At 69.9% G+C, this 56360-nt stretch carries 53 protein-coding genes and 2 tRNA genes (1 of these 55 running past the window's edge); 20 read left to right on the forward strand and 35 right to left on the reverse strand.

Going from position 1 to position 56360, the window contains the following annotated elements; genetic code table 11:
* The first annotated feature begins 58 nt into the window (after positions 1 to 58).
* From EZM51_RS04650 to EZM51_RS04665, 4 genes are all read left to right on the forward strand, one after another.
* Positions 59 to 982, forward strand: a complete 924-nt coding sequence (locus tag EZM51_RS04650; protein ID WP_136707073.1) for an ACP S-malonyltransferase — start codon at positions 59 to 61, stop codon at positions 980 to 982.
* Between the two features lie 41 nt (positions 983 to 1023).
* Positions 1024 to 2028, forward strand: a complete 1005-nt coding sequence (locus tag EZM51_RS04655) for a beta-ketoacyl-ACP synthase III (protein WP_136707074.1) — start codon at positions 1024 to 1026, stop codon at positions 2026 to 2028.
* Between the two features lie 65 nt (positions 2029 to 2093).
* Entirely contained in the window at positions 2094 to 2342 is a 249-nt protein-coding gene (locus EZM51_RS04660) for an acyl carrier protein (protein WP_056731598.1), read from the forward strand.
* Between the two features lie 78 nt (positions 2343 to 2420).
* A complete protein-coding gene (locus EZM51_RS04665) occupies positions 2421 to 3656 on the forward strand; it encodes a beta-ketoacyl-[acyl-carrier-protein] synthase family protein (RefSeq protein WP_136707075.1) in 1236 nt (411 codons plus the stop codon).
* A 158-nt stretch (positions 3657 to 3814) separates the two neighbouring features.
* On the opposite strand, the gene EZM51_RS04670 is transcribed toward EZM51_RS04665, so the two are convergent.
* Positions 3815 to 4336, reverse strand: a complete 522-nt coding sequence (locus tag EZM51_RS04670; protein ID WP_136707076.1) for a DUF3145 domain-containing protein — start codon at positions 4334 to 4336, stop codon at positions 3815 to 3817.
* A gap of 225 nt (positions 4337 to 4561) precedes the next feature.
* Here EZM51_RS04670 and EZM51_RS04675 point away from each other — a divergent pair, with 225 nt between their 5' ends.
* Entirely contained in the window at positions 4562 to 5233 is a 672-nt protein-coding gene (locus EZM51_RS04675; protein WP_136707077.1) for a helix-turn-helix transcriptional regulator, read from the forward strand.
* Here the strand turns inward: EZM51_RS04675 and EZM51_RS04680 are convergent.
* Positions 5212 to 6990 (reverse strand): bifunctional 3'-5' exonuclease/DNA polymerase, encoded by a 1779-nt coding sequence (locus EZM51_RS04680; protein ID WP_136707078.1) that lies wholly within the window; start codon positions 6988 to 6990, stop codon positions 5212 to 5214. The genes EZM51_RS04675 and EZM51_RS04680 overlap by 22 nt on opposite strands.
* A gap of 80 nt (positions 6991 to 7070) precedes the next feature.
* Here EZM51_RS04680 and EZM51_RS04685 point away from each other — a divergent pair, with 80 nt between their 5' ends.
* The 3 genes from EZM51_RS04685 (at position 7071) to EZM51_RS04695 (ending at position 9934) form a co-directional block, all read left to right on the forward strand.
* The gene (locus EZM51_RS04685) at positions 7071 to 7832 is read left to right on the forward strand and encodes a hypothetical protein (RefSeq protein WP_136707079.1); all 762 of its coding nucleotides are present in this window, start codon (positions 7071 to 7073) and stop codon (positions 7830 to 7832) included.
* A gap of 107 nt (positions 7833 to 7939) precedes the next feature.
* Positions 7940 to 8410 (forward strand): NfeD family protein, encoded by a 471-nt coding sequence (locus tag EZM51_RS04690; RefSeq protein WP_136707080.1) that lies wholly within the window; start codon positions 7940 to 7942, stop codon positions 8408 to 8410.
* Positions 8411 to 8476: 66 nt separating this feature from the next.
* On the forward strand, positions 8477 to 9934 hold the full coding sequence (locus tag EZM51_RS04695; protein ID WP_136707081.1) for a flotillin family protein: 1458 nt from the start codon (positions 8477 to 8479) through the stop codon (positions 9932 to 9934).
* 55 nt (positions 9935 to 9989) lie between these two features.
* Here the strand turns inward: EZM51_RS04695 and EZM51_RS04700 are convergent, their stop codons facing one another.
* Complete coding sequence (locus tag EZM51_RS04700) at positions 9990 to 10496, reverse strand: Lrp/AsnC family transcriptional regulator (protein WP_136707082.1); 507 nt, start codon at positions 10494 to 10496, stop codon at positions 9990 to 9992.
* Positions 10497 to 10560: 64 nt separating this feature from the next.
* Between EZM51_RS04700 and EZM51_RS04705 the strand changes: the two genes are divergently transcribed.
* Positions 10561 to 11187 carry a LysE family translocator gene (locus EZM51_RS04705; RefSeq protein ID WP_136707083.1) on the forward strand — a complete coding sequence of 209 codons (627 nt, stop codon included), beginning with the start codon at positions 10561 to 10563 and terminating at the stop codon, positions 11185 to 11187.
* Between the two features lie 28 nt (positions 11188 to 11215).
* Here EZM51_RS04705 and EZM51_RS04710 read toward each other — a convergent pair whose 3' ends face one another.
* From EZM51_RS04710 to EZM51_RS04725, 4 genes are all read right to left on the reverse strand, one after another.
* Positions 11216 to 11911: a GntR family transcriptional regulator gene (locus EZM51_RS04710; protein ID WP_136707084.1), complete on the reverse strand. Its 696-nt coding sequence runs from the start codon at positions 11909 to 11911 to the stop codon at positions 11216 to 11218.
* A complete protein-coding gene (locus tag EZM51_RS04715; RefSeq protein WP_136707085.1) occupies positions 11908 to 12777 on the reverse strand; it encodes a cytochrome c biogenesis CcdA family protein in 870 nt (289 codons plus the stop codon). The genes EZM51_RS04710 and EZM51_RS04715 overlap by 4 nt, the downstream gene beginning before the upstream one ends.
* A 7-nt stretch (positions 12778 to 12784) precedes the next feature.
* Complete coding sequence (locus EZM51_RS04720; protein ID WP_136707086.1) at positions 12785 to 13645, reverse strand: thioredoxin domain-containing protein; 861 nt, start codon at positions 13643 to 13645, stop codon at positions 12785 to 12787.
* A 67-nt stretch (positions 13646 to 13712) separates the two neighbouring features.
* Positions 13713 to 14471 carry an SDR family oxidoreductase gene (locus EZM51_RS04725; protein WP_136707087.1) on the reverse strand — a complete coding sequence of 253 codons (759 nt, stop codon included), beginning with the start codon at positions 14469 to 14471 and terminating at the stop codon, positions 13713 to 13715.
* 151 nt (positions 14472 to 14622) lie between these two features.
* On the opposite strand from EZM51_RS04725, the gene EZM51_RS04730 reads away from it, so the two are divergent.
* From EZM51_RS04730 to EZM51_RS04740, 4 genes are all read left to right on the forward strand, one after another.
* Positions 14623 to 15522, forward strand: a complete 900-nt coding sequence (locus EZM51_RS04730; protein ID WP_136707088.1) for an AraC family transcriptional regulator — start codon at positions 14623 to 14625, stop codon at positions 15520 to 15522.
* A gap of 5 nt (positions 15523 to 15527) precedes the next feature.
* On the forward strand, positions 15528 to 16853 hold the full coding sequence (locus EZM51_RS04735; RefSeq protein WP_136707089.1) for a low temperature requirement protein A: 1326 nt from the start codon (positions 15528 to 15530) through the stop codon (positions 16851 to 16853).
* 7 nt (positions 16854 to 16860) lie between these two features.
* On the forward strand, positions 16861 to 16998 hold the full coding sequence (locus EZM51_RS20460) for a hypothetical protein (RefSeq protein WP_349236058.1): 138 nt from the start codon (positions 16861 to 16863) through the stop codon (positions 16996 to 16998).
* Between the two features lie 105 nt (positions 16999 to 17103).
* The gene (locus EZM51_RS04740; protein ID WP_136707090.1) at positions 17104 to 17322 is read left to right on the forward strand and encodes a hypothetical protein; all 219 of its coding nucleotides are present in this window, start codon (positions 17104 to 17106) and stop codon (positions 17320 to 17322) included.
* A 175-nt stretch (positions 17323 to 17497) separates the two neighbouring features.
* Here the strand turns inward: EZM51_RS04740 and EZM51_RS04745 are convergent, their stop codons facing one another.
* Positions 17498 to 18607 (reverse strand): hypothetical protein, encoded by a 1110-nt coding sequence (locus tag EZM51_RS04745; RefSeq protein ID WP_136707091.1) that lies wholly within the window; start codon positions 18605 to 18607, stop codon positions 17498 to 17500.
* A 231-nt stretch (positions 18608 to 18838) separates the two neighbouring features.
* Between EZM51_RS04745 and EZM51_RS04750 the strand changes: the two genes are divergently transcribed.
* Both EZM51_RS04750 and EZM51_RS04755 read left to right on the forward strand, forming a co-directional pair.
* On the forward strand, positions 18839 to 20035 hold the full coding sequence (locus EZM51_RS04750) for an epoxide hydrolase family protein (RefSeq protein ID WP_136707092.1): 1197 nt from the start codon (positions 18839 to 18841) through the stop codon (positions 20033 to 20035).
* Positions 20035 to 20979: an NADP-dependent oxidoreductase gene (locus EZM51_RS04755; protein ID WP_136707093.1), complete on the forward strand. Its 945-nt coding sequence runs from the start codon at positions 20035 to 20037 to the stop codon at positions 20977 to 20979. The genes EZM51_RS04750 and EZM51_RS04755 overlap by 1 nt, the downstream gene beginning before the upstream one ends.
* Positions 20980 to 21060: 81 nt before the next feature.
* Here EZM51_RS04755 and EZM51_RS04760 read toward each other — a convergent pair whose 3' ends face one another.
* The 5 genes from EZM51_RS04760 to EZM51_RS04780 form a co-directional block, all read right to left on the reverse strand.
* Positions 21061 to 22218, reverse strand: coding sequence for a LuxR family transcriptional regulator (locus tag EZM51_RS04760; protein ID WP_136707094.1), 1158 nt, complete (start codon positions 22216 to 22218; stop codon positions 21061 to 21063).
* Positions 22215 to 24041, reverse strand: a complete 1827-nt coding sequence (locus EZM51_RS04765) for an AAA family ATPase (RefSeq protein ID WP_136707095.1) — start codon at positions 24039 to 24041, stop codon at positions 22215 to 22217. The genes EZM51_RS04760 and EZM51_RS04765 overlap by 4 nt, the downstream gene beginning before the upstream one ends.
* A 183-nt stretch (positions 24042 to 24224) precedes the next feature.
* A tRNA-Ile gene (locus EZM51_RS04770) sits at positions 24225 to 24298 on the reverse strand.
* Between the two features lie 10 nt (positions 24299 to 24308).
* The gene (locus tag EZM51_RS04775; protein ID WP_248305466.1) at positions 24309 to 25565 is read right to left on the reverse strand and encodes a glycosyltransferase; all 1257 of its coding nucleotides are present in this window, start codon (positions 25563 to 25565) and stop codon (positions 24309 to 24311) included.
* Positions 25566 to 25713: 148 nt separating this feature from the next.
* Entirely contained in the window at positions 25714 to 26631 is a 918-nt protein-coding gene (locus EZM51_RS04780; protein ID WP_136707097.1) for a DMT family transporter, read from the reverse strand.
* Between the two features lie 40 nt (positions 26632 to 26671).
* On the opposite strand from EZM51_RS04780, the gene def reads away from it, so the two are divergent.
* A complete protein-coding gene (gene def, locus EZM51_RS04785) occupies positions 26672 to 27238 on the forward strand; it encodes a peptide deformylase (RefSeq protein WP_136707098.1) in 567 nt (188 codons plus the stop codon).
* A gap of 1 nt (position 27239) precedes the next feature.
* Here the strand turns inward: def and EZM51_RS04790 are convergent, their stop codons facing one another.
* Complete coding sequence (locus EZM51_RS04790; RefSeq protein WP_136707099.1) at positions 27240 to 28367, reverse strand: Fic family protein; 1128 nt, start codon at positions 28365 to 28367, stop codon at positions 27240 to 27242.
* A gap of 312 nt (positions 28368 to 28679) precedes the next feature.
* Here EZM51_RS04790 and EZM51_RS04795 point away from each other — a divergent pair, with 312 nt between their 5' ends.
* Positions 28680 to 29333: a hypothetical protein gene (locus EZM51_RS04795; protein WP_136707100.1), complete on the forward strand. Its 654-nt coding sequence runs from the start codon at positions 28680 to 28682 to the stop codon at positions 29331 to 29333.
* Here the strand turns inward: EZM51_RS04795 and EZM51_RS04800 are convergent.
* The 16 genes from EZM51_RS04800 to dusB all read right to left on the reverse strand — a co-directional run bounded on the left by EZM51_RS04800 (position 29313) and on the right by dusB (position 51009).
* Entirely contained in the window at positions 29313 to 29798 is a 486-nt protein-coding gene (locus tag EZM51_RS04800) for a hypothetical protein (protein WP_136707101.1), read from the reverse strand. The two genes, EZM51_RS04795 and EZM51_RS04800, sit on opposite strands and share 21 nt — an antisense overlap.
* Before the next feature lie 103 nt (positions 29799 to 29901).
* Positions 29902 to 30777 (reverse strand): class C sortase, encoded by an 876-nt coding sequence (locus EZM51_RS04805; RefSeq protein ID WP_169053790.1) that lies wholly within the window; start codon positions 30775 to 30777, stop codon positions 29902 to 29904.
* A gap of 113 nt (positions 30778 to 30890) precedes the next feature.
* A complete protein-coding gene (locus tag EZM51_RS04810; RefSeq protein WP_136707103.1) occupies positions 30891 to 34991 on the reverse strand; it encodes a SpaA isopeptide-forming pilin-related protein in 4101 nt (1366 codons plus the stop codon).
* A gap of 75 nt (positions 34992 to 35066) precedes the next feature.
* Positions 35067 to 36530, reverse strand: a complete 1464-nt coding sequence (locus EZM51_RS04815; protein WP_136707104.1) for a SpaH/EbpB family LPXTG-anchored major pilin — start codon at positions 36528 to 36530, stop codon at positions 35067 to 35069.
* Between the two features lie 49 nt (positions 36531 to 36579).
* Positions 36580 to 36744 carry a hypothetical protein gene (locus EZM51_RS20465; RefSeq protein WP_169053792.1) on the reverse strand — a complete coding sequence of 55 codons (165 nt, stop codon included), beginning with the start codon at positions 36742 to 36744 and terminating at the stop codon, positions 36580 to 36582.
* A 270-nt stretch (positions 36745 to 37014) separates the two neighbouring features.
* Complete coding sequence (locus EZM51_RS04820; protein WP_248305467.1) at positions 37015 to 38643, reverse strand: LuxR family transcriptional regulator; 1629 nt, start codon at positions 38641 to 38643, stop codon at positions 37015 to 37017.
* A gap of 234 nt (positions 38644 to 38877) precedes the next feature.
* Positions 38878 to 38953, reverse strand: a tRNA-Asn gene (locus EZM51_RS04825).
* Between the two features lie 81 nt (positions 38954 to 39034).
* Positions 39035 to 40006 carry an NAD(P)-dependent oxidoreductase gene (locus EZM51_RS04830; protein WP_248305468.1) on the reverse strand — a complete coding sequence of 324 codons (972 nt, stop codon included), beginning with the start codon at positions 40004 to 40006 and terminating at the stop codon, positions 39035 to 39037.
* Positions 40007 to 40041: 35 nt separating this feature from the next.
* Positions 40042 to 40899, reverse strand: a complete 858-nt coding sequence (locus EZM51_RS04835; RefSeq protein WP_136707105.1) for a dipeptide/oligopeptide/nickel ABC transporter ATP-binding protein — start codon at positions 40897 to 40899, stop codon at positions 40042 to 40044.
* A complete protein-coding gene (locus tag EZM51_RS04840) occupies positions 40899 to 42587 on the reverse strand; it encodes an ABC transporter ATP-binding protein (protein ID WP_136707106.1) in 1689 nt (562 codons plus the stop codon). The genes EZM51_RS04835 and EZM51_RS04840 overlap by 1 nt, the downstream gene beginning before the upstream one ends.
* Entirely contained in the window at positions 42584 to 43657 is a 1074-nt protein-coding gene (locus EZM51_RS04845) for an ABC transporter permease (protein WP_136707107.1), read from the reverse strand. The genes EZM51_RS04840 and EZM51_RS04845 overlap by 4 nt, the downstream gene beginning before the upstream one ends.
* A 1-nt stretch (position 43658) precedes the next feature.
* Positions 43659 to 44708, reverse strand: coding sequence for an ABC transporter permease (locus tag EZM51_RS04850; RefSeq protein ID WP_248305490.1), 1050 nt, complete (start codon positions 44706 to 44708; stop codon positions 43659 to 43661).
* Positions 44709 to 44843: 135 nt separating this feature from the next.
* On the reverse strand, positions 44844 to 46478 hold the full coding sequence (locus EZM51_RS04855; RefSeq protein WP_136707109.1) for an ABC transporter substrate-binding protein: 1635 nt from the start codon (positions 46476 to 46478) through the stop codon (positions 44844 to 44846).
* A 192-nt stretch (positions 46479 to 46670) separates the two neighbouring features.
* Positions 46671 to 48551: a DNA primase gene (dnaG, locus tag EZM51_RS04860; protein ID WP_136707110.1), complete on the reverse strand. Its 1881-nt coding sequence runs from the start codon at positions 48549 to 48551 to the stop codon at positions 46671 to 46673.
* 42 nt (positions 48552 to 48593) lie between these two features.
* Positions 48594 to 49880, reverse strand: coding sequence for a deoxyguanosinetriphosphate triphosphohydrolase (locus EZM51_RS04865; RefSeq protein ID WP_136707111.1), 1287 nt, complete (start codon positions 49878 to 49880; stop codon positions 48594 to 48596).
* A complete protein-coding gene (gene dusB / locus EZM51_RS04870; RefSeq protein WP_136707112.1) occupies positions 49852 to 51009 on the reverse strand; it encodes a tRNA dihydrouridine synthase DusB in 1158 nt (385 codons plus the stop codon). The genes EZM51_RS04865 and dusB overlap by 29 nt, the downstream gene beginning before the upstream one ends.
* A gap of 91 nt (positions 51010 to 51100) precedes the next feature.
* Here dusB and EZM51_RS04875 point away from each other — a divergent pair, with 91 nt between their 5' ends.
* Positions 51101 to 51583 carry a YbaK/EbsC family protein gene (locus EZM51_RS04875; protein ID WP_136707113.1) on the forward strand — a complete coding sequence of 161 codons (483 nt, stop codon included), beginning with the start codon at positions 51101 to 51103 and terminating at the stop codon, positions 51581 to 51583.
* On the opposite strand, the gene EZM51_RS20470 is transcribed toward EZM51_RS04875, so the two are convergent.
* The 3 genes from EZM51_RS20470 to bla are packed head-to-tail and all read right to left on the reverse strand — an operon-like array spanning position 51567 to position 53387.
* Complete coding sequence (locus EZM51_RS20470) at positions 51567 to 51740, reverse strand: hypothetical protein (RefSeq protein WP_169053793.1); 174 nt, start codon at positions 51738 to 51740, stop codon at positions 51567 to 51569. The two genes, EZM51_RS04875 and EZM51_RS20470, sit on opposite strands and share 17 nt — an antisense overlap.
* On the reverse strand, positions 51737 to 52402 hold the full coding sequence (locus EZM51_RS04880) for a DsbA family oxidoreductase (RefSeq protein WP_136707114.1): 666 nt from the start codon (positions 52400 to 52402) through the stop codon (positions 51737 to 51739). Before EZM51_RS04880 ends, EZM51_RS20470 begins: the two co-directional genes overlap by 4 nt.
* Positions 52403 to 52448: 46 nt before the next feature.
* A complete protein-coding gene (gene bla, locus EZM51_RS04885; protein WP_169053794.1) occupies positions 52449 to 53387 on the reverse strand; it encodes a class A beta-lactamase in 939 nt (312 codons plus the stop codon).
* Between the two features lie 73 nt (positions 53388 to 53460).
* Between bla and EZM51_RS04890 the strand changes: the two genes are divergently transcribed.
* Positions 53461 to 54372, forward strand: coding sequence for a LysR family transcriptional regulator (locus EZM51_RS04890; protein WP_169053795.1), 912 nt, complete (start codon positions 53461 to 53463; stop codon positions 54370 to 54372).
* Positions 54362 to 55273, forward strand: coding sequence for a serine hydrolase (locus EZM51_RS04895; RefSeq protein WP_136707117.1), 912 nt, complete (start codon positions 54362 to 54364; stop codon positions 55271 to 55273). Before EZM51_RS04890 ends, EZM51_RS04895 begins: the two co-directional genes overlap by 11 nt.
* Before the next feature lie 113 nt (positions 55274 to 55386).
* Here EZM51_RS04895 and EZM51_RS04900 read toward each other — a convergent pair whose 3' ends face one another.
* Together EZM51_RS04900 and recO are read right to left on the reverse strand one after the other, a co-directional pair.
* A complete protein-coding gene (locus EZM51_RS04900) occupies positions 55387 to 56193 on the reverse strand; it encodes an isoprenyl transferase (protein ID WP_136707118.1) in 807 nt (268 codons plus the stop codon).
* Positions 56190 to 56360, reverse strand: partial view of a DNA repair protein RecO gene (gene recO, locus EZM51_RS04905; RefSeq protein WP_136707119.1) — the 3' end only. It continues 567 nt past the right edge of the window; only the last 171 of its 738 coding nucleotides appear in the window; the start codon falls outside the window, past its right edge; the stop codon is at positions 56190 to 56192. The genes EZM51_RS04900 and recO overlap by 4 nt, the downstream gene beginning before the upstream one ends.

Raw genomic sequence — 56360 nt, forward strand, 5'->3', positions numbered from 1 at the left:
CGAGAGCTTGTCGTAACGACACACACCCGGGCCGACGGGGATTGGCAGGATAGGGAGCGTGATCGTCGTCGTCTGCCCTGGACAGGGCTCGCAGACCCCCGGATTCCTCACCCCCTGGCTCACCGAACCGGCCTACGCCGAGCGGCTCGACGCCCTCTCCGAGGCCGCGGGCGTCGATCTCGCGACCCACGGCACCGTGAGCGACGCCGACACGATCCGCGACACCGCGATCGCCCAGCCGCTCATCGTCGCGGCGGGCCTCATCACGCTCGGCGGCCTGCTCGCCGACGGCCGCGGCGCCCGCATCGGCGGCATCGCCGGGCACTCGGTCGGCGAGATCACCGCCGCCGTCGGCGCCGGCGTCCTGCAGGAGGCCGACGCGATGCACTTCGTCGCCGAGCGGGGCCGAGCGATGGCGGATGCCGCTGCGCTCGCGCCGACCGGCATGAGCGCCGTCATCGGCGCCGACGAGCCGGCACTGCTCGCCCGCCTGGACGAGCTCGGACTCGAGCCCGCGAACTTCAACGGCGGCGGCCAGATCGTGGTCGCGGGCGCACTCGACGCGCTCGAGGCGCTCAAGGCCGCGCCCCCCGCCGGTGCCCGGGTCATCCCGCTGCAGGTCGCCGGCGCCTTCCACACCCGCTACATGCAGCCGGCGGTCGAGCGGCTCGCCGCCGTGGCGGCGGCCGTTCACGACGTCGCCGATCCCGGCGTGACGCTCTGGACGAACCACGACGGCAGCCCCGTGGCATCCGGTGCCGCCTTCGTCGACCTGCTCGTGGGGCAGGTCTCCTCCCCGGTGCGCTGGGACCGCTGCATGGAGTCGTTCGCCGCCGCCGGCATCACCGGCCTGATCGAGGTCGCCCCGGCGGGCGCGCTCGTCGGCCTCGCCAAGCGCGCACTCAAGGGCGTTCCGACCGTCGCGGTGAAGACGCCCGACGACCTGCCCGCCGCCATCGAGCTCATCGACCAGGCCGCCTGATCCCGGGCACGACGAGCGGCACACACGAGAGATTGGCGAGCATGACCAGACCCACACTCCAGCAGTCGCACGGCCCCGCCTACACGCGCATCTACGCGGTCGGGGCGGCGCGCGGCGAGAACGCCGTGCCGAACGACGACCTCGTCGGACCGATCGACTCCTCCGACGAGTGGATCCAGCAGCGCACGGGCATCATCACCCGCACGCGCGCCGGAGCCGACGTGGAGGCCATCGACCTCGCCACGGATGCCGCACGCGAGGCCATCGAGAAGTCGGGCGTGGCCCCCGAGCTCATCGACCTCGTCATCGTCGCGACCATCTCGAACGTGCAGCAGACGCCGTCCATCGCCGCGGTGGTCGCCGACCGGGTCGGCGCCAACCCGGCCGCGGCCTACGACGAGAACGCCGCGTGCGCGGGCTACGCCTACGCGGTCGCCCAGGCCGATGCGCTCATCCGCACCGGCCTGGCGCACTACGCACTCGTCATCGGCGCCGAGAAGCTCTCGAACGTGGTCGACCCGACTGACCGGTCGATCTCGTTCCTCCTCGGCGACGGCGCGGGTGCCGTGGTCATCGGCCCGAGCGACTTCCCGGGCATCGCCCGCACGATCTGGGGCTCCGACGGCTCGAAGGCCGACGCCGTCGGCATGAACCACACCCTCACCGAGTTCCGCGAGGGCCGCTCGGAGTGGCCCACGCTCCGCCAGGAGGGCCCGACCGTGTTCCGTTGGGCCGTGTGGGACATGGCCAAGGTCGCGAAGCAGGCACTGGATGCCGCGGGCGTGACGAGCGCCGACCTCGCGGCGTTCATCCCCCACCAGGCCAACATGCGCATCATCGACGAGTTCGCGAAGCAGCTCAAGCTGCCCGAATCGGTCGTGATCGCCCGCGACATCGCGACGACCGGCAACACCTCGGCCGCCTCGATCCCGCTTGCGACCCACCGGTTGCTGCAGGAGCATCCGGAGCTCTCGGGCGGCCTCGCCCTCCAGATCGGCTTCGGTGCCGGACTCGTGTTCGGCGCCCAAGTGGTGGTTCTTCCCTGAACCGCCGACCATCGTCCATCTAGACTGTGTCTCGGTCAAACGAGACACCCCCAAGGAGAAGAACAATGGCATTGTCCACCGAAGAAGTTCTTGCCGGCCTGGCCGAGCTCATCAACGACGAGACCGGCATTGCGACCGACACGGTTGAGCTGGACAAGTCGTTCACCGATGACCTCGACATCGACTCCATCTCGATGATGACGATCGTCGTCAACGCCGAGGAGAAGTTCGACGTCAAGATCCCCGACGAAGAGGTCAAGAACCTCAAGACCGTCGGCGACGCCGTCGACTTCATCGTCAAGGCCCAGGCCTAGTCGCTGCTCGGGCGGGTCGCACGACGTGCGTGCGGCCCGCCTTCCGCATGACCTTTCCCTCCTACGGAGTGCTCTCGAATGACCAAGAAGATCGTGATCACCGGTGTCGGCGCGACCTCGCCGCTCGGTGGAACCGCCCGCGACAGCTGGAACGCGCTGCTCGCCGGTGAGTCCGGTGCCCGCCACCTCGACCAGGAGTGGGCCACGGAGCTCGATCTCCCGGTGACGTTCGCCGCCACCGCCAAGGTGGCGACGGCCGACATCCTGGAGCGCCACGAACTGAAGCGCCTCGACCCGTCGAGCCAGTTCGCCCTCATCGCCGGCCGCGAGGCCTGGGCCGACGCCGGTGCGCCCGAGGTCGCTCCCGAGCGACTCGCGGTCGACTGGTCGACGGGCATCGGCGGCGTGTGGACCCTCCTCGACGCATGGGACACGCTGCGCGAGCGCGGCCCCCGTCGCGTGCTTCCCATGACGGTGCCCATGCTCATGCCCAACGGGCCCGGCGCGGCCATCGGCATGGACCTGCACGCGCGTGCCGGCATCCGCACCGTCGTGTCGGCGTGCGCCTCGAGCACCGAGGCACTCGTCAACGCCTACGACCACCTGCAGCAGGGCCTCGCCGACGTCGTCATCGCCGGAGGTTCGGAGGCAGCCATCCACCCGCTCCCGATCGCCGCGTTCGCCGCCATGCAGGCGCTCTCCCGGCGCAACGACGAGCCCGCGATCGCCTCGAGGCCGTACGACCTCGGCCGCGACGGCTTCGTCCTCGGCGAGGGCGCTGCGGCACTCGTCATCGAGACCGAGGAGCACGCCAAGGCGCGCGGCGCCCGCATCTACGCCGAGCTGCTCGGCGGTTCGGTCACGAGCGACGCCTACCACATCACCGCACCCGACCCCGAGGGTTCGGCCGCCGCACGCGCGATGAAGCAGGCCATCGAGGGCGCCGGGGCCGCGCTCACCGACGTGGCGCACATCAACGCGCACGCGACGAGCACGCCCGTCGGCGACATCGCCGAGTACAACGCGCTGCGCCGGGTGTTCGGTGACGCGCTCGACGGCATCCCCGTCACCGCCACGAAGGCGTCGACCGGGCACCTGCTCGGCGGCGCCGGGGCGATCGAAGCGCTCTTCACGGTGATGGCGCTCCACGAGCGCACCATGCCGCCCACTATCAACCTCACGGAGCAGGACCCCGAGATCCCGCTCGACGTCGTCACCTCGCCGCGCGCGCTGGGCGACGGCGACCTGATCGCGATCTCGAACTCGTTCGGCTTCGGCGGGCACAATGCGGTGGCGGCGTTCCGCACGGCCTGAGCGGGTCCGCACCCGCGCGCGGTCGGTTCGCGCATGAGAAGACCCCGGTCGCCTGAGGCGCCGGGGTCTTCTCCATCGCAGGCCCGCGGTTTCGGTCGTGCGTCGCCGGGAAGGGTCATCCGACCTCGCGTCGCGCCACCTCGGGCCCGCGCTCCCGCTCAGCCCACCTGGTGCAGCCAGACGACCGGAGCGAAGTCACTCGCGTGGCGGAACGGCTCGAGCTCGTCGTCCCATGCCTGTCCGAGCGCGAGGCGCAGCTCGCGGTGCAGCTCGACGGCGTCGAGGCCCGCGAGCTCCATGGCGTAGCGGATGCGGTCCTCGGGCACGACCATGTTGCCGGCGGTGTCGGTCTGCGCGAAGAACACGCCGAGCTCGGGCGTGTGCATCCAACGGGCGCCGTCGGACCCGGGAGTGGGATCCTCGCTCACCTCGAACCGGAGCTGCTCCCAGCCACGCAGGGCCGACGCGAGTTTCGCACCGGTGCCGGGCGGCCCCTCCCAGTAGAACTCGGCGCGCATGAGTCCGCGATACACCGGCTGATCTGCCCAGTCGAAGTTCACGGCGCTCCCCAGCGCGCGTCCGGCCGCCCATTCCACATGCGGACACAGCGCCTTCGGCGAGGAGTGCACGAACAGCACGCCTCGCGCGGCGCGCCGGGCCCGCGTGACCTTCTCCGCCATCTCCGTTCTCCGTTCTCGAGGTGCGTCTTCCCCTACGACCTCGGAACCACCGGACAGGCGGGTGTTCGATTGTGGACGGCGAGCCGTCAAGGTCGAGTATGCCGCGGATCCGTGGCCGAGACAAGACGAACACGCGGCACGAGGGTCGGCGATCCGCGGCGACCCGCGGGGATCCGGCGAACCATATACTGAGTGAATCGTTCCCCATCCGGTCGGAGGCCCCGCATGGCCGTGCGCGACGCGCTCCTCGCACTGCTGACCGTCGGTCCCGCCTACGGGTTCCAGTTGCACGGCGGCCTCGCCGCGCGCACCGGGGGCCGGCGCACCGTCAACGTGGGCCAGACCTACGCCACCCTGGATCGGCTCACGAAGCAGGGCCTCGTCGAGCCCGCCGGCTCCACCGACGACGGCCTGCCGCTGCATCGGCTCACGGCCGCAGGACACGCGGCCGCGCGGGCCTGGCTCGAAGGTGCGGATGCCGCGGGCGCCGACGCGTGGGACGAGACCGTCGATCGCGTGCTGATCGCCCGATCGCTGCCCGGGTGGGATGCCGGCGGCGTCGTGGCCGCCGAGCGTGCCCGGTGGGCGGAACGGAGGGCCGAGGCATCCATGGCCGCGGAGGCCACGTCGACGTCGTCCGACGAGACGGCGGGATCCGACGCGGGCGAGACCGCGCTCGCGCGCCTCGCGGCCGCCGCCGAGTCCGCCCGCGCCGACGCGGCGCTGGCGTGGCTCGACGTCGTGACACGTTCCGAGCGGCTCGCGTTCTCACCCCGCGCCGAACGGCCCAAACGCGGGCGGCGGCCCGGCGGCGCCTCGGGCCCGACCTCGGACGACGCCGACGCCGACCACGGCGCCGACCCCGGCGATGACGCTCAGGCGTCGGCCATGGCGTAACTGTCGACGACGGCGAGGTCGAGCGGGAACTCGACCGGGAAGTCGCCGAACAGCAGCGAGCCCGCGTCGCGCGCCGCCGCCTCGACCGCAGTCGCCACCTCATCGGCGACCTCGCGGGGCGTGTGCACGATGATCTCGTCGTGCAGGAAGTACACCAGGTGCGGCGCGCGCGAGAACACGGGGCCGGATGCCGCGGCCGCCGGCGTCTCGGACGAGACGTGCGCAGCGATCTCGTCGAGCCGCCCGCGGAGCCCCGCCATCCAGCACAGCGCCCACTCCGCCGCGCTGCCCTGCACGACGAAGTTGCGCGTGAAGCGCCCCCAGTCGCGGGCTGTCGAACGGGCGCGACGCTCGTCGGCCGCGGTCGCCTCGGGTTCGCTCGCCCGCGCCTGCACCGCACGCCACTCGGCCGACGGCAGCGGCGACGAACGGCCGAGGAGCGTCGTGACCGTGCCGCCCCGCTCCCCCTCGCGTGCCGCGCGGTCGACGAGCGCCATCGCCCGGGGGTACGCCCGGGCGAGCCGCGGCACGAGGCGGCCGCTCTCGCCGGTCGTCGCGCCGTACATCGCGCCGAGGATGGCATACTTCGCCTCCTCTCGCGTCGCCACGACGCCCGCGTCGACGAGTCCGCGGTAGAAGTCGAGGCCGCGGCTGGCCGCGGCGATGGCCTCGTCGCGCGCCATGCCGGCCAGGACGCGCGGCTCGAGCTGCGCCGCGTCGGCGACGACGAGCGTCCACCCGGGGTCGGCCGCCACCGCGCTGCGGACGTTCTTCGGCAACTGCAGCGCACCGCCGCCCGCGGTGGCCCAGCGGCCCGTGGCCGTGCCGCCCGGCACGTACTCGGGCCGGAACCGTCCCTCGACGACCCACTCGTCGAGCCACGCCCACCCGTTCGCGCTCAACAGCCGGGCGAGCTTCTTGTACTCGAGCAGCGGCTCGATCGCGGGGTGCTCGTGCTCGCGCAGTTCCCATCTCGCCGTCGAATCGACCTGGACGCCGGCGCGGCGCAGGGCGCGCAGCAGGTCGACCTGCGAGTCGAGGTTCACGGATGCCGCGTCGAGCGCCGCGCGCACGCGCACCGCGAGCGCTTCCATGCGCTCGGGCTTCCGGCCCGGCGCGGGGCGCGCGCCGAGTTCGGCGGCGAGCACGCGTTCGTGCACGGCGCGATGCCACGGCAGGCCGGCCGCGTGCAGCTCGGCACCGATGAGGGCACCGGCGGACTCCGCGGCCAGCAGCAGCCGGAGCGCACCTGCGTCGGTGCTCTCGGCCACGAGTGCATCCTGGCGGGCGAGCTCGACGAGCAGCGCCTCGACGTCGACGCCTCGCACGGCATGCGCGTCGGCGGCGACGACATCGACCTGCTCGAAGTCGTCGAGGTCGAACAGCGTGCTGTGGCTGGACGGCGGCGGGGCGGCCGGGCTCTCCTCGGCGTTCGCCTCGGCCGGCCCCGGGGGCATCCATGGCGGCCGCGGGTGGCGGTCGGACTCGCGCGCCAGGGCCGTGAACGTCGAGCGGTCGAGGATGGCCGCGGCGAGACGGAGGTCGCGGCACCGTTGCACCCTGACGCCCGCATCGAGGAGCGCCGGGTACCACTCGCGGGTGTCGACCCAGATCCACCGCGGATGGCCGGATGCCTCGAGCCCGCCGACGATGCCGGGGAGCTCGTCGCGCGTGACGAGCGCGAGCGTCTCGGACGGATGCGACGGGTCGACGAGCCGGACGAGGCCGCGCTCCCCCTGCCCGACGACGATCCGCACGACTCCATTCTCGCGTCCGCCTCCGACAGTGTCGGCGGCACCGGTCACCATGGACGCATGGACCGACCCGAGGCGCGACGATGGTCGCGGTGAGCTTCCGATGCGGCCATGGCGCCGACCCCGCCGATGCGGGCGTCGTCTCCATCCGCCGCCCGTGCCCGCTCTGCATGCTGCTCGACGAGACCCATCGCACCCGCGCCGAGCTGCTGCGCCGCGTCGCGCCGCCGCACCGCGCGGCGCTCGCCCGCGAGACGCGCGTCGGCGCCGCGTTCGAGTGGCAGTGCCCGCGCGGCCACGACCGCTACCCGGCAACGGTTCGCGAGGTGCTGACGGGCACCGGCTGCGCGAAGTGCCGGCAGAGCGCGGTTGCGCCCGCAGCGCTGCGCGAGGCCGGCGTTCCGTTCATGAACCCCTCGCTCAGAACCCGCACCTCGCAGACCGAGCAACGCCTCAAGACCCTGCTCGGGGAACGCATCCGCCTCAACCACCGCGTGAACGCCATCCGCATCGCGCGCACGTTCTACGGGCGCCGCGAGGTCTGGCCCGACGTCATCGTCCCGCAGCTGCGCATCGCGGTCGAGTACGACGACCCCGGGCGCACACGGCGGGCCCACCTCGGCCTGAAGGAGGCATCCGACCTCGACAAGGACGACGCGCTCCGCGAGGTCGGCTGGGACGTCATCCGCATCCGGGCCGGCGGCCTGGCGGCCATCGGCGCACACAGCATCGTGTGCCGTCAGCTTACGCCCGCCGTGGTCGACGAGGTCGTCCGATCGATGCGGGCGATACGCGGCGACGCCGCCGTGGATGCGATCGCGCTGGGGCATCCGGCGCTCTCCTGATCTTCGCCGACGGCGGTGGAGGCAAACGGATGCGCCCGGAGCCCCGCGCCGATAGTGTGGATCCGTCCGCGTGCCACCGCGGTTCCCCACGCGCAGAGAGGCTGTCAGTGCTCCTTCCGTTCCTCATCGTGGGAGGGGTCGGTCTCGTGCTGCTCCTCATCTCGCTCATCCTCGGTGACATCTTCGACCACTTCGAGATCGGCGACGGTGCGATCTCGGGCACGGCGCTGGCGGTCGGACTCGTCGTCTTCGGCGCTTCGGGAGCACTCACCACCAGCGCCGGACTCGACGTCGTATGGGCGTACGCGCTCTCGATCGTGCTCGCGGTCGTGGCGTACGTGTTGAGCGCGCTCCTGGTGCGCAACCTCAGCCGCAGTTCCGACGGCGTGCCGCAGTCGGCCGTGGGGCTCACCGGGGTCGCGAGGAGCGACATCTCCACCTCGGGCGGCGAGGTCAGCCTCGACGGGCCGGGCGAGGTCGAACGACGCATCGCCTACTCCGACGCCTTCATCGCCGAAGGGTCGCGCGTCCGAGTCGTCGAGCACGCGGGCACGCGCGTGAAGGTCACCGCGGACTGAACCCACAGCACCGCCCCTCCCCCAACAGCACCGCCCCGCCCCCGCAATAGCGCCCGAAAGGACCCCATGCTCTCCCCCGAACTCATCCAGGTCATCGCCGTCGTCGCGATCGCCCTCGCGCTGCTCTCACTGCTCGTGTTCATCGCGCGGCGCATCCGCCGCGTGCCGCCGAACGAGGCCCTCGTCATCGTCGGCCGGGGCGCCGGGCGGCCTGCCCCGGGCGAGGCGACCATCGGGCAGCGCGTCGTCATCGGCGGGCGCACGTTCGTCTGGCCGATCCTGCAGCAGGGCTTCCCGATCTCGCTCGAGCAGCGCCAGATCGGCATCACCGTCGAGGGCGTCGACAAGAACCGCATCAAGATCGCCATCAAGGCCTCGATCAACTTCAAGGTGAGCGGCACCGAAGAGGGCGTGCGGCGCGCGGCGCAGCGGTTCCTCTCGCAGCAGGACGCGCTCACCGAGATCATCAAGGAATCGCTCGAGGGATCGCTGCGCTCGATCATCGGCGACATGACGATCGAGCAGATCATCTCCGACCGCAAGGGTCTCTCCGACCGCGTCGTCGCCGAGACGAAGACCGACCTCGTCGAGCAGGGCCTGCAGGTCGACCTCCTGAACATCTCCGACATCTCCACGCCGGGCAGCGACTACCTCGCGAACCTCGGACGCGCCGAGGCGGCCCGCGCCCGTCAGGTCGCCGAGGTCTCCGAGGCCGAGGCGGCACAGGTGAGCGAGTTCGCTCGCATCGAGGCGGCCGAGCAGATCGCCGAGCGCCAGAAGGCGCTGAGCCTCAAGCAGGCGGCGATCAAGGCCGAGACCGACCGCGCCAACGCCGAGGCGGAGGCCGCCGGCCAGCTCGCCAAGGCGGAGCAGGACAAGCTCGTCGCCGTGCAGGAGCGCGACGCCCTCTCGGAGCAGGCGCTCGTGACCCAGGAGCGGCTCGACATCGAGATCCGCAAGCCCGCCGAGGCCGAGGCGTACGCCGAGGTGCAGCGTGCCACCGCCAAGCGCGACGCGGCGAACGCGTCCACCGAGGCCGAGGCCTACAAGCGCACGAAGATCGCCGAGGCGAACAAGGTCGCCGCGGTGCAGGACGCCGAGGCCGCCGCCACCGCCGTGCGGGTCTCGGGTGAGGCCGAGCGCGATCGCCAGGTGGCCCTCGCCGCCGGTATCGAGGCGGAGGGTGAGGCGCGCGCCGCCGCCGTGCGGGCCGAGGGCCTCGCGGATGCCGCCGCGACCGACGCGAAGGCCGAGGCGCTGAAGAAGTACGGCGAGGCCGCCCTCGCCCAGGAGATCATCTCGCGCCTGCCCGAGATCGTGCGCGCCGCCGCCGATCCGATCTCGAACATCAAGACCCTCACGGTCGTCTCGACCGACGGCGCCAGCGCCGTCACGAAGACCGTCGGTCAGGTGCTCGGCGAGGGCACCGAGGTCGTGAAGTCGCTCACCGGCCTCGACGTGGGCGCCATCCTCTCCGGCCTCGCCGCCGGCCAGCTCGTGAAGGCCGACGCGACACACGACTGAGACACGATGGGCGACGACCGCGGGTCGTCGCCCATCGCCTGTTGCGGGGTGTCGGCTACCGCGCAGGGGTGCCGGCTCGCCGCAACGGAGCGGTCAGCGGTTCGCCGAAGATCAGCTGCGTTCGGCAGTGGGCGACCTGCGGCAACGCGAGCAGCCGGTCGATGATCAGGGCCTGCAGCGCCGTGCTGTCGCGCACGGCGACGTGCACCAGATAGTCTTCGGCGCCACTGACGTTGTACAGGGTCAACGTCTCGGGCATCTCCAGCACCTTCCGCACGAAGTCGTTCGCGGTCTCCCGTGAGTGCGGACGCACCTGGATCGCCAGGAGCGCCTGCTCGCCCCGGCCGACCCGTGCCGGGTCGACGTGCGCCCGGACCGAGGCGATCACTCCGCTCTCCCGCATCCTCCTGACCCGCTCCAGGCACGTGCTCGGCGCGACCCCCACCGCGGCGGCGATCTCCTTGTTGGGTGTCATCGCGTCGGCCTGGAGCACGCCGAGGATCGCCCAGTCGATCGAATCCAGTTCGGTGTTTCGTCGCCTTGCGCTTCCTGATTCGGACATGGCTGCATCCTAACGAATTTCGGTCTAGGTTGGTCGAGTTCGCCCGAGAGGAGGTCGATCGCCCATGCCGGTCGGAACCTGGCTGACCTTCGCGGCGGCGCTCCTGGTCGCGCTCGCCGTGCCCGGACCGGACTTCGTGCTCGTCGTGCAGTCCGCCACGCGAAGCATGAGGCGTGGGCTCGCCACTGCTGCCGGCATCGTCGCGGGTCTCTGCCTTCACGCGGGACTCGCGGTCGCCGGGCTCACGACGTTGCTCGCCTCGACCCCGAGCGCGCTCTTCCTCCTCCAGCTCGTCGGCGCAGCCGTCCTCCTCTGGTTCGGGATCTCGATGCTGCGTGCCACGCGAACCACGCCGCATCCGCAACCCGGCACCCGTTCCGACCGGCGCGAGTTCGTGCGCGGCTTCCTGACCAACGCGACGAATCCGAAGGCCCTGCTGTTCTTCGCCGCGATCCTCCCGCAGTTCATCGGCGCCGGTGACGGAAGCGGCACTAGGACGGCCGTGCTGGCCGCCACCGTCGTGCTCGGTTCCGCGATCTGGTGGGCGGGTGCCGTCGTGTTCGTCCGACTCCTCGGCCTCGGAAGGTCGCCCGCCGCGGAACGCGTCGTCACCTCGATCGGCGGGCTGACGCTCATCGCCATCGCGCTGCTGCTCGCGGTCCTGTCGATCGCCGAACGCACCGTGCTGTGACGGCGGGATGTCGGCCGGACTCGCGCCGCTAGACCGGTCCGACCTCCGACCCGAGCGTGCCCATGACGTGGGTGCGGAGCGCCTCGGCGAATCCGGCGGAGTCGTCGGCGCGGAGCCGCTCGACCAGGGCGCGGTGTTCCTCGATGGTCTCGTCCACCCGTTGGAACAGGAGTTCGCGGTGCGCGCTCAGGAGCAGTCGTTGCCGGTCGGCGAGGCGGTCGCCGATCTCGGTGAGCAGGGCGTTGCCGGAGGCGGCGATGAACGACTGGTGGAATGAGATCGCGAGGCCGATGAAGCGGTCGAGATCACGTCTCGACAGCGCGTCGCGCTGGTCGGGCAGTTCCGCCTCGAGGCGATCGGCCAGTGCGCGGCGCACGCTGCTTCCGGCCCGCTGCACGCCCATCGTCTCGAGGATCAGCCTGGCATCCATCAGGTCGGCGATCTCGCGACTGCTGAGCTCGCGGACGAGTGCGCCGCGCTTGGGGTAGATCGTGATGCAGCCGTCGTCCTGAAGCCTGACGAGTGCGGCGCGGATCGGAGTCCGACTCATGCCCAGACCCGCGGCGAGCTCGTTCTCGCTCAACATGCTGCCCGGACGGTGGGTGCCATCGAGGATCGCCGCGCGGATGGCGTCGTACGCACGGTCTGCTGCGCTCTGGATCCTCGGCACCCGCCGATCATGGCCCGGCCCCGGCAACGACGCAACTCCGAGCGTCGTGCTCATGGGGCATCCGTCGACGGCGCAGCGGCCACGGGCGCGGATGTCGAGGCTGCGGACGCTCGCCGCGACCGTCGGCCGGCTCGACGATACAGCAGCCACGTCGCGACGAGCACCGCGATCGCGACCGCGGCGAATGCGAGGTCGGGAACACCTGCGCTCATGCGCAGGGCCCCGGACTCGAGGGCGGCCTGATCCGAGGCGCCGAGGATGCCACCGAGGGCGGCCGTCCCCTCGGTGACGATGAGCAGGATGCCGAGGCCGATGCCGAGGAGCCCCGCGACGATCTGCGTCCAGGTGTTCGTCCACCGGCCGATACGGACCGACCGGGGGCGCACCATGCGTCGCACCCATGCCGAGCGCGACCATGCCGCGGCGAGGACGAGGAGCGGGAGGGTCATGCCGAATGCGAAGACCGCGAGCGCGATGCCGCCGTAGAGCGGGTTGCCGCCGAGCGCCGCGAGGGCGAGCACCGAGCCGAGCACCGGCCCCGCGCAGACCCCGGCGAGCCCGTAGACGGTGCCCAGCAGGAACACGGATGCGGCCGATCCGGTCTGGTCGGCTTCGGTTCGGGTGAATGCGGGGATGGGTATGCCGAGCACTTGCACGATGCCGAGGAGGATGACGATGACGGCGCCGATCGTGACGAGCGTGGTGCGGTGGGCGCCGACGAATGCCCCCACGGTACCGGCGAGCACGCCCACGGGCACGAGGGTGGTGATGAGGCCGAGGTAGAAGACACCGGTGCGCGCGATGAGGCGGCTCGGCGTCGTGAAGGCGTAGGAGAAGAATGCGGGCAGCAGCATCACCGAGCAGGGACTGAGGAGCGTGAGCACCCCGCCGATGAGGGCGCCCGTGAGCCCGAGATCCATCTGCGCGCTACTCGCTCGTTCCCGGCGGCGTCTCACCCGCAGCTTCGAGCTGTTCGTCGAGGAACTGCCGGAAGAGGTCGGTCGGCTGCGCGCCGGACAGCGCCCGGTCGCCGGCGACGAAGAACGGCACGCTCGTGACGCCCAGCCGGTGCGCCTCGTCGGTGCTCGCCAGTACGGCGTCGCGCAGGTCCTCGCGGTCGAGGTCGGCCTCGAACCTGCCGAGGTCGGGAACGCCGGCGTCACGAGCGAAGCCGATCAGCTTCTCGCGCGGCATGTCGGGGTGGCCCTGCTCGGGGGCGGCGGAGAAGAGCACTTCGAGGTACTCCGCGAAGCGGCCCTGCTCGGCCGCGGCCCGCACGGCGATCGCGGCGTCGACGGACTCGTCGCCGAAGAAGGCGACGTCGCGGAACTCGTAGCGCACGAGTCCGGCATCGACGTACTCGTCCAGGATGACCGGGAGGGTCTCGTTCGTGAACACCGCGCAGTACGGGCAGCGGAAGTCCGCCCACTCGACGAGCACGACGGGCGCGTCGACGTCGCCGATCGCCATCGGGTCGTCGGCGTCGCGCCGGGCGATCTCAGGAACCTCCGTCGCCTGGTCGGCGGATGCATCGGCGGTGGCGGACGCTCCCGACCCGACGCCGGCCTGACTGGCCTCCGGGAACGCCTGGGCGATGGTCACGACCGCGAGGAATGCCGTGGCGACGCCGAGGACGACGTTGAGGGTACGGGACCGCCGGAGCCGCCGTTGGAGCGAAGCGCCGTGCACGGTCGCCGCCGCCGCGGGGCCACCCTTGGAGGCGCTTGGGGCTGCCTGCGCAGACTCGGAGCCGGCCGTGGGAGCATCGTCTCGATCGGTGTTCGACATGAAGCAAGGATACAACTTGGATCCAACATCGCGCCTGGCCCGTGAGCACCGCAGTGCACACGCGGGGTCACAGCGCCCACCCGCCCGCGACCAGCAGATCCTGTCCGGTGATCCACCTCGCATCGTCGGAGACCAGGAACGCGATCACTCGTCCGATGTCTTCGGGTTCACCGATCCGGCCGAGCGCGGTGCGAGCGGCAAGCTGATCGACGAGTTCCGGGAATCGCTCGAAGCCGTCATCGCCGAGACGTGTGCGGGTGGGTCCGGGCGCGATCGAGTTCACCCGGATGCCGCGCGGACTCAGCTCGAGCGCGAGGTAGCGAGTGGCGACGACGAGCGCCGCCTTCATCGCCGCGTAGGCCGAGTAGCCCGGCGTCGTATCGCCGGGTCGGACCGAGCTGCTCGACGTGCTCACGATGACGCCGCCGTCCTCGATGATCGGCGCAAGCTCGCGGGTGAGCAGGTACGGGCCCTTGAAGTGCACCGCGTAGTAGCGGTCCAGAGCCGCCGCGTCCATGTCGGGGAACGGCACCCCGCCGCCGAAGCCGCCGTTGTTGACGAGTGCGTGGATGGTGCGCGTTCCCCAGCGTTCCTCGAGCTCCTGCTCGATCTCGGCTCTGAAGCCGGGAAAGGTGTCATGATCGGCGAGATCGAGCGGCAGCGCGACCGCGCTTCCACCCATCGCCTCGATGTCGCGCACCGTTTCCCGGGCGCCTTCCGGATTCCTTCGGTACGTCAGAATCACTCCGGCCCCACGCCGGGCCACCTCCACTGCGGCACTCCGGCCGATTCCTGAACTTGCTCCCGTGACGATCGTCACTCCCATGTCAGCATTCCCTTCGTGGTTGCCTGCTCTTCCAGACAACTGCCCGCCGGGGATGCGGCGAGGATCAGATCCTCGCGTGCTCTTGCCTGATCCTCTCGATCTCGGTCGGATCGGGTAGCGGGGCGAGAACACCTGCTGCTTGGATCGGGCTATGTCGATCCAGGAACTCCGGCGTCTCATCGCTCGCCACGCCCCGGAAGGGGTCACCGAAACGGCGCTGCCCGGCGTGCTCGTCTCGCGGCATTCCGAGCCGGGTCCGCCGCACGAGTCCACGACCGGCACGGTGCTCGCGATCGTGGCCCAAGGGGGCAAGCGAATCGCCGTCGGCGACCGCGTCCACGAGTACGCGGAGGGTCAGTATCTCGTGGCGTCGGTCGATCTTCCGGTCAGCGGCCAGTTCGTCGATGCGACACCCGAGCGGCCGGCTCTCGGGTTCGCACTCGTGCTCCGCCCGGCCGTGGTGACGGACCTCCTGCTGAGCGCACCGCCGTTGGTGACGCACGGGTCCCGGCGACGGGCACCGATCCCGCCAGGTGTCGCCGTGTCCGACGCCGCCCCGGAGCTTCTCGACGCCGCGGTCCGAATGCTCCGCCTCCTCGACCGGCCCGGTGATCGAGGGGTGCTCTCGCCGATGATCGAGCGCGAGCTCCACTGGATCGCGATGACCTCCGAGCACGGCGCAACGGTGCGGCAACTGGGCCTCGCCGACAGCAGCATGAGTCGCGTGCGGCAGGCGGCGCGATGGATCCGGGACCGATACGCCGAGACGATCCGTATCGAGGAGCTTGCGCGGATGTCTCAGATGAGCACGTCGGCATTCCACCGCAACTTCCATGCGGTGACCGAGATGAGTCCCATCCAGTTCCAGAAGCAGATCCGCCTGCAAGAGGCCCGGATGCGACTCCTCACCGACCCGGGCGACGTCGCCGGCACGGCATACGCGGTCGGCTACGAGAGCCCATCGCAGTTCAGCCGCGAGTACCGTCGGCACTTCGGCGCGCCGCCCGGTCGGGATGCCGCGCAGCTGCGGGCGAGCGCCCGGACGGAATGACGGCGATGCCAGGCAGCAACGGAAGGACCGCCCGCTCGATCCTCGGGGCGGTATCGAGCGAGGCCGGACACCGGGTGACCACGCTCGAGCTGTTCTTCGACCTCGCCTACGTGTTCGCCTTCACTCAGCTCTCACGGCTTATGGCTCACGAACACAGCGCCTTGGGCGTCCTGCAGGCCCTCGTGATCCTCGCGTTGCTCTGGTGGTCGTGGGCGGCGTACAGCTGGCTGTCGAATCTCGCGCACGCCGACGCCGGCATCGTCAGGGTCGCGATGATCGTCGCGATGACGGCGATGCTGGCGATGCTCGTCGTCGGGGTGGTTGTGCTGGAGGCCTACCACGACCGGCCGGGCGGACTCTTCGGGCCGATGGTCTTCGTCGGCGCCTACCTCGTGGTTCGCATCACGCACGCGATCGTCTTCGTCGTGCTCGAGGACGATCGGCGGTTGCGCCGCCGCGCACTTCTGACGGTGACACTCTCGGTGACCGCGTCCGGCACACTCCTGATCACCGGGGCGCTGCTCGGTGAGCCGTGGCAGATCTGGTTCGCGCTGGCCGCGGTCGCCATCGAACCGATCGTCGCCTACCGTACGACTGCCAATGTCGAATGGACCTTGCCGTCCATCCCGCACCTCACGGAGCGGCACGGACTCATCGTCATCCTGGCCCTCGGCGAGTCGATCATCGCGATCGGCGTGGGCGTTGCCGCTGAACCCGTCGACGTCACCATCCTCATCGGTGTGGTCATGGCCACCCTGATCACGGTGGCGATGTGGTGGGCGTACTTCTCCCGACTCGCCCATCCCGCCGAGGAGGCCCTTGCGCGACGCGATGGCGGCGAGCTCGCACGTGCCGCGAACGATGCCTACACTCACCTCCACCTCCCGATCGTCGCAGGCATCGTGCTCGCGGCACTCGGACTGGAAGGCGCGATGGCGCACATCGCCGACACCGAGCCGTTCGGCATATTCGGGGCCGCGGCCCTCGGGGGCGGTATCGCCTGCTTCGTGACGGGAACGGGCTTCTTCGCGCTCCGAGTCCTCGGCGAGCGTCGCATACCGCGATTCCTCGGCGCCACGGCGTTCCTCGTACTCGTGCCGCTGCTCGCGGCCGTTCCGCCGTTGGCCGCCCTCGCTGTCGTCCTGGGGCTCCTCATCGTCATCCTCGCCGTCGAGTCGGCTCGAGCCACGACGCCGCCCGCTGCTCCCGACGTCAGCTCGGAGCACCATGAAATCGGATGTCGTCGACGGGGCGGTGGAGCCGTTTCTCGCGGGCGTCGACCCGGATCTGCTGGAGCCACCGGTCAACTGGGCGCGACCGGGAATGCATGAACGCGGCATGGCGCCGCTGATCGTGAATCTCGACCAGGTGCGCACGATGTTGTGGACGAGGCTCACCCGGCAGATCGCGAAGACCCGGGCGCCGGAGCTGATCGCGCTCCGCGACGAGCTGTTCGCCGACCGACCCGCCGACTAGCGTTCTTCGCGCGCTGATGCGTGACGAAGTGCATCCGAACCCGCGGTGAGACGAGAAGCCAGTGGTATCGGGTGAATACGCACCCGCTGATGAAGGGAAAGCCCGATGAAGCGCATCATCGCCACCGGATTCATCGCCGCTCTCGCCACGTTCGGCGTCGCTGGCACCGCCCACGCTGCGCCCGCCGACGCCGCCTGCTTCGGCCAGGTGCACAAGACCATCAATACCGAAGGCGCCCTCGGATTCACGAACGTTGGAGACGTCGTCCAGGCGCTCGGCGGGCAGGGCAAGAACGAGACTGCCAGGGGCATCTGCGGCGACTGAGTGTCTGACGCTCTCAGCACTGTGGTCGGCGGCTCGGAACCCTCGCTTCCGAGCCGCCGACCCACTCGTCTTCCAACATCGCGGCATGGCCGGCTCTTGTCGGATCACCCTGCATGAGCCCGAAGCTCCGCGCAGTTCCACAGACTGAGGCTCATGCCTCAGGGCCGCCGCTCAGCTACTCGACTGCGCAGGGCGACTGAACGCGGATGCTCGGCCCGCCGCCGAACTCCGACGCGGTCAGGTACACCGTGCTGATAAGACCGCCGGCGGCACCCTCGGCAGCGATGCCGTTGTCGGGGCGATACACCGTGAATGCACGTGACGACCAGTACCGGTCGACGAGCTCGAAGAGTTCCTCGTCGGGCGTCGACGAGGCAGCGGTGGTCACCACGACCTCCGACAGGACGCCGGGAAAGCCATCGGGATGCTCGCACCGACGGCGTTCGGGTGGATAGGTCGTGGCGATCGTGAGCCCGAGTTCCGCCGCGGTGCCCTCGACCAGCGCGAGACCCTCGGCCTCAGCGGTGGCGATGTTCGGGGCCTGCAGTGACTCGTCGCGCTGCGGACCGGCGTAGTCGGCGACGCGAGCGGTGAGGATGTCGCGCGCGTATGCCACGGCGTCGCCTGCATCGATGACGTACGCGTCCTCCGCGATCGTCAACACGACGACCATGCCGCCCGGGCCCGATACCCGGCCGAGTGCCGGATAGCCGGTGCGATCCTCGAGCGGCGCGAACACCCCGTCGAAATCAGGTGTGCGCAGCATCCCCTCCATCAGGTCGCCCGCTCCGGGCACGATGAAGAGCCGTCCGCCTTCGAGCGCGCACGCCACCACGACCAGGCACTCGAATGCCCAGCCCCTGCATGCCGCGACCGCGTCGTAGCCCCCGATCGACGTCGACGAGGCGATCGGCTCGCCGTCGGCGTCTCGCACGTTCACGGCATCACCGTCGAACGGTAGCGCCTCGACCGAGAGGTAGCCCCAATCGCTCGTGTAGTCGAGGGCGGGTGCGCCGGCGTTCCACGAACAGCGGAGACCGCCGGCCGCCGGCAGGAGCATCAGCAACGGGTCGAACTCCAGCGGTGGCATCGCCGACATGGGGCTGGGCTCCACGCCGCCGACGTCGGTGAGTGCTGCGGCGACGAGGTCGTCGGAGGGAACCAGCTCATCGCAGCCCAACGGGGCGGCATCGGCCTCCTGGCCCCCGGTGCCGATCGCGCAGCCCGAGATCAGCAACAACAGAGCGAGGACGGCGGGCACGCTTCGTCGGATCGCAGTCGGCACGAGACGACCGTATGGGGTGGTGCAGCTCGCACACCATGCGGCCGGTCATCACTGACACACCGATGAGTGGGAAACGGGAACAGCCCAGTGTGCGTCGGTCGGATCCGAGGTGCGCACAAGCCGGGTCACCAGTAGCCCCGACCAGTGACGACGACGGGCGCGACGAGCGGATGCGACGGGCAGGCTCGTTGCCATCACCGACCGAAATCGGTCAACCGAAAGGAAATCATCATGAGCACCATCATCGACGGCACCACCGGCATCCGGTCGTTCGCGGTCGAGTTCTCGCAGGAACAGATCGACGACGCACGCCGGCGGATCGCGGCGGCGCGATTCCCGAGCAGGGAGCTCGTCAACGACCGCTCGCAGGGGGTGCAGCTCGCGACGCTGCAGGAGCTTGCGCGGTACTGGTCGGACGAGTACGACTGGCGCCGCGTCGAACGACGGTTGAACGCGCTGCCGCAGTTCACGACCGAGATCGACGGAGTCGAGATCCACTTCATCCACGTGAGGTCGCGGCATGAGAACGCGATGCCGCTGATCATGACGCACGGCTGGCCGGGTTCGGTGATCGAGATGCTGGACATCATCGGCCCCCTGACCGACCCGACCGCGCACGGCGGCTCCGCCGAGGACGCGTTCCACGTCGTGCTGCCGTCCCTGCCCGGCTACGGGTTCTCGGGCGAACCGACCGAGCTGGGCTGGGAGAACGGCCCCATCGCCGCCGCCTGGGCGAAGCTGATGGCCCGCCTCGGCTACACGCGCTACGTCGCCCAGGGCGGCGATGTCGGCGCCGCGGTCACCGACGCGATGGGCCGCCAGGGCCCCGACGGGCTGGTCGGCATCCACATGAACCTGCTCGCCCTCGCGATCGGCGTCAAGGACGTCCTCCCGGCCGAGTCGGAGCCGGAGCGCGCCGCGCACGCCGCCCTCGAGACGTTCACCACGGACGGCTTCGGCTACTTCCTCGAGCAGTCCACCAGGCCGCAGACCATCGGCTACTCGCTGCTCGACTCGCCGATCGGCCTCGCCGCGTGGATGCTCGACCACGACACCGACAGCTACCTCAAGATCACCCGCGCGTTCGTCGACGGCGACCCCGTCGGCAACCTCACCCGGGACCAGATCCTGGACAACATCACGTTGTACTGGATGACGGGCACCGGCGCGTCCGCCGCCCGCTGGTACTGGGAGTTCGGCCGGTTCCTGGCCGCGTCCCACGGCCACACCCCGCCGCCGGTACAGGTCCCGGTCACCTTCACGACCTTCCCGGGTGAGCTCTTCCCGTCCCCGCGCACCTGGGTCGAGGCCGTCTACCCGACGACCACGTACTTCAACGAGGTCGACCGTGGTGGCCACTTCGCGGCCTGGGAGGAGCCTGAGCTCTTCACGGCCGAGGTGCGGGCCGCATTCAGGTCGCTGCGCTGATGTTCGCGCTCCGCGCCTACGCACCGAGCGAGCCGGCACGACTCGCCTTCGAGGAGGCCCCCTCGCCCGACCTCGGGCAACGGGATGTCCTGGTCAGAGTGCACGCGAGCGGTGTCAGCCCGGGCGAACTGGACTGGCCCGGAGTGTGGCTCGACCGCGACGCCACGCCCCGCGTACCCCCGATCATCCCGGGACGCGAGGTCGCCGGCGTCGTCGAGGCGGTCGGCCCGCAGGCGACGGGATTCGCCGTCGGCGACGAAGTCTTCGGTTACCTTGATGTCCATCGTGACGGCGCTGACGCGGAATACGTCGCCGTTCGGGCCGACGCCGGCGAACTCGCACCGAAGCCCGAGTCGTTGGCGTACCCGGAGGCGGCGGCGGTCCCGCTGTCCTCCCTGACGGCGTGGCAGGCGCTCTTCGATCACGGGGACCTGCAACCCGGGCAGCGAGTCCTCGTCCATGGCGGTGCCGGGGGCGTCGGGACGTTCGCGGTCCAGTTCGCCCGCTGGAGGGGCGCCTTCGTCGTGGCGACGAGCTCCGAGCGCGACCGTGCGTTCGTGAGCGAGCTCGGAGCCGAGGAGGTGATCGACTACCGCGGGGCGCGCTTCGAGGACGCCGTGTCGGACCTGGACCTGGTCCTGGACACGGTCGGAGGTGACACGTGGTCGCGATCATGGGACGTGATCCGCCCTGGTGGGCGGCTCGTGTCGATCGCGGTCCCGCGTCCACCCGACCGAGACGATGAGGACGGGCGCCGGGCGATCTGGTTCGTCGTGCGGCCGGATGTCCCCCAGCTGGTCGAGATCGGCCGGCTGATGGACGCCGGGCTCGTCCGGCCGATCGTCTCGGAGGTCCTGCCGCTCGCCAGGGGCGCAGAGGCCTATGGGCCCGGCGCCCTGCGGAGCGGGCCCGGAAAGGTGGTGCTGTCCGTGGCCGGCGGCTAGAAGACGCCATGCCCGCGGACCTGCTCGCCGGGAGCCACGAGCTCCCGGCGAGCGACGCGCGCCGAGCAGACCTCGTCGAGGCTAGCCGGCGACCGGCTCGTACGTGGGGAGTGCGCTTCGCAGAGCCCTGCGGGAGTTGATCTGGAGCTTGAGGAAGACCTTCTTGAGGTGCCACTCGACAGTGCGGGGGCTGAGGTAGAGCGTGGCACCGATCTCGGCGTTCGTCCTCCCGTCTGCTGCCAGTCGCGCCACATGCGCTTCCTGGGGCGTGAGCTCCTCGTGCTGCGCCTGGGTACGCTTGCGCACCGTCGCCCCGGTCGCGACCAGCTCATGCCGAGCGCGTTCCGAGAACCCCTCAGCACCCATGTCCGCGAACATCGAGTGCGCGATCCGCAGTTGCTCGCGCGCGTCGACCCGCCGTCCCTCGCGACGAAGCCATTCGCCGTACACCAGATGCGCACGTGCCACCTCTGGACGCAGTCGCGTGGCACTGAGGCACTGGATCGCCTCGAGGTAGTGCGGTTCGGCGTCCGCGGCCTCGCTGAGGAGGGCGGTCGACCGCTCCGAGATTCCGACCGCCCAGTCCGTGGCGCCCACCCTCGCGCTCGCCGTGAGGCGCTCGAGGGATGCCGCAGCTCGGTGCGGTCGGCCGAGCCGTGCGGCTGCCTCGATGTGTTCGACCGAGGCGAAGATGGAGACGAACCAGTCGGGCCATGCGTCCCACGCTTGCTCAGCGGCATCCAACGCCTCGTCATACCTCCTCAGGCCGTTCAGCAACATCGCGCCGGTCCAGTGCGCCCATTGGAGCCCGAAGCCCGACCCGCTCGCACCCGCGTTTCGCCTGGCCTCCTCGAGCAGGGCGAGGCCCTCGGATTCCCGACCGCGAAGCGCCGCCAGCAACATTCCTCCGAATGGAGGGACTCGACTGCCGATCGCCTGATTCACCGCAGCTGCTTCAGCACACAGGCGGAGAGCGGCTTCCAGCTCGCCCGTCATGGCCATCGTGATCGCGGAGCCGTTCAGGCCGAACGCGAGCGGAGTGAGCGCTCCCGCCTCCCGCGCCAGCTGCAACTGCCGCGTCGTGCTCGTGTTCCGCGTCTCGAAGTCCCAGAGCTCGAGCGCGGCACACGAGGCGATCACACTCCACTGCATTCCTCGGTCGATCGGAAGGTCCCCGGCGACGAACTCGCCGAGTCCGCGGCGGAGGGTGGGTGCCGCCGCCTCGCGACCGTCGGTCACAGCACGGACATCCCATGCAGGAGGAGATCGGTACCGTGCTGATCGGCGCCGAAGGCTCGCCTGCTACGCACGACGCGGGAGACCTCGCGCATGTCGGCACCGGCGCGGTCGCCGGCGAAGAGCGCCGCCCCCCATGCGTCGAGATAGGACTCGCGAGCAAGAACCCGGTCGAGCGACTCCAGCCGCTCTGCCGCCGCGAGCAGGAGTGCAGGCGCCTCGTCGAGCGAACCCGACGCGGACGCGATCTGAGCACGCATCAGGTCGGCCCGAGCGTGGTGCAACTCGTCGAAGGTGGATGAGTCGGCCGTGTGAAGTACATGCAGCGCAGACTCGAATTCTCCTGCGTGCAGGCTTGCTTGCGCTGCCGCGAGAGCACGTTCTGCCCGCGCGGTGGGATCGTTCGTCAACTCCGCCGAACGCTTGAGGAACGCAGCTGCAGCCGAGAGTCCGCCTCGGGCACGCGCTCGCCCCGCTGATCGCTCCAGCTCCATCGCCACGGTCTCGTCCGGTCCGACGGTTGCGGCCGCGAGATGCCATGCGCGACGGTCAGGCTCGACCTGTGGGTCGATCGACTCGGCGAGGGAGAGGTGCACGATGCGCCGATCGAGCGGCGATGCCGCTCGGTAGACCGCGGAGCGCACGAGCGGGTGACGGAACTGCACCCCGCTGTCCAGGGTGAGCAAGCCCTCGCTCTCCGTCTGGTCTGCCGCCGAGGCATCGATACCGAGGCGATCTGCCGCACGCCAGAGCAGTAACAGATCGTCGCCCGGCTCGGCGGCGGCGAGGAGGAGCAGGAGCCGCGCCTCTCGGGAGAGTCCCTCCAGGCGAGCGAGGAAGGCATCCTCGATACGCTCGGGAAGGCCCCGAGCGTCACGCCGCACGAAGGCACCCGGGAGTTGTGTCGAGGTCAGCCGCTGCGGCAGCTCCAGCAACGCGAGCGGATTGCCCCGGGTCTCCGTGAGCAGCCGATCACGCACGCGGGATTCGAGTCGACCAGGGATGACCGTCCGCAGGAGTGCGTGAGCGTCGTCCTCTGCGAGACCCTCCAGTCGCAGTTCCGGCAGGCCGTCGAGTTCGCGATTCGAGGCCGGCTCGCGCACGGCGAACACCATGGCGATCGAATCCGCGAGCAGGCGTCTCGCGACGAAGGCGAGGGCCTGCGTGGAGGCGCTGTCGACCCACTGGGCATCATCGATGAGGCAGAGCATCGGCTGTCGCGCGGCTTCCTCCGAGAGGAGGCTCAGGGCGGCGAGCGAGACGAGGAACGGGTCGGGAGTCTCCCCGTCGATCAGACCCAGAGCGACGCTCAGCGCCACCTCCTGCGGTGCGGGAATCGAGCCCACGCGATCGAGGAACGGCCGGCACAGCTGATGCAAGGACGCGAACGGCAGCTGCATTTCCGACTGCACCCCGGAAATGCGGTGAAGCTGGAGGCCGGTGGCGTGATCCGCGCAGTGGCGGAGCAGGCTCGTCTTGCCCATCCCGGCTTCACCGCGGAGCACCAGAACCGCCCCGCGGCCGCCTCGTGCTTCTGCCAGGAGGTTGTCCAGCAGCGTCAGCTCGCGCGCACGACCGAACAGGAGACGGTCGTCGTGTCCGCCCATGCTGAGGCCTCCTTGCGAACCCCTCCTCATGATCCGAGGCAGCCGAACGGCCGGCGCCCGAAGTTTGTACGCATCATCTGCCGGAGCCGAGCCGGGGCGGCGGCACTGAGGCAACTTGAGGAAGTTTCGCTTGGCTCGGAGTGTAATCTGGGGGCAATGTCCGCCGCAAACAGGTCTGACGACCTGGGGAATGTTGCGGCCGCCGCTGATCGTGGGCACGAAGGCAAGGGGCGATCAGCCACCGTTGAAGAGCGGGTCCAGGCGGCGCAGCGTCCCTGGGAGACGCGCGCGGAGGCAACTCTGATCAGAGAATTCCACGAACGAACCTACATTGGACCGGGCGCCGCACATGAAGTCATCACGGCTGAATTACGATCCAGAGATGGTCCTGACCAGTGATTGTAGGGCGGACGGGACTTGAACCCGTGACCGATGGATTATGAGTCCACTGCTCTGACCGGCTGAGCTACCGCCCCTCGCGGCGCGTCACTCGGGAAGTGCCGCGGGCGCGATCTCGGTGACCGGGTCGGTCACCGATTTTCCACGATACAGGCTCTCGAATGTCGAGATCGTGCGCTGGATGTCGTGCGCGGCGATGAGCCGCAGTGACCCCTCTTTGAGCGAGCGGTACTCCTCGGGAGACGCCTCGAGCACCATGCGGAGCTTGGCGGCCAGGTCTTCGGGATTCGAAGGTTCGAAGAGGTAGCCGTTCTCGCCGTCGTGCACGAGGTGCGGCAGGGCCATGGCGTTCGCGGCGACCACCGGCAGCGCCGAGGCCATCGCCTCCATGGTCACGATGCTCTGCAGCTCGGCGATCGACGGCATCGCGAGCACCGACGCGCGGTGGTAGGCGTCGCGAAGCTCGTCGTCGGTGACGTAGCCCGTGAACGTGACGCGATCGGCGACCCCGAGTTCTGCGGCGAGGTGCTCGAGATTGCGCTTCTGGTCGCCGCCGCCGACGATCTCGACCTTCGCGTCGAGGTCGGCGGGGAGCAGGGTCAGCGCTCGCAGGAGCACGTCGATCTGCTTCTCGCCGGTGACGCGCCCGACGAACAGGATGCGATTCTCGGTGCGCGGTTCCCACGAGGGCGAGTACTTGTGCGCGTCGATGCCGCAGGAGATGGCGTGCACTTCCGACAGCCCCGTGTGCCGCTCGAGGAACTGCGCGGCCTTGCGGGTCGGTGTGGTGACGGCCTCCGCACGGCCGAACGTGCGCCGGGCCGCCTTCCAGGCGAGGCCCACCGCCCACTCCTGCCATGCCTTCGGCAGCAGGGTGAACTCGAGCATGTTCTCGGGCATGAAGTGGTTGGTGCCGATGATGCGGATGCCGCGGCGCTGCGCCTCGATGGAGAGCCCGCGTCCCACGACGATGTGCGACTGGAAGTGCACGACGTCGGGCTTGACCTCGTCGATGACCCGGGCGCTGTTCTGCTTGATCCGCCACGGCAGGGCGAATCGCAGCCAGTCGTGCGGATACCAGCGCCACGAGTAGAGGCGGTGCGCGGTGAGCTCCTGGCCCTCGTGCACCTCCTTCCACGTGCCGTGCTTGCGGCTCGCGGCAGGAGCCATGACGTGAACCTCGTGGCCACGTTCGACGAGTCCGGCGGCGAGGCGCTCCGCGAAGCGGGCGGCCCCGTTGACGTCGGGCGCGAACGTGTCGGCTCCGATCAGGATCCTGAGCGGACGTTCCGTCTCTGAGCCGTGGGTTCCGGCCGGGGGTGTCGCACCAGGTGTGTCAGACACAGTGGTCGTGTTCCTCACATTCGTCGGATCGAGGCGATCGGCCTCCTGGGATGCACGGCCCGGGGGTTCGGCACGCGCAGGCTGCATCCGACCCTAGTCTACGCGGCGTCGGTACCGCTCCCCTGTGAACGCATGTCGCCGAACGCGCTCAGAGGCGCGTCTGCGGGTGGTTTCGCGCGAGAATGAACACTCCCCACACGGCGATCGCCCCCGCGATGACGAACACGAAGTTCGCCCAGAGCGGCGCCTGCGAGGCCTCGCCGAGCACGAGGATGCCGATCGCCACGGCGACCATCGGGTCGACCACGGTGAGGCCCGCGATGACGAGGTCGGGCGGGCCGGTGGCGTAGGCGTTCTGCACGAAGTACGCCCCGAGCGCGGTGGCGAGGATCAGCCCGACGAGGCAGAGGAACGTGAGCCACTCGAATTCACCCTGCTCCAACCGCCCGAGCACGACCTTCGCGAGGGTCGCGACGAAGCCGTAGAGAACTCCCGCCATGATCACGTAGAAGATGGCGCGGATGCGGCGACGGAGCATCCCGAACGCGAGCGCCGCGAGTGTCAGCACGACCGCCAGGATCGTGAGGATCGTGATGAGGTGCTGGTCGGTGACCGGCTTGTCGACGGCCGTGAACGCGGCGACGCCGACGAAGAGGAACACGCCGCCGACGCACATGATGATGGCGATGATCGACCGGTGATTCAGCTGCACTCGACTGACCCGGGAGTTCAGGATCGACGTGATCACGAGGGCGATGGCGCCGAGGGGTTGCACGACGATGATCGGTGCGAAGTACAGGGATGACAGCTGGAAGACGATCGCGAGTCCCAGCATGAGCGTGCCGATGACCCACGAGGGCCTCGCCAGCAGGAGCGAGAGCTGCTTGACGTTCAGCCCCTTGCCGAGCGTGTCGACGGTGTTGGATTCGACCTTGACGACCCCGCGATGCTGGAATTGCGCACCGAGCGAGAGGAACACCGCGCCGATGAGCGCGAGCGGGATGCCGATGAACTGCGTCGGGTCGAGCGCGATCTGCTCGGTGAAGTCGGTCAGGTCGGGATCCACGGAACGACCCTACCCGTTCGCCCGCCGATATCCTTGCCGAATGGCCGTGCTCCCCATCCGCATCTCCGGTGACCCCGTGCTCCATTCCCCCGCCCTCCCCGTCGAGGCCATCGACGACGAGATCCGCGTCCTCGTGAGCGACATGTTCGAGACGATGGATGCCGCGCCCGGCGTCGGGCTCGCCGCCCCGCAGGTCGGCGTGCCGCTGCGGATGTTCACGTACGGCTGGGTCGACGAGACCGGCACGCGCTGGCGCGGCGTGGCGATCAACCCCGAACTGTGGATCTCGCCGCCGCCGGCCGGCGAGCCCGATCCCGATGAGGAGTCGGAGGGCTGCCTGAGCTTCCCCGGGGAACGGTTCGGCCTCCGCCGTGCCGCTCGGGCGATCCTCCGGGCGACCGACCTCGACGGCGAGCCGTTCGAGATCACCGCCGAGGGCTGGCTTGCTCGCATCTTCCAGCACGAGTACGACCACCTCGACGGCACGCTCTATACCGACCGGCTCGGCGAACGGGACCAGCGCATCGTCGCGAAGATCTCGAAGAAGCTCGGCTGGGGCAAGCCGGGCGTGTCGTGGATGCCGGGCGTCGATCACCTCGAGGATTGAATCATCCGCCACGGGACCCCGATGCGGCCATGCGGCGGGCGATGCGCTGTTCGAGATCGTCCAACTCGCCCGAGACATCGACCGCCAGCCAGACCCGGTCGCGCTTACGGCCGGTGATCTCGCGAAGGATTCCAGCCGCCTCGAGTCGCGCGATCGCCGAGTTGGTGTTCGGTGGCCCTGATCCGATGACGCGGGTGATCTCGTCACCGGTGAAGACCGAATGATCGAGGATCGCGTCGATGAGCTTGGCACCGGCCGATCCCGCGCGAAAGGTCACGGTATCCGCCCAGGTCTTCGGCATCTCGATGAGACGGCCCGCCGAGATCCGAGACTCGGCGGCCGCGGCCTGCATGCCCGCAGCCAGGTTCCGCACGAACGGCTCGAGGGTGCCGTCTCGGTACTCGTTGATCAGGTGGAAGTAGTGTTCGCGTTCGGCCAGGAGCGCACTCGCGACCGGGACGACGCTGTTCCCGGTGATGCCTCGGCGTCGGAGTACGGCGTTGATCAGCGCCCGCCCGATGCGGCCGTTGCCGTCGGTGAACGGGTGGATCGACTCGAACTGGGCGTGGCCGATCGCCGCCTGCACGATCACCGGGACGTCATCGCGGTTGAGGTATCGCACGAGATCATCCATGAGGTCGTGAACCCTGGCCGGTGCGGGCGGGATGTGCACCGCGCCGCGAGGTGAATGATCGCTGCCGCCGATCCAGTTCTGCATCGTGCGCCATCGTCCGGCGTACCTGCCGTCGAGTGGATCCTCGGCCATGAGGCGACGATGGGCCTCGAGGATGTCCTCGATGCCGATCCGACCGCTTCGACCTGCGGCATCCACGAGCCCTCCGAGGGCTTGGGTGGCCGCCACCATGCTCCGCGCCGAGCGGTTCGCCCTGCTCCCCGCGAGGGCACGAGCGAAGTCCTCCGCGGATGCTTCCTCGTACTCGATCCGGCTCGATGAGACGGAGTCCGTGCGAATGAGGAATCGGCCGAGTGCGGGCAGCCCGCCGGTCGCATGCTCGACACGAGCGACCTCGACGGCGGCCTGCTCGGCGATGGCGGTGAGTGCCGGGGCAGCCTGATAGTCGAGGTCGGCGATCATGGGTGGAATCGTCGCGTCGACGTGGTCGAGCATCCGGTCCTCGCGGGTTCCGCCACGGACGGACTGCCGCCACGAAAGCCGTTCAGCACCGTGTGCCGGCCAATCCGGCGCAGCCTTCTGCATCGGATGCCGCTCCCCCATGCGCCCCCCAACCGATCATTTGCCGGTAAATTCTATCGGTTAGCGGCATAAGCGCAAATAGTGTCGCAGGAACTTCCACTTGGAGACCGGATTGATGCTATCGACGCGAGTCTTTCGGCTTGGGGAGCTCCGCGTTCGTGCAGCGGTTCTCGATGGCGTCATGAATCGTCCAGGTCGTGGTCTCTTGATCAGGGAGGAGGTGTCATGGTTCGTGTACCTGCCCGGGCCGGTGGCGTCGGTGCGCGTCGGGCGCGCGCGCGGGGCATGAGGACGCGCGTGCTGCTGGTCTGTGCGGCGTTCGCGGTCGTGCAGGTCCTCCTGAACGCCTCGCTCATTCCGTTCGCCGCGGGCCTGGCCGCCGCGTCACCGCCCGGCTACGCAGTGCTGGCAGGCCTCTACAGCCTCATGCCGTTCACGGCTCGCCGATTCACCGACGTCGGAGGCGCAGCGACCCTGACGGCGCTGTTCTCCGGTCTGCTGGTCGCCGCGTTCAGTCCGATCGGAGTGCTCATGCTCGTTCCGCTCCTGTTCTCTGCCGCCACATTCGACGGCGTGCTGTGGCTCGGCCGGTCGCGGTCCGGGTCCACGCCAGACAGCGCCTGGGTGTTCATCGCCGCTGCGGCGTCGGCAGCGAGCCTGTTCCTCGTGTCGCTGCCCGTATTCTCCACCGAGCACCTCACTCCGGTGTTCCTGGGCCTCACCGCGCTCGGCCGGCTCGCCGGCCAGCTTGCCGCCGCCGCAGTGGCGCTGGGCCTCGTGCGACAGCTCGCCCGCGCTGGGGTTCGCTCGGGTCCGTCGCGCGAACCTCAGCAGCCCAGTGGACGGACCGACGGACGGTCAGTCAGCAGGTGCGAGTGAGAGGAACCGCATGCGGTTCTCGCCGTAGTAGCAGGTCTGGACCATGAACTCGCCGGCCATGCCGACGAGGGTGTCGGCGTTGGAGGATTTCGGCGTGTGTCGTTCCTCGACGACCTCGTAGACGATGTCGGAGCCGGCGACCTTGACGTGCTGGCCGATGTCCCAGGTGAGGATGATGTCGCCACCGCAATAGTTGTGCGCGGCGTACAGCGGGAGCACGCCGTCGGCGCGGTAACTGGTCATCTCGGTGAACTCGCCGCCGCACCGGTCGAGGTCTCGCATGTCCCCTTCGCCGCCGAGGGTGAGCGTGGGTAGCTCCCCCGGTGCGACCCACTGGTGGATCTGCTGCTCGACGGTGACCTTGAGGTTTCCGGTGATCTTGTCGACGGCGTCGGGTGCGACCACCGTCGCGCCGGTGAGCACGAGACCGAGCACGGTCACGATGACGGCGACCACGAACAGCATCGTCCGGCGCCACCGCCCGGTCTGATCGGTAGGGGCGGTGGTGGGCCCTCCGTCAGGGGCGGACTGGTCGTATTCGGCCGCCAGGTGACGTGCCGCGGGGCGTTCAGCCAGCAGCATGGCGTGTCGCCTGGGTCTTGTCCCTGCGCGGTCCCCTTCTCCGGCGAAGCGCGCGAGGGACGCGGGGACGGATGATCAGGAACGCTCCGACCGGCGCGGCGACGAGCGCGACGGCCCACCACGGGAACCCGGGCGGCGGGGTGGTGTCGGCCATCGCGTAGCGAGTCTCTCCGTACGCCGGCGCATCCACGCGTTCGGCGCGAATGAGGAGCCGGTGGGTGTTGACCCCGGTCGGGGTGCAGGTGATCAGGGTGAGGTAGTCGTGGCCGGGCACCTTGCGGAGCTCGTCGGTCTCGTTCGGGAGGACCGTGACCTGCTGGTCGACTTCGTAGTAGAGGTCCTCGCCGAGGACGCTCACGATGATCTGGTCGCCGTCCTCGAGCTCGTCGATGTCGTCGAACAGGGTCGCCTGCGCGAATCCGTTGTGCCCGGTGAGCACCGAGTGAGTGTCGTCGCCGCCGACCGGGAGCGCAGAGCCGAAGAGGTGGCCGATGCCGCGTGCGAGGGTCGCGTCGTCGGTACCGTGGTAGATCGGCAGGTCGACCCCGATGGCCGGGATCCGTATGCGAGCCATGGCGTCGGATCCGGGGATGACAAGGGTCTCGAAGTAGGCGTCGCTGCCCTCGCCCACCGCCGTCTGCTCCCCGTTCACGTTGAGCACGTACGGGTCGCGGATCGGGCCGTCGGGAAGCGCGGCGTTGTATGCCCGGGCCTCATCGAGCATCGCCTGGCTCGCCGACTCGGGCAGGCTGCCGATGCTGTGCACGTACCCGTCCACCTCGCCGTGATGCCGTATCGACGACAGCCACGACGCCGCCGACGGATACACCATCACACCGACGCCGAGGACGGCGATGACCATGACCAGGGTGTGGGTCCAACCCCACCCGGGACCACGGCCCCGGCTCTCCCGGCGAGTCGCGTCACGAGGCTGCTCCGGCAGGGCCGGCGCCTCCAGGGCCTTGGTCGCCGGGCTCATGCGGTGGTGTTCTTCCGCTTCCGGCTCACGAACCACACACCGCCCGCGACGAGCACGAGCAGGAAGCCGCCGATCAGGTACGGCAGCGTCCCCGTGCCGCCGGCTTCCGGCATCAGGAGCGCGGGCACGTCACGGACGGTGATGAGGTTGCCTGCCGCGGTGACCACGTCGCCGCCGTTCGTGCCGATCGTGATGGTCCCGTCGGAGTGGATGGTGAACTGCACCGGCTGGGCGAGCAGGTTGAACCCGTCGGGTGCCGTGGTCTCCTGGAGCCAGTAGGTGCCTGCCTGGATGCCGCTCACCTCGAAGAGGCCGAGCTCGACTTCGGTCGGCTCCGGTGCTGCGAGCACGTCACCGGGCTGTCCGTCGACGTCGGCGAGCAGCTGGAAGGCCGAGCCGTCCATCCGCACCCAGTTGCCGTCCTCGGCTTCGCCGAGCTTCTCGATCTGCACCACGAAGCGCACGGGATTCTCCGGCTCGCAGTCGCCGCTGCATCCGGGCGAGTACACCGTGTTGGTCACGAGCCCGTCACCCAGCGCCGCCGCGGCGTTCACCGTGACCGAGTACGTGATGGTCGCGACCTCACCGGGCTGCAGGGTGGCCGACCACTGGAGGACATCGCCTTCGAGCGAGACGGTGCCGATGGTGGCGGCGGCGTCACCGTTGTACGTGGCGTCGTCGAGGACGGCGGTGAGGCTGTCCTGCCAGGATGCGGCCGCCGGGGCAGTGCCGTTCGGGGTGACAGTGATCGTGTAGGTGATCGTGTCACCGGGCAGCACCGCGTCGCCGGAGGCCGGGTCGGCGGTCTTGACGACCGTGTAGTTCGCCACGTCGATGCCGGCCGGGTCGGACGGGATGGTCGGCGGCGCCTCCACGTCGGGCGGGGTATCGGTGGTCGCCGAGACCGTGTTCACGATGGTGCCTGCCGCGTCGGCGGGCAGCGTGACCGTGTACTCGTGCGTATCGGATGCCCCGGGGGCCAGTTCGTCGACGGTGAACGAGCCCAGCTCCGGCTGCTGGTCGTCGGTGACGACGATGCCGGTCAGCGTGCCCTGGCCCGTGTTCTCGATCACCACCCGGTAGTGCACCTCGTCGCCGGGCCGGAATACCGGGTAGTCAGCCGGGTCGTTCGCGTCGTGCCACTGGCCGTCGGCGTCCTGCACGTACTTCTTCAGGTTCGCGGCGTAGCAGTTGCCGATCTGAGTGGTCGCGGACGAGAGCATCGGCAGCGCGGAGTTCCCGGCGTACGCACCTGCCGAGTTCACCAGGACCTGCCCGGGCTTGTTGTCTCCGGACGCGGGCGCCTCACAGCTGCTGCCTGCGGGTGTCGAGTACGTGATGCGGATGGTCTGGGTGGCACTGGGAGCAAGTTCCGGCCCGATGACCCGGATCGCGGTCGGGTGGTCGATCGGGGTCGTCGACCAGCCGACGGTGTTGCCCGACACCGATCCCGGCGTGCCACCGTTCGACGGATCACGCGGGTCGAGGCTCAGCGACGCGAACGGCGCCGACGTGTAGTACACCGTCGAACCGGCCGGCGCGGTGACACCGGTCACGGTGTAGCTGCCGTCGATGTTCGTGCCGCGACCGTCGCCGACTGCGGGCAGGATGTCGATCGTGTCCGTGAAGTCGTTCGTGAACGGATCCCGCGAGTTGATCGTCAGCACCCAGGCAGAGCTGTCGCCCTCGAAGGACAGCACGTTCGCCTCAGCGGACTTGCCGAAGACGGTCGCCGATGCGCTCGGTACCGTCACCGTGGCGTTCGCGGACCGCCCCGTCGTGTTCGCGGGCCGGTTGTCGCCGACCACGTCGATCACGGCGGTGTTCGTCAGCCGGATTCCGGGCGCGATCACACTGTCGGCCGGGCGCTGGGCCTGGTACGTGATCTCATGGAAGACGTTCGGCGTGACGTTCGTGAATGTCCAGGTGAGCGTGCGGCCGTCGGCGCTGACACTCGCCGGAGCAGGGTCGGCGGTGCCCGGCACGTAGACCATTCCCTCGGGGAGGGCGTCGACGACGGTGAACGTCGCCGGTGGCGGGCTCGTCACCGAGTTCTGCGCCTGAGCGCGGAGCGTGTAGGTGACCGGCACCCCGGGCAGTGCGGTGGTGTCGGAGACGGACTTCTCGATGATGCCCTGCAGGCCCTGCAGCCGGAAGGCGTCACGGTGTGCGTTGGTGTTCGGGCCGTACGTGCTGCCCGGGATCACCGTCCCTCCGGCATGAGTGCTTCCGTTCACCCAACCGTTCAGCGATGGCCAGGTGGGCCAGGTGGTCGCCGGATCCCGCGGGGAGTTGAACGCCCCGACCGTCCAGCCCTCTCCCGACGTCGGCGCTGCGGGGTCGATGTGCCCGAAGGCGCGAAGGAACGCGTTGGTCCGGTCGACCGCCGGGTTCCACGTCATCTTGACGCCGGTGACCCCGGCGGGCACCTGCATCATGATGTCGGAGGCTATGCGCGGGTCTGTGAGCGAGGTGCCCGGTGGCGGAGTGATCTCGATCCACATCGCGCTGGGGGCCGCCTGACCGCAGGTCTCGGTCTTCGTGTCCAGCGTCTGAGTGGTGTAGAAGAACCGAGCCGTCTCGAAATTGTCATACCCGAGAGCACCGCTGCCGGGGACCCAGCCGCCGCCGTCGACGCTGTCGATGACGAATGCCGGGTTCTGGCTCATCGTGCACACGCCCGCCATCTGCGCGCCGCCGGGCCCCTGATACCCGGTCCACATATGGTTGGACGCCTGCATGTAGAGGGGCGTATCGAGGTTCGGTGAACCGGTGGCCCGGTTCTGCGCAAGCACCTGGTCCCAGTCCGCCGGCGTGTCGAGACCGGGAACCGGCAGTTGAACGTCGGTGCTCGTGCCCGGGCTCACCCAGAGGTTCGCGTCCCAGTGGCTCCGCGACTCCGACGGTGTGCCGTACCAGGTGTTGCTGAATCCTCCGGGCGGAGTGAGCGTGGTGCTCGAGACGTCGTTCCCCGCGTCCGCATCCGGCGCCGAGACACTGTCATCGAAGACGAACTGGCCCGGTGACGCGCTGAAGGTGTAGGTCGTGATCACCGACACCGGCGCAGGGATGCTGAACTGCACCGTGCCCGAGGCGATGTACACGCCGGTGCCCGGAAGCGCCTGACCCATGCTGTCCGTGGTCGGAGCGGTGACGAGCGTGTAGTCCAGATTCGACAGCGAGACCGTGTAACTCGTGCCCGAGCCGCTCACGCTGCAGTCGGGGAAGTTCGTGCGATCCGACTCCGCCGGGTCGGAGAACGGCTGACCGGTCGACCTGGAGCGGTTGCCGATGGGAACGCACCCCTCCCAGGTCAGACCCGTGGTAGCCCCGGCGACGTTGGCGCTGATGCTCACCGGGAACGAGTAGGACTGTGGCCCCGGACGGCTGCCGGCGCTCAGAATGAGCGAGTAGTTCATCTGCAGGATCGGGCGGTTGCCGCCCAGGCGGCTCGTCTGCATCTGGCCTTGGAGGCTGCCTCCGGGAGCCTGTGCGAGTGAGAGGTCCATGCCGTGCACATACGTGATAGACAGCGGCCCGGCGTCGGCGGGGCCGGCCTCGGCGACCGCCGTATCGGAGGTTGCCGTGCCCGAGACCATCAGGTCGCCGCCCGCGGTGGAGGTTGCGCGCACCGGGGCCTGGATGACCGATGCCGTGCCCTCCTCGATCGTGCCGAGGTTGCAGAGCAGCGTCGTTCCGTCAGCGGAGATCTCGGAGACCGGCGTCACGTCGCTCGTCTTGCAGACCGGCGGGATGCTCGTGAAGACGCCATTGCCGACCGTGAGGGTGGCGCGGACGTTCTCGACCGGCTCGTTCGAGTACGGATCCTCGGTGTCGTTGGTGTTCACGTGGAACTCCGCCGTCACCGGCTGACCGAACGGCGCCTTCGTCGGCAGCGGGTCACCGGCCCAGTTGGCCGTGATCTCGTGCACCGACTGCGGCTCGGCCGACGCCGGAACCGCGGCCGTGCCCGCCATGAGCGCGATGGACGCCGCCAGTGCAGCAAGCGCCCTCCAGGGTCGGCGCTTCAGTGCGTGCCGACCGTGTGTGCGGCGATGCTGCGCAGCGGTGCTCCGGTTGTCCGACGTGGCGACCATTTCGTACCTCTTCGCTTCGTGGCTCGTGCGGTTCCGGGCCGTGCGCAGGGGAGGCTGCGCACGGCCCGGGGTGTGTCAGGCCTCGGCGCGGTCCTTCCGGCGCGCGTACAGCGCGAAGAACACCGCACCGGCGAGCAGCATGCCGCCGCCGAGGGCGAACAGCATGGTGCCGGTGCCACCGGTCAGCGGCAGCTCGAAGCCGCCGTTGGAGGGCACGTTCACGATCTCCTGGTCGATGCCGATCGTGGTGGTCGCCGCGGTGACGGTGAACTCGATCGGCTGCGCGAGCAGCTCGTACCCGTCGGGGGCGACGGTCTCGACCAGCCAGTACGTCTGGTAGCCGTCCTCACCGGGTGCGACGGTCACGCCGTCGGCGAAGTCCGAGTACCGCAGACTCGAGATGGTGACCTGGCCGTCAGGGCCGACCGTGAACTCCGTCTCGCCGCCGAGCACAATGGCGTTCGTACCGGCCAGCGCGTCCGCCTCGGTCGGGTAGACCGAGAACACTGCGCCGGTGAGGGGGTTGCCCGTTCCGTCGATCTTCTCGAAGGTGATCTCGCCCCATTTGGTCTCGACCGTGGGCGTGGGCGTGGGCAGCTCCTCGTCGATCGCGTGCTGGTTCGGGTAGAGCAGCGCGGTGTTCGCGATCTCGCCGACGGTGTTCACCGTGGTGGTGATCACCGTCTGCACCTGGGTGGTGCTGTTCGCGGCCAGCACGGCCAGGCCCGACGCGGTGAAGTCCACCGTGACGGTGTTGGTCGCCGCGTCGAAGCTCACGACGTAGTCGGCCGGGTCGAGCGGGGTGCCGTCGAGCAGGGTGACCGCCGTGGAGACGTAGTCGAGCTTCTCGTCGAGCGGGTCCACGATCCGGTACGCGTCGATCACCGGGACATCCGGGATCTCCGTCGTGATCGTGAACTCGATCTCGTCACCGAGCTTGATGTCCTCCGAGTCCTCGACCGTCTTGTCCGCCGACACGATGGAGTTCTTCGGGTAGACGTGCACGTCGTACAGCCAGCCGTCCAGGTTGTCCGGGTCCGTGAGCGGCACCGTCACCAGGAACGGTGCGACCGCCGTCGCACCGGCCAGCGGCGAGGTCTCGACCACGTAGTACAGGCCGAGATCCAGGCCCGTGAGCGAGATCTCACCGTTCGCGTCGGTGAGCAACTCTGCGCCGACCGCGGTGGCCGTGTAGCCGGCGCCGGTGATCGACGCCTCGGTGCCGTCGAAGACCTGCGAGAGGTCGCTCGCCGCCAGCCAGCCGGCGTTCGTGGTCAGGTCGATCGGGTCGACCTTGTACACCGTGAACCCGACGCCCTCGAGCGGGGTCAGGCCCGTCACGGGCTGTTCGGTGCCGTTGTTCGGGAGCCCGGTCGGGCCCCCCGGCTGCTCGTACTTGTGGATCGTGAGCGACCCGGGCTGGTCCGGGTCCACGAGCGGGGCCGCGCTGGCCGGCAGCGCGGCCCCCAGCGCGGCGATTGCACCAGCAGCGATCGCCGCGACTGCGACGCGCCATCCGGTGTGACTGGATCGATTCATGAAGGTTTCCTCCTGATGATGTGCTGACTGACTCGGATCGACTTCAGGACTACTCGCGGGCTCGGGTCACCCCCTCGCACGTCGGGTGCCGGCGGCGACGACGCACGACGACTGCGGTCACGATCGCGCCCGTGGCGATGGCGATGGCGGCGTGGGTGACGGAGTCGCCGGGCGCCACGCTGGGCGATGCGATCGCGGTGATGCTCCGGAGCATCGAGCGTTCCCGCGGGCACACGCTCGGCCCCTCTTGGTGCGCTGGCTCGGCCACCGAATCACTCACCCCGGACCCCCCGTACGTGACGTGGCGCACGTGGGTGCGCCGATTCGGACGCTACTTGGGCGGCGCCCCGGGGGGCGGAGGTTTCACCCCGCATTCACCCCGCTTGCCGGCATGCGGTATGGAGGCAGGAACGGCGCGGAGTACGCGTTCTTCTCGGGCATCAGCGCGGACATCATGCACGTGATCTCATCGCGCGCGACCCATTCAGCGAGATGAGGTGTGCTGCTCCGGGGGCAGATGGTCGACGATGAGATGACGATCCAGCGCAATGGCGATGGCTTCGTCGCGTGACGAGACGCCGAGCTTTCGATAGAGGCTCTTGAGCTGGGTCTTGACGGTGTTGACCGAGACGACCTCATCGGCCGCGATGCTCGCCGCAGAGGAGGTTCTCATCAGCGCCTGCAGTACGGCGAACTCCCGGTCGGTGAGGAGCGTGGTCGCGTCGGGGTCGGGAAACCTCGACGTGGGTGGGAGAGCAGAGACGATGTCCGCGAAGCCGGCGTCTGCGAGTGCGTTGCCGAGTCGCTGGAAGTCGGCGTCGGGCAACAGCGTGAGCGCCACGCGTTGCCCGGTTCGCTCGAGCAGGCTGCCCAGATGGTCGGTGAGCGCGAGCGTTCTCGGACGCTCGGCGAATCGGAGCAACGCCGCGACCTCGATGGTGATCGCCTCGGCGAGCCATCGCACGGGCATGGCCGCGCCCGACGTCGCGCGAATGTGCTGGAGCGCGGCGCCGTGACGCCCCTGCGCGAGCCCGACGCGTGCCAGGCCGATGCTCTTCGCATACCCCGCGACGGCGTCGCGGTGGAGGATGACGTTGGCCGCATCGGGATTGCCGAGGGCGAGTTGCAGAAGGCCGCGCGTCGGCGCCAGGCGACCCCGAGTGGCCGCAGACCGCCCGTCGCCCTTTCTGAGGGACGCGAACGTCTCGAGTCCCGCCTTCGCTGCGCCGGGCCGACCATCGACGAGCTCCACGAGCGCCTCCGTGATGGCGATCTCGATCCAGTACTCGATGGTACGGCGATCATGGACCATCGACGCGAGATGAGCTCGCGCCGTGCTCGTGTCGAACCGTTCCAGCGCCACGATGGCCTCGGCGATCCGATAGAAGGTGCCCGAGTACGTGGAGCGGAGGACGTTGGGCCAGCCGTCCTCCCTGGCCAATTGCAGATACTCCTCCGCCTCCGGAAGCTCCCCGCGCAGCCCGTGGATGCCCGCCAGCATGGAGACGTTCGAGAATCCGTGCCGGTAGCCGCTGGCGGGCACCTCGGCGAGCCCGTGCTCGAACGCGTCGAGCGCCTCATCGACGCGGCCTCCGAAGTACAGGGTCATGCCGAGCTGCGCGAACACCGCCGTCATGACGGGTACTGCGCTCCGCTGCTCCTCGGTCAACTGCAGGAGCGTTCGCCACGCTGCTCGTGCGGCACCGAGGGCCCGAGCAGGTCGGCCGATCAGCCGGTACGCGACGCCCGCGGACACGAGGATCAGCGCCCGGTCGACTGCGCTCGCGCCCTCGCGCGCGCTGCTCGCCGCCTTCGTCGCAGCGAGGAAGTATCGAATGCCCTTCACCCGCTGGTACGGGTGGGCGTAGTACGCCAAGCCGAGCAGCATCGACAGCAGCGGCCGCTCGCGAACGGCGGCGGGCGGCATCCCCTCGAGGACTCGTCGGAGCTCGGCACGGTCACCGAGCAGCAGGTCGTACCAACCGTCGCGTGCGATCGCGGTCGCACCGTCGAGGTCACCGGCCGCGATCGTCTCCGCGAGTGCCGGAAGGTGCCGGGGATCCACCGACGGGAGCTGCGTCAGCATCCCGGCGTCGGTGGCAGGCCCGAGCAAGGCGGCATCATGCGACGACGTCCCCGGCTGCTGCGGACTCATCTGTGCGCTCCCACTCATCCCGCGACTCCCCCGATGGTCAGAAGACCAGTGCCACGGCCGGAAACCGGCCCGCTCACTAGGATTCGACCCAGGAGTGTGAAAGCGGGGGTGAAACTCCGAGTTCGATCGAACTGCGTCGATCAATGTGAAGCGCGCCTCGATGAAGGCGGGGTTCTCAGAGTGCGAATGGTGTGGCTCCCCCACTTGGACTCGAACCAAGAACCTATCGGTTAACAGCCGATTGCTCTGCCAATTGAGCTATGGAGGATCGCGTGTTTCAGCAGAGCCACTCTAGCAAAGGCCGGGCCGGTCTCCCAATTCGAGGCCGTCTCGCGAACGGCGGCGAGCGTCAGTACCCCGCATCGAGGTCGATCCGGCCCTCGAAGGCGCCGTCGCCGAGGAGCGCGGCGACGTTCCGCCGCACGCGCTCGAGGAAGAGCGGCACCGTCATGGCCTCGGTATCGGCCACATGCGGCGTGATGATGCATCCGGGTTCAGACCAGAGCGGATGCCCCTCGGGCAGCGGTTCCGGGTCGGTCACGTCCAGCCCGGCACCGCCGAGGCGGCCCGACCGCAACCCGTCGACGAGGGCGTCGGTGTCGACGAGCGCGCCGCGGGCGACATTCACGAGCACCGTGCCACGAGGCATCCGACTGAGCTCGCCGGCGCCGATGAGACCGCGCGACGCTCCGGTGAGCGCCGCCGCGACGAAGACGACCTCGGCGTGCTCGAGCGCCTCGCCGAGCGCCGACGTCGGAACCGTGCGGTGCGCGCCCTCGACGGGCTCGGCGCGCCGCCGCACGACGGTCGCGCGCACGCCGAACGGCGCGAGCAGGCGCAGGAGCTCCACCGCGATGCCGCCCGCGCCGACGATCACGACCTCGGCGCCGTAGAGGCTGCGACCCCGCTCGTCTGGCTGCCATGAGCGCGCGACGACGCGTCGCGGCAGTTCGCGCAGCAGCGCCAGCGCGAGCATGAGCGCGTGCTCGGCCACCGGCTGCGCATACGCGCCCTTCGCGCTCGTCCAGACGCGACCGTCGCCTCGGTGACGCTCGAGCAGCGGCGCGAACGCGTCGACGCCCGCCCACGGCAGCTGCACCCAGGCGACGTCGGGGTGCGCGTCGAGCGCCGCACCGAGTCGCGCCGCTCCGGATGCCGCGGTCCACACGATCCCGCGCGTCGAGGCGTCGAGGGCCGCCACGGTGCCGCCGGCGTCCCGCACGGCAGCCTCGACCGCCGCGTCGCCGTCGGGAAGCACCGCGATCGGCCCCGACGGCACGGGCGTCGGCGCGCCGGCGGAGGCGTCGACCGCGCCCGGCACGGCCCGATGCCGGGGGTTCGGCCTCGGGCCATCCGTCACCGCGGCGGACCGTCCCCGAGCTCGTCGATGATGGCGTGCCCGTCGTCGAGCGCACCTGCGAGGTCCATGACGTACGGGTGGGTCGGATCGTGGAAGACCTCCTCGAGCGTGCCGAGCGCGGCGAGTTCGCCGCGGTCGAGCACGGCGATGCGGTCGGCCGTGCGGCGCAGCACCGGGAGGTCGTGGCTGATGATGAGTGCCGTGAACGTGTGCTGCTCGCGGAGCTCGACGATCAACTGAGCCACGACGTCGCGCACGGTGAGGTCGATGCCCGCCGTCGGCTCGTCGGCGATGAGCACCGACGGACCGAGCACGAGCGCCCGGGCCAGCGCGACGCGCTGGCGCTGCCCGCCGCTCAGCTCGTACGGGAACTTGTCGAGATAGCCGAGCGGCAGCCGCACGGCGTCGACCATCGTCGCCACGCGGGTCTGCAGGGCCCGGCGGTTGTACCGACGGTCGCGTTCGAGGATCGGCTCCCCCACCAGTTCGGCGACCGTCAGGTCGGGCGGCAGCGTGGCCGCCGCGTTCTGGGCGAGGTACCCGACGTGGAACCGGTACTCGGGGAGCTTGCGACGAGGGATGCCTCGGAGCCGAAGCCCCAGCACGGTGGCCTCGCCGCCCGTGATGACCGGATTGACCTCCGCCTCACGCGGGTCGAGCGCAGCGCCCGAGAGCACCTTCGCGAGCGTGCTCTTGCCGCTGCCGGCGCTGCCCAGGAGCCCCAGCACCTCCCCCGGCGCGATCGTCAGCGTCAGCCCGCGCAGTGCCACGTGCGCGGGACTCGCCCCGTGCGGCGGGTACTCGAGCGAGAGGTCGCTCAGCACGATGGGGAACCCGTGCGCGGCCCCCCGCATCAGCTCGCCTCCCGGAGCCGGCGCAGTTCCTCTCGACGGGCGGACTGGGCGACCGGGTCGGGCACCGGAAGCGAGGCGAGCAGCCGCTGCGTGTACGGGTCCCTCGGCGCGCCGAGCACCTCGGCGCCCGTACCCTCCTCGACGAGCTCGCCGCGGTACAGCACCGCGATGCGGTCGGCGAGCAGGTCGACGACGGCGAGGTCGTGGCTGATGAACAGCGACGCGAACCCGAACTCGCGCTGGAGTTCAGCGAACAGTTCGAGCACGCGCGCCTGCACCGACACGTCGAGGGCCGAGGTCGGCTCGTCGGCGATGAGCAGCTCGGGCTCGAGCGCGAGCGCGCGGGCGAGGCTCGCCCGCTGGCGCTGTCCGCCGCTGAGTTCGTGCGGGAATCGATCGCCGTAGGTGCGGGGCAGCTGCACGGCCTCGAGGAGCTCGTCGACGCGCTTCCTGGCCGCGGCCGGGTTCGCGGCGCGCCCGTGGATGACGAGCGGTTCGGCGACGCAGTCGGCGATGGTGAGCAGCGGATTGAAACTCGACGCGGGGTCTTGGAACACGAAGCCGATGCGGCTGCGCGCCGGCCGGAACTGTCGCTCGCGCATGCCGTTCATCTCGTGGCCGAGCACTTTGAGCGATCCGCCCGTGACCCTGGTGAGGCCGGCGATCGCACGGCCGATGGTGGTCTTGCCCGAACCGGACTCGCCCACGAGGCCGAGCACCTCACCTGGGCGGATGAAGAAGTCCACCCCGTCGACGGCGCGGAATCCGGGGCGACCGAAGCGTCCCGGGTAGACGATCTCGAGACCGGATGCCTCGACCACGGGTGCCTGGGCCGCCCAGTCGGCCGGCCGCGCCTCGGCGCGCGCGACGGCGCTCGCCGTGCCCGTGCCGACATACGGCACGGCGGCGAGCAGCGCCTTCGTGTAGTCGGCCTGCGGCGCCGCGAACAGCGTCTCGGCATCGGCCTCTTCGACGACCTTTCCCTGGTACATGACGGCGACGCGGTCGGCGAGATCGGCGACGACGCCCATGTTGTGGGTGATGAGCACGATGCCCATGCCGAACTCGTCGCGGCAGCGCCGCAGCAGGTCGAGGATCTCGGCCTGGACGGTGACGTCGAGTGCCGTGGTCGGCTCGTCGGCGACGATGAGCCCGGGGTCGAGCACGAGCGCCATCGCGATGACGATGCGCTGCTTCTGCCCGCCCGAGAACTGGTGCGGGTAGTGATCGACTCGGTGCTCGGGGTCGGGGATGCCGACGCGGTCGAGGATGTCGATCGCCTTCGCGCGCGCCTCCTTCGCCGACAGGTCGGAGTGGGCGCGCAGGCCCTCCGCGATCTGCCAGCCGACCGGGTAGACGGGATTCAGGGCCGTCGACGGCTCCTGGAACACCATCGCGACATCCGTGCCCCGGATGCTGCGAAGCTCCTTCTTCGGCAGCGAGACGACGTCGTGGGTGGACGTGCCGGCCTTGTTGGAGAGGAGCACGGCCCCACTCGCCGTCGCGGTCTCGGGGAGCAGGCCGAGGATGGTCTTCGCCGTGACGGTCTTGCCGCTGCCCGACTCGCCGACGATGGCGAGCACTTCGCCGCGTTCCACCGAGAGCGAGACGCCGTCGACCGCCTTGACCGCCCCGGCATCCGTCGAGAACGAGACGCCCAGTCCTTCGATGCTGACCACCGTGCTCATCGCGCGACCTCGATCCCGTGCTCGTCGAACGTCTCTCCGTCTTCGAGGCCCGCCAGCCCGCCCGGTCCGGCCGTGAGCGTGCCGCCTGGCACGACCGACGTCTCGGCGACGACTCCGGCGGCCTGCGCGACGCGTCGCCGGCCACGCAGGCGCGGGTCGGCGAGGTCGTTGAGGCTCTCGCCGACGAGCGTGATGCCGAGCACCACGAGCACGATCGCGAGGCCCGGGAAGAGCGCGGTCCACCAGATGCCGCTCGACACATCCGCGATGGCCTTGTTGAGGTCGTAACCCCACTCCGCGGCGGCGGTCGGCTCGATGCCGAAGCCGAGGAAGCCGAGTCCCGCGAGGGTGAGGATCGCCTCGGAGGAGTTGAGGGTGAAGATGAGGGGCAGGGTGCGCGTCGCATTCCGGAGCACGTGCCGGAACATGATGCGTCCGTTCGACGCGCCCAGCACCTTGGCGGACTCGACGAACGCCTCGGCCTTGATGCGCACGGTCTCAGCGCGGATGACCCGGAAGTACTGCGGGATGAACACGACGGTGATCGAGATCGCCGCCGCGAACACGCCGCCCCAGAGGTTGGATTGACCGCCCGAGATGACGATCGACATCACGATGGCGAGCAGCAGCGAGGGGAAGGCGTAGATCGCGTCGGCGATGACGACGATGACGCGGTCGAGCCAGCCGCCGAAGTACCCCGACACGAGCCCGAGGAACACGCCCGCGAAGATCGAGAGGAGCACCGCGATGATGATCACGAGGAGCGCGGTCTGCGCACCCCAGATCACGCGAGAGAGCACGTCGTAGCCACCCACCGTGGTGCCGAAGAGGTGCTCGCCCGACGGCGGCCGCTGGCTGCCGAACGTGCCCTCGGCGTCACGGAGCTGGGCGAAGCCGTACGGGGCGATGAGCGGCGCGAAGATCGCGATGAGGATGAAGAACGCCGTGAGCACGAGACCGGCGACGAGCATGCCGCGCTGCAGGCCGACGCTCTGGCGGAGTTGGTGCACGACGGGGATGCGATCGCGGAGGAGCCGCTTCGGCGGGCGCATGGCGGTATCGGTCGTCATGTCAGTACCTCACCCTCGGGTCGATGAGCGCCGCGATGATGTCGACGATGAAGTTCGTGAGGGCGACGATGACGGCGAGCAGGGCGACGATGCCCTGCACGGCGACGAAGTCGCGAGCCTGGAGGTACTCGGCGAGCTGGAAGCCGAGCCCCTTCCATTCGAATGTGGTCTCGGTGAGCACCGCGCCGCCGAGGAGCAGCGCGATCTGCAGGCCCATGACGGTGATGATCGGAATGAGCGCGGGACGGTAGGCGTGCTTGCGCACGAGGCGGTACTCGCTCACGCCGCGCGAGCGCGCCGCGTCGACGTAGTCGGTCGAGAGCGTGCCGATCACGTTGGTGCGCACGAGGCGCAGGAAGACGCCGGCGGTGAGCAGGCCGAGCGCGATGGACGGGAGCACGGCGTGGGCGAGCACGTCGGCGAGGACGGCGGGGTCGCCCGTCATGATCGCGTCGATCGTGTAGATGCCGGTGTTGTTCGGCAACACCTCCATCTGGATCTCGGGCCCCGTCGAGGCGCGGCCCGCGACGGGCAGCACCTTCAACCACACCGCGAAGACGAGCTTCAGCAGGAGGCCCGCGAAGAACACCGGGGTGGCGTACGCGAGGATCGCGAAGACGCGAAGCACGGCATCCTGGCCCTTGTCGCGGAAGTACGCGGCGATCATGCCGAACGGGATGCCGATCACGAAGGCCACGATGAGCGAGTAGAACACGAGCTCGAGGGTGGCCAGGCCGTAGGTCAGGAGGACCTCGGTGACCGGGCGGTTGTCGGTGATCGTCGTGCCGAAGTCGCCCGTGAAGATCTGGCCGAGATACTCCAGGTACTGGACGATGAGGGGGCGGTCGTAGCCGGCCTCGGTGATGCGCTCCTGCAGCTGATCGGCCGGCAGCCGGCCGCCGAGCGCGGCGGTGATCGGATCGCCCGTGGTGCGCATGAGCACGAACACCAGGGTGACGAGGATGAACACCGTCGGGATGATGAGCAGTGCCCGCACCAGGATGTAGCGGCCGAGCCCGCCACCCGGTGACTTCGATGGTCTGCTGGGGATGGGTGGTGCGCCGGGGGCAGGCGTCGTCGTTGCGGTCAATGTTCGCCAATCGGGTGGGCTCGAATGCGGGTGGCCCGCTCGGTGAGAGCGGGCCACCCGTTCCTTGCGTAGAAGAACTCTAGCCGTTCAGTCGGCTCAGCCCTTCGACAGCGCCGCGAACCGGAACTTGAAGGACGCGTCGAGCGTGTCCTCCGCGCCTTCCACGTCGGAGCCGACGACCACGACCTGCGCACCCTGGAGGTACGGCAGCGTCGACAGGTCTCCCGCGACCGTCTCCTGGATCTCCTCGATCAGCGCGGTGCGGGCGTCGACATCGCCCTCGGACGCCTGCTGGATGATGAGGTCGTCCACCGCCGGGTTCGAGTAGTGGTTGCCGAGGAAGTTCTCGGTCAGGAAGAACGGCGTGAGGTAGTTGTCGGCGTCCGAGTAGTCGGGGAACCAGCCGAGCTGGTACGCCGGGTACACGTCGGAGGTGCGGTCCTCCGAGTACTGCACCCACTCGGTCGTCTGCAGGTTCACCGTGAACAGGCCGGTGGCCTCGAGCTGGTCCTTGATGAGCGCGTACTCATCGGCCGACGAGGGGCCGTAGTGGTCGTTCGAGTACTGCAGGTTCAGCTCGACCGGCGTGGTGACGCCGGCGGCCGACAGGCGCTCGGCGGCCTTGTCGGCGTCGGGGCCGCCCGCACCGTCGCCGTAGAGCTCCTTGAGCGGCTCGATCGCGCCGGCGAGGCCGGCGGGGATGAACGAGTACAGCGGCGTGTAGGTGCCCTTGTAGACCTGCTCCGAGAGCTCGTCGCGGTCGAGGAGATCGGCCATGGCCTGACGCACTGCGAGTGCCTTCGCGGGATCGGCCTCTGCCGTCTTCGCGCCGAAGGGCATCGTGTCGAAGTTGAACACGATGTAGCGGATCTCGCCGCCGGGGCCCTCGACGACCTTCACGTTGTCGTTGCCCTTGAGGTCCTCGATGTCGGTCGAGGAGAGGCTCCGGTACGCGACGTCGATGTTGCCCTCCTGCACGTCGAGCTTCATGTTCGAGGACTCGGCGTAGTACTTGAGGTTGACGGTCTCGGTCTTCGGCTCGGCGAGGAGGCCCTGGTAGTCGGGGTTCGCCTTGAACGACACGAGGTTGTTGAAGTCGTAGCTCGTGATGACGTAGGGCCCGGCGAACGCGTTCGCCTCGACGATGTCGGCGTCGGGGGTGAGCTCGTCGGCCGCGAACACCTCGTCATCGACGATCGCACCCGGGAAGCTCGTCAGGATCAGCGGGAAGACCTGGTCGTTCTCGGCCTTCAGGTTGAACACGACCGTGGTGTCGTCGGGCGCGTCCACGCTGTCGAGGTTGTAGAGCAGGCTCGAGGCGCCGTTGGGGTCGGCGATCGCGAGGTTGCGGTCGAACGAGAACTTCACGTCGGCGGAGGTGAGGTCGTTGCCGTTGGCCCACTTGAGGCCCTCGGGAAGCTTCACCGTGAACTCCGTCGGGGAGGTGAACTCCGCCGACTCGGCGAGGTCGGGGACCACGTCGGTGCTCTGGTAGTCGGTGTTGAGCAGGTACGGGAAGACCTGCGTCTGCACGGCGAGCGAGCCGTTGTCGTACGAACCGGCCGGGTCGAGCGTCGTGACCTTGTCGGTCGTGCCGACCGTCAGCGTGCCGCCGGCCGCCCCGGTGTCGTCGCCGCCGCCTGCCGAACAACCGGCGAGGGCGAGGGCGGCCACCGAGACACCGGCCGCCGCGACGAGGGCGCGGCGCCGGTTCGTGGATGCGGATGTCATATCCGTCTACCTCTTCCTGTCAGGACTGAATCGCGCGCGGGAACACCGCGGCGCGCTGTCGTATCTCTCAGGACTAGCACACCGACCCCGGGATCTTGCAGGACCGCCCAACCCGGCGGAGGAATATTTACCGATCTGCAATCTTCGCCGCAGGTCCTGTGCGCAGATGCGCACGAAGACGACGGATGCCGCTCAATCGCCGCGCAGGCTCCGACGCTCGGTCTCGAGTTCGACGAGCGCACGCTGCAGCATGGTGAACGTCGCCGTGTCGGTGCGGTCCGTGCGCTGCAGACGGCCGAGGAGCTCCGACTTCTGACGCAGGAGCTCCCGGTCGATGAGGGAGCCGACGATGCCCGTGGCATATGCCGAAAGCTCGTCGTCGGTGCGTTGCGGCACCGGCGCCACCGCCAACTGCCGGACGATGCCCGCGAACGGCGCGGGCACCTCGTCGATGATCCGGTCGACTCGCAGCATCTGGTCGTCCGACGCCAGCACCGACGCGATGCCGTCGCGAACGACCGCGAGCGAGGCGTTGCCGAACCGGCAGTCCACCGCCTGCCGCAGGAGGTCGGGGCCCACGGCCTCGGGCGACTGGATCATCGCCTGCAGGGCGTCGCGTTCGAGGCGCGTCGACGGATCGTTCGGCAGCTCGGTGATCGAGTACGGCCGCGGCGGGGCATCCGTCGCCGGTTGCTCGGGTGCGCCGGCGGTCGGCGGAGCAGCCCGGGAGGCACCGCGCTCCCCGGACGTGCCGGGGCGGCCGGTCGCGGAGCGAACGGCGCGCGTCACCTCGCCGAGCTCCATGCCGAGCATGCGGGCGAGTTCGCGCGTGTACCCGGGGCGCAGCGAAGGATCGCGGATCTCGGCGACGATCGGCGCCGCCGCGCGCAACGCGGCGACTCGCCCCTCGACCGTCTCGAGGTCGTAACGCGAGAGGGTGTGCCGGATCACGAACTCGAACATCGGCGTCTTCGCCTCGACGATGGCCCGCACCGCCGCATCGCCGCGGGCGAGCCGCAGGTCGCACGGGTCCAGACCGTCGGGGGCGACCGCCACGAATGTCTGCGCAGCGAACCGCTGCTCCTCGGCGAATGCGCGCATCGCGGCCTGCTGCCCGGCCGCGTCGCCGTCGAACGTGAACACGACCTCGCCGAGGCTGGAATCGTCGCCGAGCACGCGACGGAGCACCTTGATGTGCTCCACGCCGAACGACGTGCCGGAGGTCGCGATGGCCGTCGTGACCCCCGCGAGGTGGCAGGCCATCACATCGGTGTAGCCCTCGACGAGCACCACCCGGTGCGTCTTCGCGATGTCGCGCTTGGCCAGGTCGAGTCCGTAGAGCACCTGCGCCTTGTGGTAGATCGCCGTCTCGGGGGTGTTCAGATACTTCGGGCCCTGGTCGTCGTCGAGGAGCTTGCGCGCGCCGAAGCCGACGGTCTGCCCGGTGACGTCGCGGATCGGCCAGATCAGCCGGCCCCGGAACCGGTCGTAGACGCCGCGATCGCCCTGGGAGACGAGGCCGGCCGCCGCGAGCTCCTCGGTGCTGAAGCCGCGCGCGGTCAGGTGTTTCGTGAGCGCGTCCCAGCTCTTCGGCGCGAACCCGACGCCGAAGTGCTTCGCGGCCTCGGCGTCGAACCCGCGCTCGCCGAGGAACCGCCGGCCAGCCTCGGCCTCGGGCGAGCCGAGGCGCTCGATGAAGAACTGCTCGGCGGCCCGGTTGGCGGCGAGGAGCCTGGCGCGGTTGCCGTGATCGACGGCCTGGCCGCCGTCCTCGTAGTGGAGCTCGAAGCCGATGCGCCCCGCGAGTCGCTCCACCGCCTCGGTGAACGACACGTGGTCCATGCGCTGCAGGAACGTGTAGACGTCGCCCGACTCGCCGCATCCGAAGCAGTGGTAGTAGCCGAGCTGTGGCCGCACGTGGAAGCTCGGGCTGCGCTCGTCGTGGAACGGGCAGAGTCCCTTGAGCGAGCCGACGCCGGCCGACTTCAGGCTCACGTGCTCGCCCACGATGTCGGCGATGTTGGTGCGGGCCTTGACTTCCTCGACATCGCTCTGTCGAATCCGGCCCGCCATGGCTCTCATCCTAGTTCGCGCTCGCGCGGCGGCGGCCGGGCATCATCGCTGCACCAACCGCTCGTACCAGGCGAGCGCGGACTGGTCGGTGAGGCTCGCGACCTGGTCGACGATCACGCGCTTGCGTGCGACGTGGTCGCCGGCAGCGCGCCAGTCCTCGGCGAAACCCGGATCGAGGTGCCGCTCGCCGCTGTCGTGCAGCACATCGGCGAGCGACGTGAGCACCTGCCGCTGTTGCGCGTAGATGGGCTGCCGGGTGTTCTTCGACATCACGAACGCCGCGACGATGCCCTTCAGCACCGCGATCTCGGCCTGGATATCGCGCGGCACGACGACGTCGGCGTCGAATCGGATGAGGCTCGCGAGCGGGAACGCCGAGCGCGTGGCATCCGTGGCCGCGTGCGCGAACCGGCCGATGAGCTGGCTGGTGAGGTTCTTCAACTGCGCCTGCTCGCGGCGGCTGCCGCTCCAGGAGTCCAGCCATCCGTCGAGCGAGTCGAGCCGGTCGAAGGCCGCGATGAGCTCGTCGTGCGCGATGGCGCCGCCGATCCACTCGTACATCGACGAGACGAGCGCGTCATGGTCGACGCGGGCGCCGAGCGCCGCGACGTCGACGTAGCCGTTCACGATGGCGTCCTCGAAATCGTGCACCGAATACGCGATGTCGTCGGACAGGTCCATGACCTGCGCCTCGATGCAGAGCCGGCGCTCGGGAGCGCCGCGCCGCATCCAACGGAACACCTCGACGTCGTCGCGGTAGAAGCCGAACTTCGCCCGCCCGCTCGGGTCGGCGACGCTGGTCGCCTCGGGCCACGGGTACTTGCAGCTCGCGTCGAGGCTCGCACGCGTGAGGTTGAGGCCGTAGCTCCGCCCGTCGGGGCCGAACACCTTGGGTTCGAGCCGGGTGAGGATGCGCAACGTCTGCGCGTTGCCCTCGAAGCCGCCGACGTCGGCGGCCCAGGTGTTGAGCGCCTTCTCGCCGTTGTGCCCGAACGGCGGGTGGCCGAGGTCGTGCGCGAGGCACGCCGTGTCGACGACATCGGGGTCGAGGCCGAGGCTCGCGGCGAGCTCGCGGCCGACCTGCGCGACCTCGAGCGAGTGCGTGAGGCGGTTCCTGGCGAAGTCGAGGCCGGCGGTGGGGCTCAGCACCTGCGTCTTGGCCGCGAGTCGACGGAGCGCGCTCGAATGCAGCAGCCTCGCGCGGTCGCGGGCGAAGTCGCTGCGACCCGAGGTGTGCTCTTCGGGCAGCCAGCGCTCGGTGTCGGCGTCGCCGTAGCCGCCGAAGAGTCGCGCCCGCACGTCAGCCGCCGCTCGTGTCGAGCTCGGCATCGACCAGGGTGGTGCGGTCGCCGCCGACGAGCTCCTGCGAATCGAGCCATCCGGCGGGGAGTGCGGGGTTCTTCGGGGTGCCGGCGCGGCCGCGGGGGCCCTCGGCCCCCTCGCCGGGGTACGGCATCGACCAGTCGAGCGTGCCGAGCAGGTCGTCGAGCTGCGCGAGCGATTCGACGGTGGCGAGCTTCGCCCGCAGCTCGCCGCCGACCGGGTAGCCCTTGAAGTACCAGGCCACGTGCTTGCGGATGTCGCGGCACCCGCGTTCCTCGCTGTCGAAGAACTCGGTCAGCAGCTCCGCGTGGCGGCGGAACGTCCGCGCGACCTCGCCGAGCGTCGGCTCGGCCTTGCGCGCCTCGCCGCGGAAACCCGCCGCGAGGTCGCCGAAGAGCCAGGGGCGGCCGAGGCATCCGCGCCCCACGACCACGCCGTCGCAACCGGTCTCTGCCACCATGCGCAGCGCGTCGTCGGCCGACCAGATGTCGCCGTTGCCGAGCACCGGCACGCTCGTGACGGCCTCTTTCAGCTTCGCGATGGCCGACCAGTCGGCCTCGCCCGAGTAGAACTCGGCGGCCGTGCGGGCGTGCAGCGCGACCGCCGCGACGCCCGCCCCCTCGGCGATGCGCCCGGCCTCGAGGTAGGTGAGATGGTCGGCGTCGATGCCCTTGCGCATCTTCACCGTGAGCGGGATGTCGCCGGCGGCGCGCACGGCGCCCTCGACGATGTCGCGGAAGAGGCCGCTCTTCCACGGCAGCGCCGCTCCCCCGCCCTTGCGGGTGACCTTGGGCACGGGGCATCCGAAGTTCAGGTCGATGTGGTCGGCGCGGTCTTCGGCGACGAGCATCGTGACCGCCTCGGCCACCGTCTTCGGATCGACGCCGTAGAGCTGGATCGACCGCGGCGTCTCGGACTCGTGGTGCGTGATGAGTCGCATCGACTCGGGCGTGCGCTCGACGAGCGCGCGCGACGTGATCATCTCGGACACGTACAGGCCCGCGCCGAACTCGCGGCACAGTCGCCGGAAAGCCGTGTTGGTGATGCCGGCCATGGGGGCCAGCACCACGGGGACGTCGACGACGAGCCCGCCGATCGACAGCGGGCCCGCAGGAAGCGTGGTGGTGGAGGACATCACCTCCGATTCTCCCAGAGAAGCGGGCAACGTCGCCCGTGGAGGCGGCACGCGCCTAGGATTCCGGGGAGGACGACCTGTGGAGGACGAGATGACCGACAGCACGCCGACCGGTGCGGAGCGGGTGCGGGCGGATGCCGCGGCACGCGGCCTCGAGATCGAGATCATCGAGCGGCCGGCCGCGCGCGGCCTCGAGGAGGCCGCCGAGATCATGGGCATCACGCCCGCCGACATCGTGAAATCGCTGGTCGTCAAGAGGAGCGACGACACCTACGTGTTCGCGCTCGTGCCGGGCGGCCGCAAGATCTCGTGGCCGAAGCTCCGTGCCCTGCTCGGCGTCAACAAGCTGCAACTGCCGGATGCCTCGCTGGCCCTCGCCGCGACCGGCTACGAGCGCGGCACCATCACGCCGCTCGGTTCGACCACCGCGTGGCCGGTCGTCGCCGACGCCACGATCACGGGCCGGCGCGTCTCGATGGGCGCGGGCGAGCACGGCCGGAGCCTCTTCGTCGACGCCGACGCGCTGATCCGCGCGTTCGACGCGACCGTCGCCGACATCACCGAGCCCGAGTAGCCTCAGCCGCCCCGCTCTCGGTCGCGCCAGGGATGTAGCAGACGTCGCCCTCGCACACCATCGCGGCGGGGTCGCCGGTCACCATGGTGAACGGCGACGGCGACACGGCATCCGTCTTCGCGACATCCGTCACCTGAGGTGTCGTCGCGTCGCTCATGCCGCCGCTCCGTCGCGCTCGCCGGCGACCTGCGTGAGCACCTGCGAGAACACTTCGGCGGGCTGCGCCCCCGAGACGCCGTACTTGCCCTCGAAGACGAAGAACGGCACGCCCTGGATGCCGTAGGCGCCCGCCTGCGCGATGTCGGCCTGCACGGCGGCGCCGTAGCGTCCGGACTCGAGCGCTTCGCGCGCGGCATCCGCGTCGAGGCCGACCTCGGCGGCGAGGGCGACGAGTTCGTCGATGCGGCCGAGGTGGCGGCCCTCGGTGAAGTACGCGCGGAACAGGCGCTCCGACAGCTCGAGCTGTCGCCCGTGGGCCTTCGCGAAGTGCAGCAGCTCGTGGGCCTTCAGCGTCTTGGTGTGCTGCAGGGTGTCGTAGTCGTACTCGAGCCCTGCCTGCGCGGCGATGCCGGTGACCCGATCGATCATCATCTGCGCCTGCTCGACCGGAATGCCCTTGCGGCCGGCGAGGAAGTCGAGCTCCGACCCCTCGAAGTCGACGGGCGTGTCGGGCGCGAGCTCGAACGAGTGGTACTCGATCTCCACCTCCGGCGCGTCGTCGCCGAGTGCTGCGAGGCCGCCCTCGAGGTGGCGCTTGCCGATGTAGCACCACGGGCAGGCGATGTCGGACCAGATGTCGATCTTGATGGGGGACGTCACGCTGATCTCAACTCCGGTCCGACACCGCCTATTCCGGATTGTGTGCTCAGCCGCCGACGACGATCCGCGTCGCCTCGGCGACCACGGCGTTGTTCCGTACGGCGTCCGCACGGTCCGTCCGGGTCATGATCACCAGCGTGAGCGGGGTCTCGCCGGGCCGCCACAGCACACCCGCGTCGTTCACGACGCCGTAGGCCCCTCCGCCGGTCTTGTCGGCGAGCTCGTACGGCGGCTCGAGCCCGGCGCGCATACGGGCATTCGAGGTCTGATTGCGCAGCATCCACTCTCGCAGGCGAGCGGACGTGAGCATGCCCGCGGCGTCGTCGAGCAGGAGGGCGGAATAGAGCAGCGCGATGTCGTCGGGTGTGGTCGTGTCGCGCAGATCGCCGGGCACCGCCTCGTTCAGTTCGGGCTCCCACCGGTCGAGGCGGGTGTCGGTCGCGCCCAGCGACGCGGCGAACGCCGTGATCGCGGCGGGCCCGCCGAGCTCCCGGAGCAACAGGTTGCCCGCGGTGTTGTCGCTCCAGCGGAGCGCGGCGTCGGCGAGCTCCTCGGGGGTCGCTCGCTGGGGCCGCTTCGATTCGAGGACGAGCGAGTCCACGACGACGTCGGCATTCGTGTACGGGATCGGCGTATTCCAGTACACCTCGTCGTAACCGCGTGCCTGCACGAGTGCTGCGGCGGCGAGGGGCTTGAACAGCGAGCACATCGGGAACCGGTCCGCCGCGCGGTAGCGGAACGGGTTCGTCGAACCATGAGCGACCGCGACGACGCCGATCGTAACGGATGCCTCGCGCTCGAGTTCGGCGAGAGCGGCCGTCATCCGATCCGGGGCGACGGTGGACCGCCCCGCGGGAGTCGCCCAGGCGGTGTCCCCTGCGATCGTGCCGACCGCGGCACCGGCGGCGGCCAGACCTCCGAAGGCCAGGAGCGACCGGCGAGAGATCGTGGATGAGGGGTTGGAGTGCAGCTTCGACGAGTTCATGCGGGCAGTCTCCCGAGCCGACAGTGATTCACGCAAAGCACGGAGTGCCGTCATCGATGCCAGAATCGCATTCATGGCACGGCACCTCGACCTCGCGGCCGCATGCGAAGCGTTCGTCGCGGTGGCCGAGCGCGAGAGTTTCACCGCAGGCGCCGCGGTCGCGGGCATCACGCAGTCGGTCGCAAGTCGCCGCATCGCGGCACTGGAAGATCACCTCGGCGGGCGGCTCTTCGAACGTTCGTCGCGCCGGGTCGCGCTCACCGCGTTCGGTCGCAGCGTGCTGCCCAGCGCGGTCAAGCTCGTCACCGCCGCGCAGGAGCTCGTCGATGACGCCGTGCGGTCGCACCAGCTGCCGGTCACGATCGCGGTTCCACGCGGCGTGCATCCCCGGGTCGCCGCGGCCGTCTCGGCCGCGGCCGCCGGCGCGTCGATGACGATCGAGTTCCTCGAGGGCCCGCCGGCCGAGCGCTCCGAATGGTTCGTCACCGGTCGGGCGCAGATGGTGCTCCAGCATGTCGAACCCGACCGTGCCCACTGGGCGACGCCCCTCGGCGTCGCCCGCCTCACGCACCGCAGCGCAGCGCAGGAGCATCCGTTCTTCCTCGCCGAGCTCCGTCCACGACGCGGTGCGGCCGACCGGCGCCGCATCTGGCTCCAGCCCGAGGACGACGTTCCCAACGTGCGAGACCGTCTCGAGCAGGTCCGCAACGGCGCGGGCCTCACCCCAGGCCACCTGCGCATCGCGCCGTCGCTCGTCGCCGCGATGGCGCGGGCGATGGCCGACGACGACCTCGTGCTCGCAACGCGCGCCGAAGCGGATGCGTTCGGACTGGCGTGGCATCCGCTCGGCGACCTGCATGTGGTGCGCGGGTACGCACTCTTGTCACGCGACCCGCTGCTCGCGCGACGATTCACCGACGCGGCCGGAGAGATGCTGTCAGACCTGCTCGGCACGACTCGAGGGAGATCCGCCCATGCGCACTGACCACGCAGTGCTTCGCGACGCCTCGCGAACGCTGGGCGACGCCGGGCTGTCCGCTTCGATCGTCGTCCGCGACCTGCGGCACGGCAATGAGCTCGCGCTCGACGCCGACGCGGCCTACCCGCTCGCGTCGGTCGTGAAGCTCCCGCTTGCGCTCGCAGTGCTCCGGGCCGGGACCACCGGCGCGATCGACCTGGCCGAACGAGTCGAGCTCGACCCCGACGCGCGAACGCCGGGACTCACGGGGTATTGCAGGTTCACCCAGCCGACGAGCGTCGCGGTGGCCGACCTGCTGTACATGGCCGTGTGCGTGAGCGACGACACGGCCGCCGACGCCCTCTTCGCACGGTGCCCACCGGCCGAGGTCACCCGGGTGCTCCGGGAGCTCGGTATCACGGAGATCACCGTTCGTCACTCCATCCGCGAGTTGCACGAGACCCTCGCGAGCCGGCTGTCGCCTGAGGAGATGCCGCAGGCGCTGACGCTGGCGATCCAGGCGTCGACCCACGGCCGAGGTCACCTCATCCCCCAACTCGACGTCACGAGCGCGAACGCGGGCAACGCTCGAGCGATCGTCGACCTGCTCGAGCTCATCTGGACCGATGAGGCGCTGGCAACGGAACGGGAGCCCCTGCGTCGACTGCTCGGATGGAACCTCATGCGCCAGCGCCTCGCGCCCGATCTCGAGTCCGATGACGCGGCGTGGTTCTCGAAGACCGGGAGCTTCCTGCATCTCCGTCATGAGGTCGGCGTCGTCGAGCACGCCGACGGCGGGATGTTCGCTATCGCGGTGCTGAGCGAGTCGTCGGTTCCTGCACAGCGCCAGCCGGGTGCCGAGCAGGCGCTCGGCCATGCTGCGAGGCTCTTGCACGACCACGTGCGCGGCTCCGGCCCCCTGCGCTGATCCGGGCGGGCGGCGGCGGCCTTGGCTCGCCGGAGCGGCCCGAGCTCGGGCCGCCTTCGCGAGTACGGGCCGCCGCCAGCAGCGGAGCCGAGGGCGCAGCGCGGAGTCCCGCGTCAGGACGCGGTCGGCGCGTCCACCGCCCCACCGAACCGGCGGTTGCGCCCCGCGTACAGCTCGATCGCCTGCCAGAGGTCCACCCGCGAGAAGTCTGGCCACAGCGTGTCGAGGAAGACCATCTCGGCGTACGCCGACTGCCAGAGCAGGAAGTTCGAGGTGCGCTGCTCCCCCGAGCTGCGCACGAACAGGTCGACATCAGGCAGCTCGGGCACGTAGAGCCGCCTGGCGATGAGCTTCTCGGTCACGGCGGTCGGACGGAGTCGGCCGGATGCCACGTCGTCGGCGATCGACCGCACGGCGTCCGTGATCTCGTTCCGTCCGCCGTAGTTGACGCACATCGTTAGCGTCAGGGTGTCGTTGCCCGCCGTGAGCCGCTCGGCGAACTGCAGCTCGTCGATGACCGAGCGCCACAGCCGCGGCTTGCGTCCGGCCCAGCGGATGCGCACGCCCCACTCGTTGAGCTGGTCGCGCCGACGGTGCAGCACGTCGCGGTTGTAGCCCATGAGGAAGCGCACCTCCTCGGGCGAGCGCTTCCAGTTCTCGGTCGAGAACGCGTACACCGAGAGGTGCTTCACGCCGATCTGCACCGCGCCGGCGACCACGTCGAGCAGCGCTGCCTCCCCCGCCTTGTGCCCCTCGATGCGCGTGAGGCCCCGGCGGTTCGCCCAACGTCCGTTGCCGTCCATGACGATCGCGACGTGGTCGGGCACGGACCCCTTCGGGAGCTCGGGCGGGTACAGGCCCGTCCAGTCGATCGGCTTGTAGGGTACGGCGTCTCGGTGCGTGTAGGGCTTCGGGGTCACGTGGTGGTCGCTTCTCTGGAGACGTGCGGCAGCGAGCGGAGTCCGCGCTCGAGGTGCCACTGGGTGTACGCGGCGACGATGCCGCTCGCCTGGTTGCGGTCGACGGATGCCGCGGCCTCCGCGTGCGCCCAGTCGCCGGCGAGCAGGGAGCCGAGCAGGGCCACGGT

Origin of the sequence: Agromyces sp. H66 (genome assembly GCF_004959775.1) — a bacterium.
Taxonomy (GTDB): Bacteria; Actinomycetota; Actinomycetes; order Actinomycetales; family Microbacteriaceae; genus Agromyces.

Excerpts from the sequence above, each read along its gene's own strand:
- EZM51_RS04730 (WP_136707088.1), top strand. The coding sequence starts at position 14,623 with ATGTCGATCCAGGAACTCCGGCGTCTCATCGCTCGCCACGCCCCGGAA.
- EZM51_RS04790 (WP_136707099.1), bottom strand. The coding sequence starts at position 28,367 with ATGCTCGACCACGTCGACGCGACGATTCCACCCATGATCGCCGACCTC.
- EZM51_RS04805 (WP_169053790.1), bottom strand. The coding sequence starts at position 30,777 with ATGGTCATCGCCGTCCTCGGCGTCGGTGTGATGGTGTATCCGTCGGCG.
- EZM51_RS04755 (WP_136707093.1), top strand. The coding sequence starts at position 20,035 with ATGTTCGCGCTCCGCGCCTACGCACCGAGCGAGCCGGCACGACTCGCC.
- EZM51_RS20460 (WP_349236058.1), top strand. The coding sequence starts at position 16,861 with ATGGCGCCGCTGATCGTGAATCTCGACCAGGTGCGCACGATGTTGTGG.
- EZM51_RS04715 (WP_136707085.1), bottom strand. The coding sequence starts at position 12,777 with ATGGATCTCGGGCTCACGGGCGCCCTCATCGGCGGGGTGCTCACGCTC.
- bla (WP_169053794.1), bottom strand. The coding sequence starts at position 53,387 with ATGAACTCGTCGAAGCTGCACTCCAACCCCTCATCCACGATCTCTCGC.
- EZM51_RS04840 (WP_136707106.1), bottom strand. The coding sequence starts at position 42,587 with ATGAGCACGGTGGTCAGCATCGAAGGACTGGGCGTCTCGTTCTCGACG.
- EZM51_RS04810 (WP_136707103.1), bottom strand. The coding sequence starts at position 34,991 with ATGGTCGCCACGTCGGACAACCGGAGCACCGCTGCGCAGCATCGCCGC.
- EZM51_RS04895 (WP_136707117.1), top strand. The coding sequence starts at position 54,362 with ATGCGCACTGACCACGCAGTGCTTCGCGACGCCTCGCGAACGCTGGGC.
- EZM51_RS04865 (WP_136707111.1), bottom strand. The coding sequence starts at position 49,880 with ATGCCGAGCTCGACACGAGCGGCGGCTGACGTGCGGGCGCGACTCTTC.
- EZM51_RS04720 (WP_136707086.1), bottom strand. The coding sequence starts at position 13,645 with ATGTCGAACACCGATCGAGACGATGCTCCCACGGCCGGCTCCGAGTCT.
- EZM51_RS04845 (WP_136707107.1), bottom strand. The coding sequence starts at position 43,657 with ATGACGACCGATACCGCCATGCGCCCGCCGAAGCGGCTCCTCCGCGAT.
- EZM51_RS04710 (WP_136707084.1), bottom strand. The coding sequence starts at position 11,911 with ATGAGCACGACGCTCGGAGTTGCGTCGTTGCCGGGGCCGGGCCATGAT.
- EZM51_RS04815 (WP_136707104.1), bottom strand. The coding sequence starts at position 36,530 with ATGAATCGATCCAGTCACACCGGATGGCGCGTCGCAGTCGCGGCGATC.
- EZM51_RS04665 (WP_136707075.1), top strand. The coding sequence starts at position 2,421 with ATGACCAAGAAGATCGTGATCACCGGTGTCGGCGCGACCTCGCCGCTC.
- dnaG (WP_136707110.1), bottom strand. The coding sequence starts at position 48,551 with ATGGCGGGCCGGATTCGACAGAGCGATGTCGAGGAAGTCAAGGCCCGC.
- EZM51_RS04655 (WP_136707074.1), top strand. The coding sequence starts at position 1,024 with ATGACCAGACCCACACTCCAGCAGTCGCACGGCCCCGCCTACACGCGC.
- EZM51_RS04725 (WP_136707087.1), bottom strand. The coding sequence starts at position 14,471 with ATGGGAGTGACGATCGTCACGGGAGCAAGTTCAGGAATCGGCCGGAGT.
- EZM51_RS20465 (WP_169053792.1), bottom strand. The coding sequence starts at position 36,744 with ATGCTCCGGAGCATCACCGCGATCGCATCGCCCAGCGTGGCGCCCGGC.
- EZM51_RS04750 (WP_136707092.1), top strand. The coding sequence starts at position 18,839 with ATGAGCACCATCATCGACGGCACCACCGGCATCCGGTCGTTCGCGGTC.
- EZM51_RS04660 (WP_056731598.1), top strand. The coding sequence starts at position 2,094 with ATGGCATTGTCCACCGAAGAAGTTCTTGCCGGCCTGGCCGAGCTCATC.
- EZM51_RS04795 (WP_136707100.1), top strand. The coding sequence starts at position 28,680 with ATGGTTCGTGTACCTGCCCGGGCCGGTGGCGTCGGTGCGCGTCGGGCG.
- EZM51_RS04835 (WP_136707105.1), bottom strand. The coding sequence starts at position 40,899 with ATGCGGGGGGCCGCGCACGGGTTCCCCATCGTGCTGAGCGACCTCTCG.
- def (WP_136707098.1), top strand. The coding sequence starts at position 26,672 with ATGGCCGTGCTCCCCATCCGCATCTCCGGTGACCCCGTGCTCCATTCC.
- EZM51_RS20470 (WP_169053793.1), bottom strand. The coding sequence starts at position 51,740 with ATGAGCGACGCGACGACACCTCAGGTGACGGATGTCGCGAAGACGGAT.
- EZM51_RS04670 (WP_136707076.1), bottom strand. The coding sequence starts at position 4,336 with ATGGCGGAGAAGGTCACGCGGGCCCGGCGCGCCGCGCGAGGCGTGCTG.
- EZM51_RS04735 (WP_136707089.1), top strand. The coding sequence starts at position 15,528 with ATGCCAGGCAGCAACGGAAGGACCGCCCGCTCGATCCTCGGGGCGGTA.
- EZM51_RS04740 (WP_136707090.1), top strand. The coding sequence starts at position 17,104 with ATGAAGCGCATCATCGCCACCGGATTCATCGCCGCTCTCGCCACGTTC.
- EZM51_RS04675 (WP_136707077.1), top strand. The coding sequence starts at position 4,562 with ATGGCCGTGCGCGACGCGCTCCTCGCACTGCTGACCGTCGGTCCCGCC.
- EZM51_RS04685 (WP_136707079.1), top strand. The coding sequence starts at position 7,071 with ATGGTCGCGGTGAGCTTCCGATGCGGCCATGGCGCCGACCCCGCCGAT.
- EZM51_RS04695 (WP_136707081.1), top strand. The coding sequence starts at position 8,477 with ATGCTCTCCCCCGAACTCATCCAGGTCATCGCCGTCGTCGCGATCGCC.
- EZM51_RS04700 (WP_136707082.1), bottom strand. The coding sequence starts at position 10,496 with ATGTCCGAATCAGGAAGCGCAAGGCGACGAAACACCGAACTGGATTCG.
- EZM51_RS04855 (WP_136707109.1), bottom strand. The coding sequence starts at position 46,478 with ATGACATCCGCATCCACGAACCGGCGCCGCGCCCTCGTCGCGGCGGCC.
- EZM51_RS04875 (WP_136707113.1), top strand. The coding sequence starts at position 51,101 with ATGACCGACAGCACGCCGACCGGTGCGGAGCGGGTGCGGGCGGATGCC.
- EZM51_RS04890 (WP_169053795.1), top strand. The coding sequence starts at position 53,461 with ATGGCACGGCACCTCGACCTCGCGGCCGCATGCGAAGCGTTCGTCGCG.
- EZM51_RS04800 (WP_136707101.1), bottom strand. The coding sequence starts at position 29,798 with ATGCTGTTCGTGGTCGCCGTCATCGTGACCGTGCTCGGTCTCGTGCTC.
- dusB (WP_136707112.1), bottom strand. The coding sequence starts at position 51,009 with ATGTCCTCCACCACCACGCTTCCTGCGGGCCCGCTGTCGATCGGCGGG.
- EZM51_RS04705 (WP_136707083.1), top strand. The coding sequence starts at position 10,561 with ATGCCGGTCGGAACCTGGCTGACCTTCGCGGCGGCGCTCCTGGTCGCG.